This is a genomic window from Jeotgalibacillus marinus (genome assembly GCF_040801915.1).
Taxonomy (GTDB): Bacteria; Bacillota; Bacilli; order Bacillales; family Jeotgalibacillaceae; genus Jeotgalibacillus; species Jeotgalibacillus marinus.
The window spans coordinates 1-57,671 of the sequence record NZ_JBFMIA010000008.1 but is presented as its reverse complement, the minus strand read 5'-3'; the positions used below and the strand labels follow the sequence as shown (position 1 = coordinate 57,671).

Here is a 57,671-nt window from a genome sequence, read left to right as displayed (position 1 = left end):
TTCATAAATACCTAATCTGTCGTACGAGTGGCCCGTTTTTTTATCTTTCAAGGTGTAGGATCCATTATCATGAATCAGGACCTGAACATACTGATTTTCAAGGGTTCTCTCATTTGTTAACAACGAACCTCCTCTGTCAGTTTCTTGAGACTCTGTTAAAAAGTAAGTCTGATACCCTAGTTGCGGCAGTTGTTCAGCCGAGAAAATAACCTTTATCTTTCTTGCAAAATAAGGCTGACGGAAGTCCTGATCAGGGAGTTCATAGCCAAAATGGACGCCCATATCTTTCACTGTATGAGGAATAACGTCTTTCTTCGAATTAATAAGAGTAAAGTTCGGCACTTCTTTCGCCATCAAATGGTCACGGATTTCAGAAAAATGCATGTTGGAGAAATAAACTTTTTCGATTTCCACTACTTTTTCAATTACCATGTCACGTTTATTTCCAGAAGTATTAAACACAACGAGTGGAATGTCACCTTTCGTTAAACCAGCTTCTGATGTGTCAATTTCCGTGGCAATGTGTTCCGTTTTCTCAGAAACAATCATTTCTACTGTTTGCTGTACTTTCTTGAAACGTGTGACCATTTCTTCATGAACTTCATCGACAGAACAGCCACAGATGCTATCATGTGGGTGGTTTTCCATCATCAGCTTCCAAGAATAACGTAAATAATCACGAGGGTACTCGCCTCCCAAAAGATGAGCAAATACCGATAACGGTTCCGCTACTTTTTCTAATAATGTCTGGCAAACCTGATTCATTTGTTTTAAATAGATTCTTGCTGAAGCAGTATTAACAAGAGTAGACCAGCCATCTGTCCTTTGGTTTCGAAGTTCGCCTTTAATCGTTTGGAGCTTTTCTGGCAACGACATTTGTAGCTCTTGAACATACTCATCAAAATTAGAGTGGACAAATTCAACGTCAGGATAAAGCTCATTAGCCATTTGCAGTGCCTCAGGAATATCCACTTGAACAGGTTGATGGTCACATCCATTCATAAAAAGAAGATGGTTTGTAGAGGCATATTTCTCTGCATCTTTCAATTTTTGCTGCCAAAAGGCCTCTGCTTCACTAGGCTCCGTAGGAATCTCATTTCCATTTGAATACCAATTAGCAAACAAGATGCCTAATACAGATGAACCGTCAGGGGATTCCCATTTTAGCTCAGAAAAAGGCGATTCAAAGTTTACTGCATCACTAACTGTATTGTTAAAACCGGTCGGCTTTACACCTCGACCAAACGTTGCGGCGTTAATTCCTGCTTGCTTTAATAGTTGAGGAGCTTGACCGTAGATCCCAAATGTATCAGGAAAATAACCGATTTTAGAAACTTGTCCATACTCTTTCGCATCCTGTAATCCATAGAGAAGATTACGAATATTCGCTTCACTACTTGTTAAAAACGCATCTTGCAACACATACCATGGACCAATATGAATACGACTCTCCTTAATATATTTTTTCAACTCTTCTTTTCTATGCGGACGAATGGCGAGGTAATCCTCTAACAAGATCGTTTGTCCATCTAGATGAAAACTATTAAAACCTGTGTTTGAGGCAAACATATCTAGAACTTTATCCATTAATTTCACGAGATAAAAACGATGTTTCTCAAAAGGTAAATACCATTCTCGATCCCAGTGAGAGTGGGAAATAATATGGGCTTTTCGTTTTTCTGTCATGTTATACACCCTTTTCCAGCAATTTATTCCGCAAGAACAGCGGCTGCTGCTCCTTTAAATCCTGCGGTACGACCTTGTTCAGCTATAGCGAAAACAATATTTCGTTTGTGATGATCTAGTAAATAATTAGGAACAGCTTGGACAACTTGTTGATAAAAGGTCGGCTGTGCCAGTACGATGCCACCACCAAGGACAACAAGCTCTGGATTAAGAAGTTGAACCGCTTGGCTGATTCCCCTTGCCAGATAATCCGCTCCGCTCTTCACCACTTCTGCAGCTGTCGTTTCTCCGCTTGCACCTTGTTCAAATAGGTCTTTTCCCGTCCAATCAGGGTCAAAGGGTTGCTGTAAGCTCTCTAACTTCTTTTTCCAAGTATTCATCATACCGGTCCCAGAAGAAAAAGCCTCAAGGCAGCCGATTTTTCCACATCCACAAAGAGGACCATTAGACGCCATACTCATATGACCGATTTCCCCAGCACCTGATAGCACTCCTTCATACAGTTCGCCATTTAGGATTAATCCTCCGCCAATACCGGTGCTAACGGTGACATATATCATATGTGAATATACACTTCTATGAGAATAATAGTATTCTGCGAACGCCGCTGCATCTGCGTCATTTATTAGCTTCACCTTCGTTCGGAAAGCGCTATCAATTTTCTGTACTAAAGGATAGCCATGCCAGCTTTGAAGATTCGGAGGTTCAAGAACTATTCCTGCCTTTGTATCGAGAGGCCCAGGACTTCCTATACCAATCCCAATAATATTTGGTTCTACGGTATACAAGGACTTTATATATTGAATCATCTTTTCAAGGGCTTGATCTGGTCCTCCGTCAACGTTCGTTGGAAATTCTATTTCTTTTAGAACCTTTCCATCCTCTCTTACTAACCCAATGGCTATTTTAGTCCCACCAATATCAATTCCAACCGCTACCTTCATAGTCATCGTTCCTTTTCTAAGTTCTTTCTTTCTTACCATATGACCCTCTTATGTAAGTGTCAACGGAATGCCTTAATCTCGTTAACTTTTTACACTATATCTAAAATTAATACATGACTCTTGTATTAGTAGGTTCACATCCGAAAAAATCGATTAAAACACACACGAATCCCTGATTCTGTTTGAAAACCAATCAAAACGCCATCATCATTTTTTCGCACAGCTCCTATCTTCTCTTGGGTTGGGTTGTTGTTTTTTCATTTTCGACCATTGTGTACATTGGTTTGATTATGAATATTGGCATTTACATCAATCTATTTTCCTAGACATGAAAAAACCAGTACTTACACAAAAATTTGTGTAAGTACTGGTTTTTTAGTTATTCTAGTAAAAAGTTAACCCCTGCTAGATCCGTTTGACCTGCTTTTGTTGCGTACGCATAAATGTTGTAATAGCCTGCTTCTAGCTTCACACCGCCAACTTTACCATCCCAAGCAAATGTTTGAAAACCAGCTTCAACATCTTCTACGATTGCGATATCTCCTAAATAGGCAAGTGGTGCGCCATCTGCATTCGATGCGTAGATGAATAGATCAACTTGTTCAGCCCCACCTGGGAAGTATCCACTGATTGTGAACTCATCACTATTTTGTTCTACACCCATGCTTGAAACACGAGGATAGTCTGGTTCCTTAACAAACAGGATCGTCGGAACATCAATGACCTCATCGCCATTAGACACTTTGATTGACCCTTCATAATAACCAGGATCAAGTTTGCTTGCATCAACTTGAACATTCAGATTCACTTGTTTTGATTTCCCAGCATTCACTTTAAGGTTATTGCTGTTATTTACTTTAATTGCTTCGCTTTGTTTGCCAAAGTCCACATCAAATGAATACGTTTGTTTTGTTTCAGAAAGGTTTTTAATCGTAAAGTGATTCTTCTCAACTTGCTTTCCGTTATCTTTAGAAAATACACCAAATGAATGACTGGCATCCGTTACAAGTGTCGTCGTTTCCATTGCGTCTACTATTCTGATACTACCTGCACCTTGTGTATTGTGAGCGTAATCTTCACTTGTTTCTGGGTTTATTAAATTATCAGCTGTGTTCATTAGTGCTGCTTTTACGTCATCCACATTCCAATCTGGATGTGCTTGTAATAGGATAGCAGAAGCACCGGCTACGTGTGGTGATGCCATACTCGTACCTTGCAGAGCAGCATACCCATGTGGATTTGATGGGTCATGTGTTGGAATGGTACTCGTGATATTCACACCCGGTGCGGACACGTCTGGTTTAATCATCCATGTATCCACAACTGGACCACGAGATGAGAAGTCAGCCATTGTTTCATCAGCTTCATGTGAAAAATCAATGTTAAATGAAACGGTGTCGTTGCCAGCTTCAAGCTCAGCTAAAAGCTTTTGACCGTCTGCTAGTGTTGTTTTTATTGTTGGAACATCCATACCAGGAACATCCACATGTTCGCCATCGATATTGTTATAAATAATCGCTCCTATTGCCCCTGCGTTTTTGGCATTCGTTGCTTTATCAACAAATGCATATTCTCCACGACTAATGAGCGCAATTTTTCCCGTAAGATCTTTTCCTGCAAAGTCTTCCTCTGCTCCTAACCCTACGTCAACAAACTCATACTCACCTTCATTTAGAGCAAGTAATTCTTCGTCATTCGGAAAGCCCATTACTTTTGCAGATGGATAGCTTACTCCTTCAGAAGTAACTAGCTCAGAGCTGTAAACATTGTATGGAAGCTGTGTTGCACCAACGGAAATCGCTTCACGAGATGTTCCTGGTGAACCTACTGTCCAATTGGTTGGACCACTGTTACCGTTTGATGTAACGGCTACAATTCCTTCTGCCATTGCCCAATCTAGTGCAATGGATGTTGCCCAGTCAGGACTATTAAGTGTATTCCCTAATGAAAGGTTCATCACATCTGCACCATCGAGTACAGCTTTTTCAATCCCAGCGACTACATCTTCTGTTGAGCCAGTGCCACCAGGGCCAAGCACACGGTAAGCAAGAAGTGTTGCATCAGGTGCTACACCTTTGATCATACCATTTGCTGCAACTGTTCCCGCAACATGAGTTCCATGATACGTTGAATCTCCTCTAGGGTCATCTGCTGGTGTTTCTTGTGGATCATTGTTGTTATCAACCAAATCCCAGCCTTTATAATCGCCAAACGCATGCTCTAAATCAGGATGCGTATAGTCAACACCAGTATCAATGATAGCAACAGTCACACCCTCACCCGTAAAACCCGCATCCCAAGCTTCTTCTGATCCAATGTATGGTGCACTGTCAAACATCTCTGGGCTGAAGAACTCTTCAGAGATAACTTCTCCTTCGCCGACACTTGTTGTGGTATATGAAACGTTTGGATAAACAGCTTTTACTCCTTCTACAGACAATAAAGCCGGAATTTCACTTGCAGGAAGCTCAACTGAAAAACCTGAAAATACATAATCATATTCACGATTTACTTCCGCTTTTGATACCTTTTTATCTAAATCAACTTTGACTTTATTCCGTTCATTTTTAAGATTTTCTTCCGACTGACTCGTGCCTTGGTTCTTAGCTTCAATAATAGACGGTTCGTCGAGTTCAACGATTACCGATGTACTTTTGTTCGAATCAAAATTAAAATCTCCGAAAAGCTCAGCAAGCTGTGGTGCTTCTTTAAACGAATTAGTATTGGCCCCTGCTCCCATCCCGAATGAAGAGAATACGAGTAAAACAGAAAGTAAAACAAGGATTGATCTTAACCTACTTTTTATCATTTCTTATTCCAACCCCTTTTTATGATTTGTGCGCTTGAGGACCATCCACCTCCTATATATTAGCGCTTCTACTAAAATTTATAACATTACTAAATATTCTGTTATTCTTCTTTTCTTCCTTGAGTGAAATGTCTTATTTTTCAAAAGAGTATTTTTTAGGCATTTAAACATATAAAAATCTATTTATTATGTCTTTCAGTTCAATATAGTCACAAAAACTATTCTCCTAGTTACTAGTCTTAGAGAAATTTGACTCTTTAAACAACATTTGAAATCGAATCATTCAAATGAAAACAGGCACATCCAAGGAATTTGGACGTGCCTGCTTTCATTTGACTAATTTTAGTGTCTATCATGCTCGGCATTCAACGTATAAGAACACTTATTGCTGAGTGACATTACTTAGTTGGTAACTCCGCCCATGTACTTTCTAACCATTTATCAAAATCAGCGCCTTGTTCACCTTCATAGGTGTCATACACATCTAGTCGCATCTTTTTTAACTTCTCTTTGAACTCTTCATACGTATGATCTTGTGATAAACTCTTTTTTATTCTCAACAAGATTTTAGTTACGCCTTTAATCAATTCACCTTTTTTTCTTGGTGGTAGTTGAACATCTTCACCTAGTTCTTTTAGCTTACGAAAAGAAGCTTCTCTAATTTTATACACAGCATCAGTATTCATTCTATGCGTTAATATATCGATGATTTGCTTGTTTTTCCACTGACCAAGCTCGACAACAGCATCTAAACGTTCTCTCCAATTAGATGTACGATTTGCTGATTTTTTTAATTCCTCATAATTTGCAGGTAACTCACTTTTTTCATTATTATTGTTCAAACGATCCATTCTCCTTCTATTTCAAAATCCATTTGACGAAACAAAAAACTCATACCATTTACGACACCTTATCTGTGAAAAATTACTCGTTTTCTGTTTTGCCACTCTCAGTCTCTTCCTGATTAAACCATAATGGATCATTATTATCGACCTCGCCATTATAGTTGATTAGGACCTCTTCACCTGCTTTAATATCTTTGTAAGCATAAAAGTCAAACGTATGGTTATCAAAATTAATATCATAAGCTGCATTCGGCTCGTAGGAGTGGTTAAACAACATACCATACCCTAAAACAATTGCACTATGGTTAATTCCATACTCAAACGCATAATCAGCAAGCAACGTTTTCTCTATGAAAACATGTTCCTCATTAGGATATGGTAGTACCGGCGCTTCATGTAGAATCTCACCTTTTGATATATCACGTTTTGCGAATACCCCTCTATTGAGCTCCCCGTCACTGAGTGTGGAAGTCTTTATTTCAATCATGTTATACACCTGCTCTTCTTTTCTATGGAGTCCATCATCTATCTTCTTGCCTTAGGAAGAAAGCATTTGTTTCACTCCTTCAACCAATCCTAGCATAATTCTATTGGATCGGTATATAGCAAGGTCTCAACATGTGAAATATCATCCTCCCATCAAGTTCTTACCCAAGCCCCAAAAAAAGGTTCCCGCTTGAATTTTATGAATCGTATGACTGTATTCAAGTGTTTTCTCGAATTTTTTTGGTGGTTTCACCTGAGAAAAAAAATGAAATACTTCCTTCGTTTGATACCAATCTCCGTCGATAAATTTATGACTAACGTCTCCCCAAGTGCCTTCTAAAGGAGGGCTGAAAATGGCTGGTTGTGAACTTTCACTTTCACTCGTCAAAGAAATCTCTTTTAGTCGTGAACCATTAGTCTTTTCAGCAGAAAAGGTTTGAGGCCAATAATCAGAACGTGAACCAGTATGCGGTGTAACGTCTACAAATAACATGATATCTTCAAAAATGAATTGAATTTCAAACAACATGACATATAGACGTTTACCAAGCTCAATTCTTTTTTCAACAGGAGCAAAATGACTCACATTTAAACCGATAAGATTGGTCCTATTCTTGCGCAATTTATAAGGAAAAATCACGTTTGTAAAATGAAATAGTTCTTGCATTTCAAACAATGACGTTTCAAAAACATTTTCTTTATAATACTCGTTTGAGACAATACGTTGTTCTATATAATGCTGCTCGTTGATAATCAGCGCAATCGTTAGTAACTGTGAGTCTCGATCTCGTAAAAAAGAGTCCCAAACAGGTTTCATAAAAATAGACACACCAAATTCAGGTAACAAATGGAAGTGATTCCTTTGTTTTTCTTTACTTTGTTCATACAAAAGGAGTTGAGGATAAGCATCATGGAAAATAAACGCATTGGCACACTCTAAAAACATAAAAAAATCTTTTTTTGCTTTCGTCGTAAAAATATTCTCCAATAAGCTACCCTTCAAATCCGTCATATTCCACCCACCGTTCCGCGATACTAGATGAGCTAACAGCGCCCAATGAACTTCAGGATGATCTTGATAAAAAGCAAGATACGCTGCTGTTCTTGTAACATTATTTCGATTATGTTCATTCGTTTTCTGCTTGATCTTCCTGACAAGTTCATTTTCGGAAGAACAGGTAACGGATGATTTACTTTCATATAATTCCTGGACACTCTCTTTCCACTTTAATACAGTTTCTTGATTAAGTTCTTGCTGCTGCCACCGTGATCGTGCTTTTGATTCATATGAATGCTTAGCTATTTTATGGGAAGTTGAGGAAGCGATATGGACAGGTATCTGTAGTGCCTTTTGAAATGAATTGAAAATGTTCAACAAGATCGCGCCTCCCTCCTACACATGGTGAATTCCACCAACTAAGTAAACCGCACATGTCACACCTATAAGTGTAGCCAAATGAGCCTGATTCAATTAAGAATCAGGCTGTTTATTTATAGTTGTATAAATTTACCGCTAATGCAACCGGTTTAGTTTCTCCTTATTTTGATTCAACTGCTCCTGAAGTCTACTGATGGGTTCCAAGTTCCCTCGATTTTGAAGAGCATTTGTGACCGAACGATCTGCATGCTCAATCATTTTCTGTGCTTGTTGGATCAACTGCTCTGTAGGATGCGATTGAGCTTGACCTACAGCTGTCGTGGCATTATCCACAGAGTTATGCAATTGAGAAATAATATTATCTTCTTTCCAGCTCATTTGTGTGTGGTCTTCCATTGTTTATCACTCCCCTTGCTTTTTTTAAGCAAACAACTCGTTTTACTATGGCAAAATTGATTCGTTTTTATTCAATTACATCTCTTTGATGGATAAAATATACTTCATAAAATTTGAAGCCATCATCCATACTAAAAGCGAATACCGAATAAAAAGGAGGTTTTGTAATGGGTAGAGCAAACAAACATCGAGCAACTAGCAATAACAAAAACTCATTACCCCAAACACCAAAAGGATTAAAAATTGCTCCTGAAAACGTAAACGAAGAATTTTCACGTGAACTGGCTGCCCATGGTGACATCATTTCCAAACGAGAGATGAATAAACGACCAAAAAAATAATCGTTCGTCATTGTTACTATTCATTTAAAAACAGATCCCCGTTGATGATTAAACGGGGATGTCTGTGATTACTCTAATACATAAGATATACAAGTGTTGCAGAAAATAATTAAACCTCGAAAAAGATTTTATGATAAAAAGTCCTTTATACTCGATAAATCAGATAATGCACTGTCCAACTACGTATGACCAAGCGTTTGGAAATTTAATTATTACTGGCATACATTCGTATGCTTAACTGGATGTTATAATCGACAAAAAACACCCATTGAACTGTAATTAAACTACGATCAGATGACGCCGGTATGGTTCCGATGTCATCTTTTTTTAGCCACTTGACACCAATTCCCGTTAACATAATCATTCATCTATTAGTTTTCTTAATCTATGAAATAACAAAGAGTTATAAGTAAATATATAAAATTCAGAATTAAAAGTAAATTATTATGTTAAGATGTTTAAGAGTCAAAATTTTTCGAATAGGAGGATATATTAATGAAATTTAGCTATATTTCTCATCTATACTGTCCTAAGTGTTCTTCTACGTATGACGCCAACATAATCAATCAACTATGTGAATGTGGTTCACCATTGCTTGTCACATATGACCTACCTGCCTTAGCAAAAAATTGGAAGCGGTCAGATCTGATTGGAAGAAGAAATGACCTTTGGCGTTATCATGAGCTGTTACCTGTTCAAAAGGAAGAGAACGTGGTTTCCATGGGTGAAGGCATGACCCCTCTAGTAGCTATGAAAGCACTCGGCGAACATATGGGCATTAGTCAATTATATATGAAAGATGAAGGGATCATTCCCACAGGAACTTTTAAAGCCCGCGGTGCAGCAGTCGGAATTTCTAAAGCACAAGAGCTAGGTATTAAAGAACTGGCTATGCCCACGAATGGAAATGCTGGTGCAGCTTGGTCTCTTTACGCCTCCAGATCTGGCATTATGTCAACGATTGTAATGCCTGTTGACGCACCGAAGATTACTCGAAATGAGTGTGCTAGTTCTGGTGCAAATTTATATTTAGTAGACGGGGTAATTAGTGATGCCGGAAAAATTGTTGCACAAGCGGTTAAAGATTACAATCTATTTGATGTGTCTACTTTAAAAGAGCCATACCGCATCGAAGGAAAGAAAACGATGGGAATTGAAATCGTTGAGCAATTACAGTGGGAAGTTCCTGATGTTATTCTTTATCCTACTGGTGGAGGTGTAGGTTTGATTGGTATCTACAAGGCTCTGAAAGAACTCCAAGCATTAGGTTGGATTGAAGAAAAAATGCCAAGACTGGTTGCTGTCCAATCAGAGGGCTGTGCACCAATAGTAAAAGCATGGGAAGAGCAAAAAACAGAGTCTGAATTTTGGAATGATTCCGAAACCATTGCCTTTGGTATAAACGTTCCTAAAGCATTAGGTGACTTCTTAGTATTAAATGCAGTTTACGAAACGGGAGGATGTGCCGTGTCAGTAAACGACACAGCTGTTATAGAAGAACAAAAACAGATTTCACAAAAAGAAGGTGCTTTCATTTGTCCAGAAGGAGCAGCTGCATTCTTAGCTGCGCGTCAACTACGAAATGAAGGTTGGATAAAAGAGAATGAAACAGTTGTTGTCCTTAATACCGGTGCAGGCATTAAATACCCAGACACAGTTGATGTAAATGTTCCTATTCTTAATAAACATGAGACCATCACTGATAGAAGTAATGTGACTTCATTTTAACTCCACATCCGTGAGTTAACTAGTTTTATTAAATGAATAAAAAAGAGGCACCTATTCTAGTACGATGCTAAGCGAAAAAAACACATCCTGTACAAGAAAGGTGCCTTCTATTAAACAATAAGCTCCATTTCATCACCGAGAAATATGGTTTCATCCTCATCACGAAATCCGCCCATTTTTCAGGATTAATCACCTACGTTTTGATGAAACGGTTGATCATATGAAGAAAAAAGCAGATCGCTATTTGTCGTTCCAGTCTTTTTGTCGATGTTTCTTGCATCAAAAATACGTTCATTTTCTGGGAAATGAACGGTTTGCATGATCGATTGAAGGGAACGAGCCTCTTTTGGTATTCCTATAGTTGGTTAAATCAACAGAAGTGTTTTTATCTCCTAAAAATGAAAGCGTCTTCATTAGATCGTTATTAGATTACCAAACCAATACACATATCAAGTAGCATCTATACCTTGCATCAATTAATACCATTGGAGGAGGAGTTAAGGTGAAAGTGAAAATGAATTTCATGTTTCTAATTGTTGTTAGCTTCGTTATGGCTTTAGTTGTGGGAATTATCCTCGGAGAAAATGCAACATTTTTTCAACCACTGGGCGATTTATTTTTAAGATTAATTATGTTTATTGTTGTTCCATTAATTCTTTCAACCATCATTGTAGGGATCACTAGTGCAGGCAATATTAAAAAATTAAGTCGTTTAGGCGGAAAAACAATTTTGTATTACTTAGGTACCAGCTTTGTCGCCATTGTAATCGGCTTAGGCGCTGCCTTTATTTTTTCTCCTGGGACCGACACCGGCATTACTCTTGATACCGAAGAATTTACAGCTACAGAAACCACCAGCTTTGTTTCTACTTTACTAAACATTATTCCAACAAACCCCATTGAAGCTCTGAGTTCTGGTGCGATATTGCAAGTTATATTTCTTGCTATATTTATAGGAGTAGGGATCATAAGTGCAGGCGAAAAAGCATCAACTGTACAGAAATTCTTCGAAGGATTAGCAGAAGTTATGTATAAAATCACTGGGATCGTCATGAAATTAGTACCTATTGGTATTTTCGGCTTACTTGCGCCAATAGTTGGTACCTATGGAATGTCCGTTTTGTTACCACTATTAAAAGTTATATTAGCAATGGTTGTCGCATCAGCGTTTCATGTACTTATCATATATTCTATAGCAGTTAAGACACTTGGGAAGATGAGCCCTATTAAATTCCTAAAAGGGATTTACCCTGCCGGCATTGTAGCATTTACTACAGCTAGTAGTTCAGGCACCTTGCCTGTTACACTAAAAAATACCCAAGAAAACCTCGGTGTGTCAAAAGAGACGAGTAGTTTTGTTTTACCATTAGGGTCGACAATCAACATGGATGGAACCGCCATTTATCTAGGGATTACCGTCATGTTCATTGCTCAATACTTCGGAATTGATCTGACGTTTACTCAACTCCTGACCGTCGCGCTAGTTGCAACATTGTCCTCTATTGGAGCGGCAGGTGTTCCAGGTGCTGGACTTGTTATGTTAACGATGGTACTAGCTTCTGTCAATTTGCCATTAGAAGGTATTGCTCTTGTTGCAGGTGTTGATCGAATTCTAGATATGTTTAGAACCTCTGTTAACGTCGTTGGCGACGCATCAGCTTGTGTAGTTGTCGATCATTCTGAAAGGACTACCAATGTAGTGCTAGATAACAAACAATCGGTTTCTTAACTCTCGCCTTTCACTTAAGGGACACCTCATTCAAAGCGAGGTAGTCCCTTATTTTTTAATCTAAAGAATTATTTATATGTAGATTGTTGAATTTGGTAATATTGTTGAAAATTAGATAAAAACGATTCACTTGGCAACGTTAACGTTTCTTCATTATAAATAAATGAAAATTCCCTTTTCAGATGTATTCCTTGAATGGACATCTCCGAGAGTAAGCCTAATTGCAGTTCCTTTTTAATTGCTGCCTTTGAAATGATTGATATACCCATACCCGATTCAACTGCGGATTTAATGGATTCCGTATTTTCAAGTTCTAAGATGATATTTAGTTTTGCAGGATCGAGATGATGCTTTAGTAGGATTTCCTCAATGACCTGCCTTGTACCCGATCCCTGTTCTCTCATTATCATGGGTAAAGAAAAGAGCTCGTCGACTGTAATGACAGCACTCCCATTAGCCAGCAGATGATCCCGTTTATTAGGTGTAATAATAACGAGTTCATCCTCCATAAAAGGAATCTGCTGTACTGTCGGGTATTTCTTCAATGATTCTACAAAACCTAAGTGAATTTCCTTATTAGCCAGCTTTTCCATTACTTGATCAGAATTGTCTAATTTCAATATTATATTCACGTTCGGAAATTCTTTTTTATATTTTCCTAGTATGTAAGGCAGAATATATCCGCCTATCGTTAAACTTGCTCCGATGATTAGATCGCCATGAATCGACTCTGAAAGTAAAGCAATATCCTTTTTTGTTTCATGAATTAAGTTTAATATTTTGTCAGCATGCTTATAAAGCAACTTTCCAGATGGAGTTAAAGATATACGTTTCGTTGTTCGCTCAAATAGTTTTGTATTCAGTGAATTTTCAAGTTGTTGAATTTGTATACTGATACTTGGTTGTGAGAGATGTAATATCTTTGCTGTCTCAGAAAAGCTTTTTCCCTGCGCAACTACGTAAAATACGTTTAAATGTTCGAAGTTCATCTCATTCCCCCTGCTATTGATCCCCTGTACCTACATTATACTATAATGTATAGTTCAAAAAATCTCACAATACAGGAGGGACACTTCCCACCATGCTTTTACCCTTTTCAAAACGTATAAATCCTAGATAAATAATATTTTTTTAGTGACACACTGTCACACCAATAAAAGAAGTACAGGGCCGAGAGCTGCTAATAAAATGAATCCTACCACTCCAACTAAAACAGGTTTAAAACCAGTTTTCTTAAAGTCACTGAATTTAATACTTAATCCCAATCCAGCCATAGCCATCGATAATAGAAAAACGCTAACCAAAATAAGAGCATTCACAAGAGTTTCAGGCAAAGGGATATATGTGTTGATAAAACTCATACCAAGGAATCCTAAAATAAACCAAGGAACAGGAAGAGTTTTAAGAGAATATTTATCTTGTTTACCCTTTTTATCTTTTTTTGTATAAATGTAGCCGAGAATAATAGCTACAGGAATTAATAAGGCCACTCTCCCCAACTTGACTAAAATAGCTGTTTCACTACTAACGTCTCCACCTGGTACCGCTGCAGCAATAACATGGGCTAATTCATGTAATGTAGCACCAACAAGTACCCCATAACTATATGAATCAAGGTTAAGTAAAGGATAGGAAAAAATATAGGCTAAGGCTCCTATTGTTCCTAATATGGCAATACAGGCGACTGCTATAGCAGTATACTCCTTTTTACTTTTAATAACAGAAGCAACCGCTACGATTGCAGCCGCACCACAAACGGCCGTTCCAACAGCAATTAACGTATTAAGTTGACTATCTACATTCAATAGCTTTCCTAATCCAACCATCACCAACATCGTAAATACAATGACTATGCTATCAATTAATAAAACAGAGAGACCTGATTCAAAAATTTGACTAAGATTCAAACGTAAACCCATAAGAATAATTCCGGCTCTCAGGAGATATTTACTACTAAATGTAACACCAGGAACTATTTGGTCTTGTGTTCCCATGGACGTTCTCCAGAGCATTCCTAACATAATCGAAATAATCATAATCCCCATAATAGAGAAAAAAGGAAAACTGGCAACTTGATTAGCCACAACTGCCAACACTAGCGTTAATACTATCCCTCGCATATAACCTTTATATTTACCTAATCGAAACTGAAGTTTATTTTTTTTTCTTAGCACATCTTCATTCATTTTCTGCATGTCTTCTCAAATACCCCCTCTGACCTAATGCTTATAAATTCAGAATAACACAGAAAACGACGTCGGAATTATAGCACTTTCCTATAAGACTTATTAACTTATTTTATACCCCTTAGACAACTTAAATTGGATACTTTTAGTGTGTCAACTATACAATAAAAACTGAGGAGAAACGCCTTATTCCATATTCGTGAAATGTACTTGTGTTGATTCTTTAGTTATCTATAGCATACCTTTTGGCTATCTTCATAAAAAACAGCAGCACTCCTCATAGGGGGCGCTGCTGTTTTTAAAATGGATTAAGATCCCATCGCTATTTTTTTGTGATTAGTTTGAATGTTGTTTTTGTACAGGCGTTGTTTAATAAATGGCATGACATACCGATCTGCCCCCCAGTAGTAACTTGCTGAACCAACTAATAACAGAACCATTGCTACTGTAAATAAATTAGGATTGGTACTAACTGTTCCAGCTAACAAAAAGTTAAGATTCATAAATGCTCCTGCAACTAAAGCCGGAACCGTTAGACAACCTAGGATTAAACCAAGACCAACCAACAATTCCCCCCATGGAACTAACACATTAAATAACTCTATATTTGGTAAAGCGAAGTTTTGAAGAAATGATGCGTACCATCCTTGAACGGCAGGATGTTCTCCCCTCGCATTTGCGATCGCTCCATTAATCATGCCTGATGCATCAAAATCACCAGTCACTTTTCCAAATCCTGCTTGAAGCCATTGCACACCTAGCCAAATTCTCACTACCGCCCATACCATTGCCATTTTCGGACCTTTTAACCAACTCATACCGATCATCTCCTATGATTACTTTGTGAAATTATTCACAATTCGAATTAAAAAAAATGGTGTTGCAACTTTTTTTATTACTTGTCTTACATGAATAGTATAGCATAGATATTGTGAAAAACTTCACAATATGACGCTTGTTTTTTACGAATTTGTGACAACTAGCTATTTTGACGATCTTAGCTCAAACTGGGACAAGACAATTGTCATTAACAAGCAATCACATTTGTTTTATTTCCATGCTAACGAGCACATGAGTTTTGGCGTCTCAAACCAATCAACCCCTTGATCATATACTCCCCAAAAACAATAACTATTTAAAGTGTTCATTAATCCACCTAGAAATATTCCAATTCTCCCATAGTCATCATTCACTAATTTTACTAAAGGTGGATTTTTCAAAACCGGCCCTGTAACCAAAGGATCAGACTGTGAAAGCTTCCAAGTAGTTGAATCTGCGCTCCTGAAAATAACGGTGATAAAAAATCAATTATTTCAAGAATTTATGTTTGTGGAATTTACTCTACATAAAAAAAATTTATATGGTTATTTTAATACCGTAAGTACTTTTAGAGGAGGAATTTTAATGAAGTTAATCACATTGTTCACTACAGCTTGTGTGCTAAGTTTAACACTGGCGGCTTGTAATACCAATGGGGACAACAACGGGGACGATGCAATGAATGACAATGACACCCCTGATGTTGGTCAAGAAGATAACATGGACAACAACGGAAATGCCTCAAATTTAGATGTAGCAGACGATGCTGCAGATCTGATAACTGATCTAGATGAAATAAAAAGTGCGTCGGTTTTGGTGACGGATCGTAACGCCTATGTTGCCGTAGTTTTAAGTGATGAAGCAGAAGAAGAAGTATCAGAAGATATTAAAACGAAGGTTGAAGATCAAGTGAAGTCTACAGATTCGGATATTGAAAACGTGTATGTATCATCAAACCCTGATTTGACAGAAAGATTTACAGAATATGGAGAAAAATTTAGACAGGGTGAGCCTTTTGAAGGCTTCGCAGAGGAATTTAACGAAACAGTTGATAGAATATTTCCTAATGCCCGCTAATTAAGGTTGAGAAATATCAGTTCCTCGGCGTTAAAGTGCTGGGGAACTGATTTAAATTCCTGAGGATCTGACGAAGAACCAAATTCTCTACCAGTTGTTGTTTAGATCGCACAATTGAGAACTTCAATGACGACGGTATTCGTGTCAACTTTGGAAGAAGTTCTAGTTTTAGTTATACATGTGAAAAGACTATTGCTATTAGGCTAAACAGGCACGTCCAAGTTCCTTGGACGTGCCTGTTTTAATTGAAACGTATACGTTGCTTGGAACTTTAATTTTTTATAAAAGATAACAATTCTTCTGTTATTTTTTTGTCATCGAATTCGATGGTTCGATCGTTTAAAATTTGGTACGTTTCGTGTCCTTTTCCTGCAACGATAATTAAATCTTTTACTGTGGACAGTTCGATCGCTTTTGCTATGGCTTTTTTTCGATCATCGATTAATAAAAAAGAATTTTTCGGTTGTAACCCGAATGCAATTTCATTCAAGATTTTTTTTGGATCTTCTGATCGTGGATTATCAGATGTAACAATCGTTAAATCACTAATTCTACCTGAAACTTCACCCATTAAAGATCGTTTTGATTTATCTCGGTCCCCACCGCATCCGAACACGGTTAAAATTTTTCCTTCTTTTTTAAAATCATTCAATGCAGTTAAAACATTTTCTAACGAATCTGGAGTATGAGCATAATCGATAAAAACATTTCGTTTTTGCGAAGGAACTTTTTCTAGACGACCCGGAATACCTTCAAAAGAAGCAATTTTTTCTTTAATATGTTCATAACTTAAACCTTCCATAAAACCGATTAAAATACACGATAATAAATTATAAATGTTAAATTTACCTACTAATTTAGTTTGAAACGGCAAACGTTTATTTTTATAGAGAATATCAAAAGATGTACCTTTTTCAGAAAACATAATATTTACCGCTTTACAATCACTATCACGATCAATTGAATAGGTTATTACTCTACTTTTTGTTTCTTGGCACATTTTTAATGAATAAGGGTCATCAATATTGATGATAGAAAAAGATTGCTCGGTTGCGTTTTTAAACAATAATGCTTTTGAATTTGCATAGTTTTCCATCGTTTGGTGAAAATCTAAGTGATCTAACGTTAAATTTGAAAAAATATTATATTTATACTCAATTCCAGTCACTCTACCTTGTTGTAGGGCGTGGCTTGATACTTCCATAACATTCAAACCTACTTTTTTCTTTCTGCACATTAAAAGCATACGTTGCAAATCGATCGGAGGGGGAGTGGTCGGCGTCTTCCTATTCATAAAGATTTGTTCGCCTCCGATGAAAAAGCCTAGTGTGCCGATATACGAGGTTCGATGCAAATCAGTAAACAAATAATCGATGATTTGGCCGATGCTTGTTTTTCCGTTAGTCCCGGTTATCGCAACATTAATGAACGATTTTGATGGGGAATTTAAAAACGAGCTAGCAATTAGTCCGATTTTCCGAGAAACGTCGGGATCTACAATCATAGGGACAGTTGTATTCAATGGGACTTCTGAAATAAAAAAAGCTGCTTTCAATTCGACTTTTTTATAATAAAGATGAGGATCAAAACGTTGTCCTTTTGTAAAAATAAATAAATCATTTTTTTTGATACTATCAATATTTACACATATATCGTTAATCGGGATGTGCTCCCATTCTTTTTTTATCGGATAAAGCGTGCTTAAGAAATCAGCTAAAAACACATGGATCACCTCATAAAATTATTGATAGAACGCAGCAATCCCTTTTAAAAGAACCTGAAACTCTTGTTTTTCGTGGAACTTATTTGGAAATTACCTTTTGACAATCGTAGCGTCACATCTGAACAATTAACTATCCTGTTATTGAATGTAACGACGATGATACATTTATTCTCCTCATGAGCGAAATGCTGAAATAAGTTCAAAATTCCTTGAGATGTATCTTCATTAAGACGATTGCGCTTTTGTTTTTTTCTTTCCTTTCGTGATTTCCGTTACAGTAACAAATTTCGAAGCTCTTTCATGTAGTGATAGTTTGTATGATTGAAACACAATCATTCTAAACGTTGAGGCCAATGGTTTCGATACCTTGTCCATCAAAATGTATCATGCCATCCTTAGGAATGTCTAGGGCACCCGCTAGAGAGAGTAGGGTCGTTTCACCTGATAGTTTATAATAACGTTTAAAAAAATAACGCCCAATCGTTTGATATATAAGGTTGAGCGTTACCCAATTGGCCATCTTCGTTGTATTTCTTTTGTTAAGGTCAGTTGAGGTACCATCACCACAACCGACTAGAAATACGACTAGAAGGCACTTAATACGGTAAGTCTTCTTCAAAGTAATTTCTTCCTAAATATCTAATTGAAATACCAAAATCAGCAGTACTCCACGCAAGGAGCATTGCACAAGAACGCAGCAAGTCCTTACTATTACAAAGAACCTGAAACTCTTGTTTTTTTGTTGTAACTTATTTGAAAATTGCCTTTTGACAATCGTAGTATCACATCTGAACAATTAGCTATGCTGTTATCGTGTGTAACGACGATGATACATTTATTCTCTTCATGAGCGAGATGCTGAAATAGCTTCACAGTATCTCGAGCTGTATCTTCATCTAAATTTCCAGTCGGTTCGTCAGCTATGATCAGGTCTGTTTCACAACAAAGAGCTCGAGCAATCGCGATGCGTTGCTGTTGGCCTCCACTTAGCGTAAGGACCTTTTGTTTGGCTTTCTCCTCTGAAATGCCAACTTTTCTTAACATGTCTAAGGCGAATGCGCTTTTGTTTTTTTTCTTTACTTTCGTGATTTCCATCGCTGTCACAATATTTTGAAGCGCCGTCATGTAAGGTAATAGATTGTATGATTGAAACACAATGGATACATACTGATTTCTAAACTTCGAGTAGCCGATGGTTGCGATATCTTGTCCATCAAAATGGATCTTGCCTTCCTTAGGAATGTCTAGGGCACCTGCAAGAGAGAGTAAGGTCGTTTTACCTGAGCCAGAGGGACCAACGATGGTATAAAATTTGCCCTTTTCAAACTCAAGGTTCACTTTTGAGAAAATAGTTGACTCTTTACGATCGTTCGAATACCAATAGCTTACATCTTTAAATTGTAATAAACTCATCTACTTAACCTCCTATTCTTGTTTCGTGAGTATTGTTTTTGGTTGAAGTCTTAGCACAGAAAGAGATGGAATCAAGGTTGAGATTAGAGCAATTAGCATCCCAATGACAGCCAGCAGTCCGAAGTCTTGAGGAGTAATTTTGATTTCAAGTTCATCAATTGCTTCGACACCATCAACAGGCTGATTAGTACTACTACCAGGACGACCACCACTAAATCTCCCACCAAAGGATTCAGGTTGAGTTGTTAGCTCTTGTTCCTGTGTTAACTGCTGCTCTAGTAATTGGTCTCCTATCGCCCCAGCCACCATTTGCCCGCTTACAGAAGCAATGCCAAGTGCTAGTATGGCTACGATTAGAATTTCCGCAACAAATTGACCAATTAGCTTCCATTTTTGTTCACCAATTGCAAGTAAAACACCCATTTCGTATTTTCGTTCTCGGATTGCCATCATAACGATCAAACCTAGTATAATAGCGCCTGCAATGGCAACTAGATACACGACATTGTTAGAAAATGAGGCAACGTTCTCAATCGGCCCCATCATTTGCTGATAAGCCTGGTCATCTGCTGATAACAGGTATTCTCCATCAAAGTTTAGGGCGGAAATAGCTTTAGCTTCCTCTTTAAATTCATCTATTTTAGATGGATCTTGAATGTAGTAAATTGCGCTTTCAAGCATCGGTTCAGATGTTTCTTCACTAGAACTCAACTTAGAGGATGCTGTGTATGGAACATAAATTCTGTTATATGGATCTGCAGCTATATTTTGACCACCGAAACCTCCAGTATCTAATGTCTCCGTCGTTGAATAAATACCGATGATTTCAACTTCCAAACTGTTTTCTTCTACTGCACTTCCGAGAGTCAGTGTATCTCCGACTTCTAAATTATTTAATTCAGCAAGATTTTTCTCAATCATTGCTACGTTTTCGTCCAGGTCTTCTTCTGTAATATGTTCTCCATCTTCTAACACAGAGTCTCCACTCATAAATGAGGCAGATGAATCAGAATACAACACACCACGAAGACTCACATCACCTTGGACCATCCGATCATTTCCGGAAAATGGATTTCCATTTCCTTCTGTTTCTTCTGTGTCATCACCCGTTGAAATAGCTTCAAAATCATTAGCTAAAGCAACTTCACTTGTGAAAAAGTTGTAGCCCTTTAAATAGTCTAAAGATGCAATTTTTTCCGCCTCTGATAGAGGTACACCCGTCTCCATATCTTGAGGGCTACCTCCAGATTCTCTTATATTTTCCATCATCGCTTGGCGATCGATTTGAAGGGTGATATCTGCTCCTAGCGATTCTCTCGCTAATTCACTCGATTTTTCGGCTGCACTCTGAATCGCTAATCCAGATAATACAAGCACACAAATGACTGTGAAGATAAAAATTTGCAACAAACTTTTTCCTTTTCTTTCCTTTACACTTAATAAGGCACGTTTTATAAAATTCACTCGTTATCCTCCTATGATATGATTTGTTAATGATGTGTCTTCTTTATCCACGCACTTATCGTAGCAACTACATATGAACAAATTATGACCAAACTATTAATACCTTATGAATCTTAGAAAAATTGAAAATGGCTAGGGATTCGTTTTATTCTTTTGAGGAAAATGAACGTATAGAAAAAACCCTTGGACAGAGAATAGCTTCCTAAGGGTTTCGTCTTGGTCAAAGTAATCTACTGACGCCATCTATTAAGTGGTGGGTAGTTCACTTTTGATTTTCTCGTTATAATCTTTAAACGAAGCTAGCATTTGTTCTAGAATTTCTTTTATTGCTTCATTATCTTCAGCTTCAATTGCATCTTTTAACTGATTTTGTATAGCTTTCCTTTCTTCATTTTTTTCATTATGATTTTCACGTTCCTCTGCTCGCTTCTGTTCTCGTTCTTCTTTAGAAAGAGATGTATACTCGTCTTTTTTCCCTTCTCGATTAGCTTGTATTTGCTCCTTTACTTCTTTTCGTTCCTCTAGTGCTACTTCCCACTCCTCGGTAAGCTCTGGAGCAAACTCATTCACTGTCTCCATTAGCTTTTCACTGCGTTCTCCAGCTCTCTTCTTTTGACGCTTTTTACCTTTACCTTCTTTGAAATCTCCACCAAAGTCTTTTACATCTGTCTCTTTCAGTTCACCTTTTTCATCCCAGCTTTCATTTCCTGATTCTGCTGCACTAGCACTTGGAATAAGTGCAGGTGATAGCAATACTGCGATCGACAAAAAACTAACAAGTAAACGCTTTTCTTTTTTCATTTTTCCCACTCCTTCTATTTCTTTTCACGATTAATAAGGCACGTTTTATAAAATTCACTCCTTGTCCTCCCTATGGTATGATTTGTTAGATATGTGCCTTCAAATATCCACGTACTTATCGTAGCAACTACAAATGAACAAACTATGACCAAACTATTAATACATTATGAAATCGAAGTTATCTTTAAAAAAATATTGAAATAGCTAGTGGTTCGTTTTATTCTTTTTTGTACAAAGAGTAAAAAACTTGGAGGTAATGGAATGGAAATATTAGTGATTGAAGATAACCCGAGCGTGTCATCCATGCTTGAAATGTTTTTTACGAAGGAAGGTTACGATGGAGAATTTATTCAAGATGGAAAAGCAGGTTATGAGCGTTTCAGTCAAAAGAACTGGGACCTGTTAATTATCGATTGGATGCTACCTACAATGGATGGCGTTACTATTTGTAAAAAGATTAGGGAAGAAAGTTCGGTTCCGATTATTATGCTTACAGCCAAAGATACAGATTCGGATCAAGTACTCGGACTTGAAATGGGAGCAGACGATTATATAACGAAACCGTTTAGTCCAATAACTTTAATGGCCCGCATTAAAGCTATTATTCGAAGAACAAAGCACAATGAAAATCCCCCATCTATTTCTTCTATTGTAAAAAGTGAACGAATTCAACTATCAAACACGACTCGCGAAGTATGGCTAGATGAACAACCAATTACAAACTTGACACCAAAAGAGTTTGATTTACTCCTACATTTTGTTGAGCATCCTCGCCAGGTGTTTTCAAGAGAACAACTGCTGGATAAAGTATGGGGCTACACCTTTTATGGAGATGAACGGACCGTAGATGTTCATATCAAAAGACTCCGTAAAAAATTAGATACGAGGCCCTCTTTGTTTCACACCGTGTGGGGAGTTGGCTATAAATTTGATGAAACCGGTGGGGCATGATGAGGATTAAATACTTGTATCAATTACTTGCAAGTCACCTAGGAACCTTATTAATTGCCTTTTTAATTCTTGGTTTCTTATTTTCTCAATACGTGGAGTCGTTTATTTATAAAGGTAAAGTAGAGGAGATGACTACGTATGCAGAGGAGTTAATTGAAGGGATGGGTGAAGATATTGTACATGGCGATCGAATGCTTATCAACTATTATAAAAAGATCTTTACTTCACAAGATGTTCACTTTTTCATCTTCGATCAACAAACGGAGGTTACGTATCCCCGATTAAATAAAAAATCACATGCTTTATTAAGAGAGTCGGAATGGGAACAAATTAAACGCGGTGAGAGTGTAGTCATTAAACGCGGTCCGAGTGTAGTCGCTAATCAGGATCCAGAAGCGGAAGTATCTATTGTTGCTATACCCAAAATGAACGAAGAAGATGTTCTCGTAGGCGGCGTGTTACTTACTTGGCCCATAACAGGGACGGAAGAAATGATCACAGAAATTTTTCAATTCCTACTCTCAAGCGCTGGTATCGCGTTAGTCATTACGATTTTTTTAAGTGTTTTTCTCTCTAAAGTGCATGTTAATCGTATTCAGCGATTTCGTAACGCAACAACGCAAATATCATCGGGCAATTACGATGTTAAAGTGGACGATACAGGTAGGGATGAGTTTGGTGAACTGGCGGATGATTTTAATGAAATGGTCAAGCAGTTAAAATTATCGAATGACGAAATTGATCGACTTGAAAAACGGCGCCGTCAGTTTATTGCAGATGTTTCACACGAACTCCGTACCCCTCTGACAACGATAAAAGGGGTCGTGGAGGGACTAAATAATGAAATGATTGCTGAAGAGGAAAAAGAAAAAGGATTACTTCTCATTAGTAAGGAAACTAGAAGGCTAATTCGACTAGTAAATGAAAATTTGGACTATGAAAAAATCCGTTCCAATCAAGTATCTATACAAAAACAGTGGATTGACTTATACGAAATCTTTGAAGTGATCCAAGAACATCTAAGTATTCAAGCAGAAGAAAAAGGGAACAAAATCGTGTTGTATATGGAAGAAGAACTGATGGTTTTTGCTGACTATGATCGTCTTATGCAAATTTTAATTAATATTGTAAAAAACAGCATTCAGTTTACTGAAAATGGAAGCATCTCACTTAGAGGAAAAAAAGGCTATAAAGAAATCATTATTGAAGTAGAGGATACGGGAATAGGAGTGAAGAAAGAGGATATCGAATCCATATGGGAACGATTCTACAAGGCTGATCTATCCAGAACCAGCGATCTCTATGGTAAATTTGGCCTTGGTCTGTCTATTGTGAAGCAACTTGTACAATTGCATCAAGGAACGATTCACGTAAGCAGTAAAGAGAACCAAGGGACCATATTTGAAATTCATCTTCCGGATCAAGATAAAGGCAAATGGCAGTGAGTCTTCGGAATTCAATATGCTTCAACCTGAGCTATGTTTGACTTCTTACGTGGTGTCATTTTGTATTGATGAACGAGAAGAGCGGGCAATGATGCCCGCTCTTTATTATTAGGTTGACGGTATTCAGAGCGATTCTTCAGCTTTATAAATCACTTTTTTCTTCCCCATACAGGAGCATATTCTCTTTAAAACACTGTGATTTTGTTAATTAGTCGGATTGACATTGGTAGGTCAGAAGAGATTCTGATAGAATACGCTATAGACTAGGACATCAGACAAGTTGTAAGGTCCAGTCATTTTAAAAGAGGAGTGTTAGTCACTTGACTCAATCTAATCCGTTTCCATTTGCTACAGACAATAAGCGTTACCATACATGGAATTATCATTTACGAAATCATTTCGGTCATAAGGTTTTTAAAATCGCTTTAGACGGTGGGTTTGATTGCCCTAATCGTGATGGCACTGTGGCGCATGGAGGCTGTACGTTTTGCAGTGCAGCAGGATCTGGTGATTTTGCAGGTAACTCCGTTGATCCACTCGAAAAACAATTTCACGACATTAAAACTCGCATGCATCGCAAGTGGAAAGACGGAAAATACATGGCGTACTTTCAAGCCTTTACCAACACTCATGCACCCGTTGAGGTTTTGCGCGAAAAATACGAAACCGTACTAAAATTTGATGATGTGGTAGGGTTATCAATTGCCACTAGACCGGATTGCCTGCCTGATGATGTGGTAGATTATTTAGCTGAATTAAATGAACGTACCTATTTGTGGGTAGAGATGGGCTTGCAAACCGTCCATGAAGCGACAGGCACAATGATTAACCGTGCCCATAATTTTGAATGCTATAAAGAAGGTGTCAAAAAACTGCGTGATCGCGGCATTCGCGTCTGCTCTCATATCATCAATGGATTGCCACAAGAAGATACTGCCATGATGATGGAAACCGCAAAAGCCGTTGCAGATCTAGACGTTCAAGGCATTAAAATTCACTTGCTTCATCTACTAAAAGGGACGCCAATGGTAAAGCAATATGAAAAAGGGTTGCTCGAATTTTTATCACAAGATGATTATGTCAAGCTCGTATGTGATCAGCTTGAAATCCTTCCACCAGAAATGATTATCCACCGTATTACAGGAGACGGTCCTATTGATTTAATGGTTGGTCCTATGTGGAGTGTAAATAAATGGGAAGTTCTTATGGATATTGATCGCGAGCTTATGCGTAGAGGATCGTATCAAGGAAAATTTTACAATCGTAAAGAGGTGAACTCACAGCCATGAATCTAGACCGCATTTTGCCATATGCTCATTCATTGCTTCAGCGATCTGTTTCAACAGACGATATCGTGGTAGATGCCACTGTAGGAAATGGTCACGATACGTTGTTTTTATCTCGACTCGTTGGAGAACAAGGACGTGTGTATGGCTTTGATGTACAACAAAAAGCCATTGATAAAACCGCTACAAAACTTGAAGAACAAGACTTACAAAATCGCGTCATGCTGTTTCAGCAAGGTCATGAAACACTTGATCAAGCGATTCCCCCTGTTCACCATGGAGCCATTTCTGGTGCGGTGTTTAACCTTGGTTATTTACCTGGAAGTGATGAAACCATCGTGACTCGTCCACGCACAACGATTACAGCCGTTGAAAAATTGATCGACATGATGAAGCCTGGTGGACTAATCATTCTCGTCATCTATCATGGACATGCAGAAGGAGCTGTTGAACGCGATTACTTATTGCGTTTCGTTCAAACCATTGATCATCAAAAAGCGCACGTTTTACGTTATCAATTTATGAATCAGCAAACACCTGCACCATTTGTCATTGCGATTGAGAAGCGTAGGGAGAGAAACTAGTTCTGAACGTGGGACTAGTTTTTTTGTGAAAACACAAGACAGGATGTAGTTCTTTTGTCACGATCTGCGGATAAATGGAGGCCATGCTTCGATAAACAGATTGCAAACGCGGATAAACCATGATCAAACTTCGATATACAGACTTCAAACGCGGATAAACTATCTTCATCCATCGATACGACTTGCTTAACAACATTTACTTCAAAAAAACTGTCCACTACCCAACATAAGGTAGCGGACAGCCATCTTTACAGCATTCTCTCTGCAATTCGTTCAAACGACTTCATTTTTTGTTCAAAATCGTACGCAATTGTGGTCAACATGATTTCGTTTGTTTGGTATTCTTCCGCAATCCGGTGCAGTTCTCGTACAACATGATCGATATCACCAACAACCATTCGTTTACGGTTTTCAAGCACTCTCGCTCGTTCAAATGCACTATAAGGGTAGTTCATCGCTTTTTCTGGACTCGGTATTCCTTTTGATGGCATACCTTGTTCAAGCATGATCATGGATAAATCAAGGCTCGAAGCGATTCGTTCTGCATCTTCCATCGTTTCACCACAAATCGTAAAAACAGCTACATTACTTTGCGGTTGAGCATAGTGACGTGATGGCTTAAACTCTTCTAAATATTGGTTCATGTAGTATTTACCACCTTCACCATTAATAAAAAGTGCGAACGTATATGGTAGCCCTTTTTCCGCCGCAGTGAGCGCAGATGATGGACTTGATCCTAAAACCCACACATCAGGAGTCGTTTTGGTCACAGGTGTCGCTTTTAATCCGTGATAACGATGTTCTTCTGGAAGATCATCGTGCAAATAATGAAGCAAGTCATCGATTTGTTCTGGATAACGTTTGGTGCCCCGCTGTTTGCCGTCTGACAGTGCATGGGAAGCTCGAGGCATGCCACCAGGTGCTCGTCCGATTCCAACATCAATTCTACCAGGTGTTAAACATTCCAACACCTTAAAATTTTCAGCAACTTTATATGCACTATAGTGAGGCAGCATCACGCCGCCTGATCCTACGCGTATAGTATTCGTTTTCGAAGCAAGGTGGGCAACTAGAACTTCTGGCGATGAACCTGCAAGCGTTGGTGCATCATGGTGTTCAGACACCCAAAAACGGTGAAAGCCAAGCTCATCTGCACGCTTGGCAAGTTCAATCGTTTGCCGTAACCCTTCCTCAGCTGTGCTGCCTTCTACAATGGATGATTGATCTAGTATACTTAATGTTAACGCCATCTTGTTCACTCCTTTACTGCTCCTATTATTCTAAATTCCTCCTAAAAAGTCGAACAACTTGCCTGGTAACAGACCGATTGTTCGACTTACTTATGAATAAAATAGAATTATTTAACGTGCGTGAAATACCAAGGATACTTATCATTTTGACCAGCTGCGCAACATCCCAGATGGCATCCATTTCTGAACGTTTCGATATGCTCTTCCATTTAAATAGAAAAAGTAGCTCACGACACCGCTTGAACGGATAATTTTTCGTGCGAGATGGCGGACATTTTTTTGCTTGCTCACTTTTTCATCTGATAAATAGACACCTAGTAAACCGCGGTTGATCAGTTTATGAAATTTTTTATGTGGCAACTTATTGGTGTGACGATCCGCTTCTTTTACAAAGTGCTGCAAACGTTCAAATAGTAGCTCATGGTTTGGGTAGTAGAAGCAGAAATTCAAATCACCTTCTGCTAAATCTTCTTCTTGATCGATAAAATAATCGAGCAAAATGTGTAATCCTTGAATATAAGGGAAGTAGCCATTACGAATGGTTTCAGAAAAGGAAGGATCAAAGTCCTCTCTAAATGCATATGAGACGAGACAAAAAATTCCGAGTGTGGAACCCGTACACGCAGAAAACTCATACCATTCCATCTCTGGGAAACGGTCGTGATGATCCTCAAACCATGTTTGCAGTCGACGTTCACGATCATCCACGTGGACATGCTTGTGTATTTGCAGGTCGCAATAATAGCCACATAATTCGAGTAAATCTTTTTTAATCTCACTGTATGTATCCAACTGTTCAAGAACGGATTGACACATTAAAACCAATGAAGCCAAATAACCTCCGTCATCCCGCTCAACTCTGTTGCAATAATAGTCTCGAATGGGCGCTCCAACCGTTAGAGCGTCCTCCATCGATTCATGCAAACTTTTAAAATCTTCAGGATCAAGTGATGTGCTACGATCACAAAGGTTATCTAAATAATCACTGATCGTCTGGTACGCTACGATAAATTGGATTGCTTCCTTGTGCCCCTTCAAAGCAAGAAGAGCCATAATCGATCCACCCTCACAGTGGAACGTTTTATGCTCCAAACTCGCTAATGCTTGAGTCCGCAATTCTTCATTTGGAATGTCATTTGCGAGCTTTTTCCAATGAGCTAGTTGCTGATGAACAATTGGGAACACTTTTCGATACACTTGATTCATTAAAAAGAATGGTTCAGTCGGCACTACCATATTTTTCACCTCTTTTTAGACATCATACCCAATGTTTCTAAGTCGGTTACGTGTAAATGATTCGGTGTAAGCAAAAATTTCATCCCGCTCTGGTTCGTTAAAAAGTTCGTGATAGCATTGCGGCCATTCCTTGTAGTGCATTTCAAGTAAATCTAATTCCAGAAACCATTTTTTTGCGACCTGCGTTTCAGCTAAAAAGTCATTTCCACCTTGTATAAGAAGCAGTGGAATGTCAGGAAATTGTTTATTTAGGGCCATCTGTTTCATAGCCAATAGTATTTCTCTATACCAGCGAACAGATACTCTCGTGACATTAATAGAATCTTCACGATCAATCTCAATCACTTCTTCATTCCGTGTTGCTTTTTCAATGGGGAAACCAAAAGTAAAGCGATGTTCAGGTGTTACTTTATTCAAACTACTCGAGAGCAAGTGACTCACTTTTGATGGGGTATATTTTAACGCAAAAGTAGGAGAAGACAAAATAAGACCTGCGATCTCCAGTTTCATTTTTTGTAACATGCGAACCGCGATCAAGCCACCCATGCCATGCCCTAAAAGAAATACAGGCAAATCAAATTGATATGAGGCCTCGATCCACTTCTTCACTTCTTTAATATATTGGTCAAACGAGTCGATATGACCCCGTTCTACTCTTTTTGCCATACCTTGACCAGGGAGGTCACCCATAATGACATGGTAGCCTTTTGAACGCCACATTTCGATGAGCCATCCGTATCGTGCATGATGCTCTAATTCACCGTGAATCATAACGATCACACCGTGTGCAGCTTCATCTGTTTCCCATTTCCACATTGAGAGATTCCTCACTTTCCTACGTAGATCACCTTACTCTGCCTAAACGAGTCGAACCGTGGAACATCCGCATAAGCACGAGTTATGATAAACTATACTATATCATAATTCTATCAAAAATAAGGAGCAATAACATGATCCTATCCTATAAAAACTTCGATCCTAAAATTGATCAATCGACCTATATCGCAAGCAACGCAACAGTTACAGGAGATGTAACCATTGGCGCAGAATCTAGCGTTTGGTTCGGTACAACCATTCGTGGCGACGTATCACCAACGATTATTGGCAAAAAGGTGAACATTCAAGACCACTCCATCCTCCACCAAAGCCCAAACACACCGCTTATTTTAGAAGACGAAGTAACCATCGGCCATCAAGTGATTTTACATAGCTGCACGATCAAAAAAAAAGCGCTCATTGGCATGGGTTCGATCATTTTAGATGGAGCTGAAATTGGCGAAGGAGCATTTATCGGCGCTGGAAGCTTAGTTTCTCAAGGAAAAAAAATTCCGCCAAACTCATTAGCTTTTGGGCGCCCAGCTAAAGTCATACGCACGTTAACAGACGAAGATATTCAAGATATGGAACGGATAAGTCGTGAATATGCGGAAAAAGCCATCCTTTATAAAGAGGCTGAAAAAAATAATGGTTAAATGAAAAAAAAGTTTAAGGCTGTTGGAACAAAAAATGAATGACGTACTTGATCAGAGTGATATCATTTTAACTCAGCAACAAAAGAATCCATGGAGACACGAAAATAGACTCCTGCGGCTAATGAGAAAAGAAGGACGTTTTTTGGTCGAGGTTGTTTGGTGGAAAGTAGGAATAAGGTTGCTGGCGGTCTTTGCTGCTACTATTCCAGTTAATTTATGAAAGGTGTGGTGAGTTTGCATTCTAAAATTTTCCTTTTCATGAATACATTTTTAGCATTTACGTTTGTGAAGCATTTTGCTACTCTCGAATATAGCAATTTGAGTGGTCTAAGCGCTCTTGATAAGGTATTTACCATTACATCGCTGATATGGTTTGTAGCGTGTGTCTCTTTTTATATAGGAAAATTCAAGCGTAGGAAACTATCAACTTAATAAGCGATACACTTACTGGCTCATTTTATAGAAAAATTACTTCATGGAAGTCCAATAATACAATTAGCTACTTCTTTTTATAAGAAGTAGCTAATTGTATTTATAAAGAAACGTCTGTTGATTAACCAAATACAGAAATACCCAAAAAATGTAAAAATCCATTGAAAAAAGATTCAATGAAATGGGGGGATGAATTTCGATTGGCCTAAAAGGGTACTATTAAGGTCGAAAACAATTGCTGAAATCAAATATTATCTACATTTGGATCATTGATATAATGAGGATATATACTGTATAACGATATAAAACATTTAAAGTGAAGGGTGGAAACTCAGATGTATTTGACAATTAAAGAAACAGCCCAATACCTTACCTTGCCACAATCAATCATTATAAAATTAGTACACGAACAGCGTATTCGAGCAGTTCATGATGGAGAGCAGTTTTTAATCAATCGTGATCAATTCAATGATTATATTAAACAAGTAGAAAAGGCCAAAAAGTTGTTTGAAGAATGGAGAAATGAGCCTATCCCAGATAGTGTAGATGTAAAAGACGAAGATTAACTTACAATATCACTAGACTATAAAACTAAATATCGTCCACGAAACGACCCGTTTTATAGACTTTTTATTGCTCTAAAATAAAGTTTGATCAAAAGTATAATATCCAAAGGGGTAAAAATGGTACAACTATTCATAATAAAAACGGTACAACCGTCCCTACATAGGATAGCTGTACCGTTATCTATTAATTATGCCCTAAATTCTCTGGCCACCAATTATATAAGTTCTTATTAATTCTGCCATTCAATTCTTTTTGATCCTTCATTCCATTTTCCTAAAGTATATAAAAGTACATTATCATCAGGACTTTGACGTACATTAAGTATAAAATCATTTGGAACATAGGCGCTACCAAGTTGAACAACATCATTTTTAGTTCCGTTAAATTCTGTATATGTGTTTGTCGTCCATTCAATCTTGTCATCTACTACTTTACCTATTCTATTCCAGGTAGGATTGTTCCCACTAGCACCTTCAAACATTGTTAGAATATGACCATTATTAAGTTGAACAGCTACAGGATCATGACCATTATCAAATTTCACACTAGGACCCCATTCTTCAATGCCATCCTTAATCGGTATATTTGCTATTCTATACCAGAGACCGTTGTTTGCGTGGCTTTGATGCATTTCTAATACATGCGTTTTTACAATCCATGGTGATTCAAATTCGGGAGTTATTGCAGTTAGAGATGGGGTCCTTCCTGTATCGTATCTATTTCCTTGTTGAACCCATTTTATATCCCTAGTTTCAACACTGTCATAAAAAGCGACACCGTTGTATAGATTATTAAATAAGTTTTGATGAGAAACGACAAATTGCGCTCCGTAAAGAGCAGTAATGGTAGGATGATATGCATCAGTTGAATATACATTCCCTACACTATACCAATCAATTGAACCATTATCAGTATATCTTCCTAAATTATAATAAACATTTGAATCAAAAACACTTTCACCCTCATGTATTTCCATCACCTGATAACTCTGCCAAGTTGTTATACTTGCGTTCTTCCCAGTATCGTATTCTTCTGGATACGTCCAATACATCACCCCATCTTTTTCTTCACCAACTTGATAAGAAAGTTTACCTTGATAATCTTTAATTGCTACAACAAGGCCATTAACTAATACAGTTACCGCAGGATTATATCCTCTTGAATATATAGGGTCAGGATCAGTCTCAACTGTATTTAAGTACCTTAATTCCTCACGTATTTCACCATTCCACGCTGAAACGTTTTCAGATGAAAGAATGATAGTTAATAAGAACATTGTTGCAATAACTACTAGTACTTTTTTCATTTGTTAACCTCCTTTATTTTTATAGTACAAATTATATTATTATTTATTTTTAGAAAATTTTCAACAATACGAATAATTATTCTATAAAAGGTACACAAAACGACCATTTTATAAACTTTTAAACAGATCATGAAAACCTATTGAAAAAGCCACTCGTAAAAGTACATACACTTGTATAAAATTCAAAGTATATTAAAATCAAGCACAAAATGTTTGATAGACTTAGAGAACAAAAACGGCTAAAAACGGTTACGCTCGCGTTTCCACACAAGATCAATCATTGCAGTTACAAATTGATGCTTTAGAAAAAACATTCTACTGAGTCGCCCCTCAATAAGAGTATATAATAGTTAAAAAAGGGGCTGATCTCATGTATTTTCCTAGTAAGAAAGACTGGTGGTTAACCGTGCTCATTTGTTTTTTAATGGGAGGAACAATCTTACTATCTGTCATTGAGCCTAGTGTACCAGGCATCATTATTACAACGATTGTTTCGGCTTTTCTCGTATGGATATGGTTTACTACTGGTTACTTATTCACGAAGGATGAATTGGTTATACGATTTGGCCCATTCAGATCAAAAATTCCCTATGAAAAAATACAAAGTTATCGCGATACGAGGAGTGTTACGTCGGGCCCTGCTCTATCACTCGATCGTTTAGAAATTTTACATGATTCAGGAGTTATGGGGGTTTCCATCGTTTCACCAGTAAGAAAAGAAGAATTTAAATCCGAACTCGAACGTAGATGTCCTGCATTAAAAAACAAAACTTTAACCCAATAATTTCGTGTGTGGAGACAACGAGAATGACTTGATAAGTTTGTCAAACGTCAGCAATTTGGCTGCCTTTCTCTCAATTCGTTTTCGATAATGACATGTTGCTTTCTAATGAGAGACTTCACTTCTTGCCGTCCGATTTTCTTTAATACATGGTAACTAGCCCATGAAAGTGTCCAACCATGATCGTAGTTGATCGATCAATTATCAAACATCCTTGACCATTGAAAGCTTTGTACTGGAGAATTGGTGGTTCACAAATGACTTTTCTTTAAATAATACCTTTTATACGTTGCTTAATGGCTCTAATTTTATCTCTAAATCTGACATGTGAATCTTGATGATATTTCCATGCATTTTGATTCACATCATGTATTACTCGTTTACGTTCTTCACGAATAACTTCTAATAGATATTCATTCATTCTTTTCATCTCCTTTTAAATATTGCTTATTCCACTGCATCTGCATACAACGCGCAATGATCCTTTCAAAAAGAGATAACACAAGCTTTAGTGGGTGTATTTATTTCCCAAACCTCAATGTGACCTATAAAAGCCATCAATAGTATTTAGTGGTTTCCATTTCTCTTGTGTATCGGAAAACTGTTCTTTTTTATCTTCAGGAACATCACAAACAATTCATTTTATTCAAGAAAGGCAACTTTTGAAATAAGCATATTACTTATTTTTGAAAGAAAAAAACTCAGTGTACTTAAAGCTGGATTTCATTCTATATATTTATAATAGATTTTTACCAAAAGAATTGAATCCGCTAAATGAAGGAATGTATGTACGACTTTAGGTGGAGCTTAAGCGGTGAAGTTTGAGGATTGGTACAACGATGAACAAGATAGTGGAACACAGATCAATGCCATACATGTTGCTAGATCGATATCCTTAAAAATCGAAAAAAAGTTTATGAGAAAGCGAAACTAGGAGCATTCAGAACGTTGGTCACTTTCAATAAGAGACTGGAGTCCACATTGACCATGAAGCACATTTAAAATGATCGCTGTCTTGGTTAAAGGAGGCCTCCTTTAACCAAGACATTATTAAGGAAAATTTCGATTTAGGAGTTATTGTATTAAAGATTCCGCTGAGAAATAGCTTTTAAAATGGAAGGCTCTCGATTTGTGGTAATACTGTAATTCAGCGTATCGGTAGTATTCTGAGTGGTTATTTGCATATGCCATTTTTAAGCGTTCATAATGCATATCTAGTGCAGAGTGCATTAAGAAATTCTGCTGTGCAGACTGAATCGTATTTAATTGATCTGTAGGCATTTGTCTCCAATGTTTCATGGGTCGATTACCTCCTTAATTCATTTCATCATATGCAAATATCATTTTTTGGATAATAAAAAACTACCTGTTCGAACGCTTATAGTTCATCTGAAAAATACCAATCGCGACCTGTTCTAACAACTATTGAAATGGGCACTGAAAAAGGGGCATGATTTTTTTGAAATCACTCCCCTTTTTCAGTGCCCTGCGCTAGTATGAGGCCTATGGCTTCCTTTATTTTTTAGCCGCTGAAGCAAATTCCATTTCAATTTTCCCGTCTTTAAAAAGCAATATGGCACTAAATTTATTGCCTTTTTTGCTTTTAAATCCTTTAATGTTCAAGGTCTTCCCTTTTTCACACAATGCTTTAATTTGTGTTGGTGACAAACGCTTACTTAAAAACGTTTTCGGAAAGGTTTGCTTGCATCCTGATGCATATTCTGAACAACCGTAAAATTTCCCTCTGTCTCTTATAGAACCTGTTTTGCACGTTGGACATGCCGCAACAATTGCTACTGACGCACGATCAGCTGGTTCTGATTTTTCAAGTGGTGTGGCATTAATTTTATCAGGAGCTGTTGCTATTAAATGGTGAATAAATTTCTGGATATTTTGGACAAAAGCTCGTTGATTTCCTTCTTGTCGCCCGATTTTCTTTAAATACGCTTCCCATTTTGCTGTCATTTCAGGACTACTTAAAAGTGTCCCTTCAATCACATGACAAAGCGTGATTCCTTTTTGGGTTACGCTCACGATGTTTTTTGTAATCATTATATATTTTTGGTTTTTCAACGTTTCAATGATCGCAGCACGTGTTGCTTCTGTGCCAATTCCTTCGGTTTCCTTTAGAATCGCTTGTGCTTTTTCATCCTCAACCGTCTTACCCGCTGTTTTCATCATCGTAATTAAGTTACCTTCTGTATAAGACTTAGGTGGCTTTGTCACGCCTTCTTTCGGTAAAACGACTGATTCTACTTGTTGCCCTTTCGTCACTTGTGGCAACGTTGTTTCTTCTTTTTCTTTTGATACTTTTTCCGCACCAAAAAGTTCTTTCCACCCTTTTTTCACTTCCACTTTGCCACTTGTTTTAAAAATCAAGTCATGAACAGACACTTCAATTTTCGTTTCTTCATAGTGGTAGTCATCATGAAACATCGCTAGCACACTGCGCAAGATTTCCAGATAAACATTGCGTTCTTTCGGCTGAAGCGCTGATATTTGTTGGCTTGTTAGCACTTTTTTTGTAGGAATTAACGCATAATGCTCTTGCACTTTGCTATCTTGAACATATTTTGGACGAGGCCCTTGATAATGAGTGTCAAAGTTTACTCCTGCACTCGTCTTCATTTTATCTAGCTGCTTTTTCAAATAAGAAAACTCATTGTTTGTGATAAAGGTACAATCTGTCCTAGGATACGAAACGGTCTTTTTCTCATATAAATCTTGAACCGTTTTTAACACGACTGACGGACTGTATTTAAAGCGTCTATTCAAATTAGCTTGTAGAGAAGATAGACTATGTAAACTTGGAGCTTGTGTCTTTTTCTTCTTTTTTTCAGCTTTTATTATTTCGCTTCGTGTAGGCTCATTTAATGGAATGGAATGTTTCTCCATCATCTCAAGCGCTTCTTCATTTGTCTTAAATCGTTGATCGTTCTTCGCTTTAAAGTTTCCTTGTGGTGTTTGAACCGTTGCTATTAAATCAAAAAACGGCTCTGGCTTAAAGGTTTCAATTTCATGGTGTCGCTGCCAAATCATATACAAGGTCGGTGTTTGAACTCGTCCCACACTAAATGGTCCATCCACACCTTTTTGTTGAAGCAGTAATGTATAAAGCCTTGATAAATTCATTCCAACAAGCCAATCACTGATTTGACGTGTTTGTGCTTCTTTGTAAAGAGGAAGAAAGTCTTCGCCTTGTCTTAATGACCCAAACCCTTGACGAATCACATCTTTTTCTAGTGAATTGATCCAGAGTCGCAGCGTAGGTTTATGCGCCATGCCTGCTTGCGCAATAATCGACCGTGCAATGTTTTCACCTTCTCTTATAGCAAGTTAATAACTTGTGTAAAGTCAAGGGATTGCTATTTAATAGGCTTTACAACTATATCTATCTTATTTTGTTTTTACACACTATTGAGTTACAAATTTCTTATAATAACACGTTATTATCTTGCAGCTTTTATTTTAGGATAGTATATTCTTTGATCAGTAATCCATTTTTCGGGTAAATATTCGCTAATAATAGGTCCTTCTTCTTCAAGTCTATCAAAATGTAAAATTCCACAACTATCTTTGTCAAATTCCCATAAAGGCCTACTAGCTAAAATCAACTTATTCGCAAAGTTAATATCGCTGGTAGAAATAATAACTTGCTTTTCTTGTGCAATATCACAAATCAAAGATATTAAAGCATCGTCTCTTAAAGTATCTAGCATCTGAATTGGATCATCTAAAATAATAGTATCTAAGATTTCCTTGTTTTTATTCGCTATAGAATATTCATCAGCTACTTGTGATAAGAAAATGGATAAACCTAATAATGAAAGCTGTCCACCACTAAACGCAAACGTACTATTTGAATTGGTATTTTCGATATAGCTCTCCAAATCGTTTTTAAATTTATGTGGTATTGGTCGGAATATCAAGTTCGTTCTTTCTCTTAGGCCTGGTACAACTGCATCAGACATTATAGTTTTCCATGGAGATGTATCTGTAAGAATTTCAAATATAGTCGAAATTCTAGTAGCCATTTTACCAATTTCTTTATTAGTTTCTTTCCTTTGAATTTCTCTTTGACACTTTTTATTTTCAGTTAAAGTCTCGATTTCCCTTTTAACACTTGTGATTTTTTGACTTAAGTCATCTTTAATACCTAATAATTCAATACTTTCTTCAATAGAGCCTAAGAAAACTTCCAATTCCTTAAAACTCGTTAAAGCACTAAGTAATACGTCTTGCTGTTGGACGTAGTTATAATATAACTCATTCTTAATTTTTTTACTTTCAATCAAGAATTTATTTGATTCTAATTCTTGTTGTAATTGAGATTTAAAATTAACTTTTACTTCATTTGAAAAATTTATTACATTACTTTCGGTTAGCTTTTCTTTATATCCGTAATGTACTATCTCATTCAAAATGTCACTTTCCATTTTTTCTATTTGTTTTGTAAGATAATTACTTTCTTTAACCCTTGTGTCATACAATTCTTTTTCCGAGTTAATCAACTCAATTTGAGCATCATTTTTATCTTTTATTTTTTCATACTTTTTTTCCATATCACCGTACGCACTTTTTAATTCCACTTCAATTGATTCATTAAATCTCAGTAAATTTAAAAATAATTTTTCGCTTAAAACTTCAACTTCTTCTATTTTATAAAAATCCAGCATGGGCTTTAAAAAGTCTTTCAAACTTTCATTCTCTGCTTCTATACCTTTTACTGCATTTTCCGACTCTCTTAATTTTTTTTCTTTTTCTTCTCTTAATACTGTTAATTGTTTCATTTCTCTCATTTTGTTTTTAAGCGATGTGAATTTACTATTCAACTCAAATAACCTATGTATAGTTCTTCCTTTTTGCTTCTTTATAGATGCCATTAACTGCTGCTCTGATGGATGATCTACTCCACATAAAGGACAGTGTTCATTTGAAATATCCGTGGCAAGTACATCGAAAGATTCCTCTATTTTTTTTTGTTCTTCATAAATATTATTAAATCTGTCATCAAATCCAGCTAATTCACTTTCCAGTATATTACGAAGTTCTTTATTATTTTCATCGGAATTTTCATTTAACCACTTTTTAGTTTCATCTATTTTTATTTTGTGCCTTTTAATATTTTCATTGTTTTCAATAAATTCAGAGTAAGATTTTTCAATATCTCTTCTATGACCATTAAGTTTATTCAATTTTTCTTTAATTCCCTTACTCTTCTCTAGTATTTTATTCATTTCTGTTTTTTTAGTTTCTATTTCACGAAAAATTTCAGGATGATTTAGAATTTTTAATTCCAACTTTTCGATTGTTTTATTAATTTCTTCTTTATTATTTCTTTTTATATCGATCTTTCCAAAAAGAGTTGTTATGAATTTAATCTCTTCATCTATAATTTTTAGGTTGTTCTCTAATTGATCTACCTTTTTTTTCCTATCTTCTTCTTGTTGTGAAACTTGTTTTAATTCCCTCTCAAGTTCTTCAACTGATTTTATAAATTCATTCTCCTGTTTTTTATAACTCGTATTTATGTTATTTTCTTGTCTTTGACTTATAAGTCTATTTATTATTCCCCTTTTCTCAGTAACAGTATTGAGAACACCCTTTAGCCAACTCTTCCATTCTTCTACCTCTGACAAAACGGAAAAATTATTTTCAGGTTTTGAAGGTAGGGTTATGATAGGATTCAAAGTCTTCTCTAGCTCTATTATCTTTGTTCTAAAGTTTTCTAAAAGTCCGGTTTGATCTTTTTCACTTATTTCACTTTGCTTTTTCTCAAGTTTTATTAATTTGTCTCTATTAATTTTAAGTAGCTCATCCAATTCTTTCACTTTATTGTTTACCTCTGTTAAATCTAAAAGAGGTGCTAGATTTTCCAACCTGTCCCTGCCATTTGCTACAGCTAGCTCCTGTAATTTTGCTTGGGAAAGTGAGTGGGCCCACAATAAATCATCTCTTTGTCCAGAACTATCAAAAAACGAATCAATTAGTCCGCCAGGATCATAAATTTCAGTTTCATTTCTTGTTATTTTTTGTATTTCGCTACCCGGACTCGATACTTCTTTGAAATATCCGGTTATTTGAGTTTCTATATCTGGATTGATTAATGATCTAATGTGAGTATTCTTTGCCCTATTCCATTCTCCTTTATAGGATATGTACCTAGCTATATTATTGTTAAAAAGCCACCCCACCGCATCTTGTAGTGTAGTTTTCCCCCTACCATTTCTACCATATACAACAGTTAAATTTTCAAAAAAATTAATCGACTGCTTACGAGAATAAATTCGAAATCCTTTTATATCTAGTTTATTAATCCTGTATCTTTTCAATTTTCATCCTCCTCAAACAAATTAACTATTCCATTATCGTTCCTGGTTAATTTAATAGAGTACCAAGGGTTAAAACAGGTATTCACCACTTTTTCTACAATGTTGTTTATGCTCATTTCTTCTGATAAACCTACTAAAACTTTTCTAAAATAACGATTATCATCTCTCCAATTTTTAAGCCAAGTGTCAACTTCAGAGCTAATTTTTCCCTTTACTAGAACTATTGCAAGTTGAGAATAACTATACTCTGGACTAATAGAAGCAAGTGTTTGAGTAATTATTGGGGGATAATAATTACTTTCACTCATATCATCATAAGCTTCATTTTCAGAAGTTATAATACCAATAATGAATCCGTGTACTCCTATTTTTCCATAAAAAAACCAATCGATAGGGTGACCATACTCATAAGTATTTGTATCTGGTTTTATGTATTCTATTTCACTGGGCAATTTAGAATGATAATTTGAATCATTTGATACCAAGTTAAATTGTTTTTTTATACCTTTATATAATTCACTTGGAAAGTCTTCGTACTTATCCTCTTTAACCATTATGGTCGCCTCGCTCTCACAGGTGGTTTTGTGAAATTTTGATCGTTAAGAAATTCTTCTAACTCCTCAACCTTAACAACATCAATATACATATACTCATTTGGGAATCTTTCCTTTACCGCTTCGAAAATCGCTTTAATTAAATTATTTATAAATTGATCATATTTGACGTCAATAACTATAATATGACGATGAGTTGGCTGAATTATAACACCGTCAAAGGTTATAGCTATACCATTAGCTACTTTATCCTCAGGGACTGTTGGATCAAATTTGAAAATGTGAGCTGATATTGGATTTGCATCAAATTGTCTACCTGCAACTGTCAGGTTTGGTGCGTATTCATTTGAATTTTGAATTAATTCGATATTTTTAATATAAAGCTTATGTAACGCAAAGCCTAAATTAGAATCGTAAAATTTATAATTACCATCTAGCCCTGGGTATTTGTATATATGATTATTTTTATTAAGCACCTTTATTGATTCAAAGTTCGAATGTGCTGTTAAAAACTTTTCAATCCCTACATCATAAATACGCCTAGCTCTATAGATACTTTCCACGAAAGTTGGCTTTAAATCGTCTGACTTATATTTATCTAAAAGAGGTATTTTATCTTGATTTATACTACAGGACACACTTAGCCAACGTTCATAAAATTCCGCTTGGGCAAACCATAATAAGTCATCTAAACTGTTCTTTAACCAATATCCATTTTCATTATTAAATAATTTTTCAGTATCTTTATATACCCACTCTTTAGGTGAATCATATGGATTGATCCATGCCCATTCAAAGTTATCTTTCACTTTATTTTTTAGGGAAGTCATTAAATAAGTTAAAGGCGCTGCTAAACCAACAAAAACAACTTTATTAAAGTTTGGTCCATTTTTAATACAATTCAAAGATTTTTCGAGTAGTTTCTTTTCCCCTTCTAGATATTCCGGAAAGTCATTTGACAAAGGCCTAGTTAGTAAACTTTCTGACCAAACAGATCTTGTGTTAATGTTATTTTTTCCGTGAGCAGCTAAAATACGCCATTCCCTAAAAATATTCTCTTTATTTGACTTATCTAATAAGTCGGAAACATTTATTACTATGTCACTTTCCAAATCATCTGAAATAGATTCAGCTACTTCAAAATACGCATCTAAATTTAAAGAATATACTCTTACTCTTCCCTTCGATTCAATAACCTCGTTAATAAGTGATCGATGCTGAAAATTAGGTTGTCCAATAAACCGGTGCTGACCTCTATTTGTCGTTATACATTTAATAAAGTTATTATGTTGGTCCATTGAAAATTGCCTCTCACCATCTATCGTAGGATAACAAAAGTATTCATACAATTTCGCAATATCTCCAGATATAGATCCAGGGATAACCTCTCCTTGTGCTCTTAAATAATTCTCATACATATTACTAACATCCCATCCTGATGGGGCAACATTATATCCAGTCATCGATAATCCTGCACCAATAATAAATAAGATGTCTTCTTCTCCTTTTCTTGCATGATTCAACCATTTTGATAATAAAGAGCCACCAGCCTTTAAATCTAATTTTTGAACCTCATTTGTTAACATAATATCCCCCTCGCAAATTGTTAGAATCTATTAAAGCTCTCTGGATAAAGCTCTCCTAAACTAACCTCCAATTTGTCCTTGATCTTAATTAAATTCAGCACTGTAATATTTCTCTCCCCTCTCTCTATCGCGCCTATATACGTTCTATGCAATTCACATTCAAATGCTAGTTCCTCCTGGGACCACCCCTTTTTAACTCTGTAATGCCTAATATTATGCCCGATTGTCATTAAGATTTGTTTTTGCTTTTTATTAGTCTTCATACCATAATTCTGATAATATGATGACTATAAATCGACAGACTATAAGTAGCATCTACAGGAGGACTCATCATGGATAAAGAAGTGAAAAATCAGCTTGAAGAGGCTGAAATTCCAAATATATTAAAAGACTATTTCATAAGAAATTCTCATATCCATCTTTATCTTAATAAATTACTATTAAACGAAATAGAAGAAACTTACATAGAATACGATTCTCTTTATGAGTTTGATGATGCTGAATTTTGTTCGTATGTAATTACAGGTGTTAAGAAACAAGAGAAACATCAATATTTTTATCATTATTTAAAAAAGATTCTTGATAGCAATTTAAAACTTATTCCTAAATCCCGAATCTCTGATTACCAAAAGCTAACAAAGCTAGGGAAAAACATTTCAAAATTACAGGAAGATGAAATTTTAATCGCATTAAAGAATCTTTTAATTACTATGCAAGATTTAAAGGTATCTAAAGAACAAGAGAAGTTGCTCCACGCTTATAAATTGACAGGCGCATTACAAGTCCTCTTTACATTGTATCCAGACAATGTTCATAAGAAGGATTTCGAGCAAACTTTTCATAGTTTGGTAAATATTGATTTGTAAAGTTATCGACCTTGATTGTCATTGCTTTTGCAATATCATATGTAGTCTGTTTTTATCCAGAATTAATTCGTCTATTCTTTCTTTGTACTGCAAGATTTCTGCCTGAAGTATGCTGTTATCTAATAAGTGGTCAGTTATTTTATCATATTGTAATTTAAGTTCATGATATTGATCTTTTAACTTTTTAATCTTCAATTCATTGAAATGATCATCTTGTTTCTCAATTTTTGCTTCAACATACTTCAGCAGAATTTTATCGTTGTAAAGTGTTTTCCTGGAAATATTCAACTCGGGAGCATTGGATATTGAAACTTTTGTCATTTTTCTTTTTTTGATTCTCTCTATACTATCTGCATTTAACTTTTCAACGTTATAAGAAAATTCTTCGAAATTTATTAATCTTTGCAGTGTTTTTTCCGGAATTTCACTAGTTGATGGCAATTCATTCTGAACCAATATGTCATTTATTCTCTTAATGACTTTTTCCACGTTATCACCTCTGTTAGTATCTCTCTTCTGTTAATTACTATCTCTTTTAAATTAGAGTATTCTTCAATTATCACATTTTCACCTTTTATATCTACATCATTATTTAATGACTCCAACTGCCTTATTAATACATCATTTGTAAATTTATTCAATGCTTTTATTTCCCTATCAAGTTCAACAGAATACTCAGGTTGTTCTTCAGCAAGCCGCCTGTTATAATGCACTACCTCTAATTTTTGTTTAAATCTTTCGTACTCAAAATTAAGGAATTTATAAGAATCCAAGTTAATTTCCAAGTTATAGTTATCATCGAAGGTATGAAAATACTTCCTCCGTTCACACACACTATGAATTATACTTCTTAAACACATACCAAATTCATTTTCTATCCCTGAAGAGTTTGTTTTCTCCAGGATATTTAGGACCTCTTTTACATCCTTCTTGATATTTAAATTATTCTTTATCAAAAAATCGTTGATCTTTTCAATCTTTTTTACAGATGATTTTAGATCTAATTCATTTTTTATATATGCCTGGGAGACTTCATTTTTATCCGTAATTAGCAATCCTTGCTCATCAATTAATCCTTTAATATGTTCAATACTTTTCTCGAGCTTATTCTCTAATTGAAAGCTTTTATTATAATAGTTTGTCATATCATCAGAAATATGATTCATATGTTTTATTTTGAAATCGATATGAACTTTTTGCATAAATAACTTCGTGCATACTGTTGTTCTAAATCGATGAAAGTTAACGTATGGATACTTGATTTTCCTGGTTTCTTCAAAGGTATATGCATTTCTATACTCAACGTTATACATTTTTTCGTACTTAGCCTTACTTGTAATTTGCAGATAATTTAGACCTTTACTTTCATCGCTATTTAAATAAACACTACTCAACTGGGGGTAATTTCGGATTATGAATTTTTGGTAGTTTTCTGTTAGTGGTGCAGTACCCACCCTTCTTTTACCTGTCTTGCTATTTATAAAAAGATATTCCCTTAACTTATTCTTATAGACGTTGAACTGTTCATCCGTTAGTTGATTAATGATAGCCCTATGCGAAAAACCCATATGCCTTATCTTTGAATTTGGTTGATTAGTTATTAGTTCATAGATTCTTTTCATTAACACAAATTTACTCAAACCATTAATAGCTTGTTCAACAAGGATCTCTGCCAATTTATAGGACTTAGCTGCAATTGGTGTCATGTAACAACATGTTAACTCGGAACCATTCCCCCTTATAGTTTTAAAGGTTTTAAAATGCAAATAATATACTTGTTTCTCATTATTAATTTTATAAGTACTAAGTTGGTTTGTTTTTAATTGACTTATTTCCTCTGCTCGCATACCTGTTTCAGCCAATATGATAATTAAACATGCTACAATTCTTTCGTCTAGGTCTAAATCAGTGTTTTCAGAATCCTTTATTGCACAAGATACCAATTGATTACAAAACGCATCAGGAATGTAATCATTGACAGCAGTTTTACTTCCATGTTTGGAGTATTTTAATTGTCTTTTATTTAAAAAGTCAGCCATTTTATCAAAATCGATATCTTCAATTTCCCCAACGTGATGTATAAATAATTTCAGAGTATTGGTCAACCTTTCAAGATATAGAAATGAGCATTTCTTTTCCTTATCGTTGAGATATTTTTCGATTTTATATATAGAAACTTTAAATATACTATCAAGCCCTCGATTAATGAATTCCTTACTTATAGTTTTTAGTATATCAATATTTTTGTTAATAGTACTAAATGCTTTTCCGTCTATTTTGATTTGTTTTAATGCGTGCGTTTTAATATAAAAGATGAATTCCTTTGGAATTCCTTGAAATTTTATCAGACTATTTTTTGAGGCCCTTTCTTCATAGTCTAAATAACTAAAATCCCAAGTTTGATCCTTAAACATATTGAATTTTGAAACCTGCATTTCTTGAATTTCTTCGTTCAGAAAAAAATCAAAAAAGCCCTCATCTTCACTATAGCTATTATCAAATTTTACTTGCTCCATTTTTATTCTCCTCAAGGGCTATCATTTTCTTCAAGTATTGCGATAGCAGCTTTTTTTGGGAAACAGCTTCATCAATGATTAATGGATTAGAGGTACTTTTAATTGTATTATTCAGTTCCTTGATCTTGCTTTCAAATTTTGGTATCCGATTTGTAAATGTCACGAAATGCGGACATATCAAGCATTCCATTGCTTCGAATACACATGAACTTTCTTTGCATTGCCCCAGATTATTTTTCACATTATTTTTGGATTCGGTTTTGCTTTCATTCCTAATCTCACCATTTATATCAACGTTGGTAAGTGTCACACCCGATAAGGCTTCTACATACAACTCGATCTCGTTATATTTCCTATAATACATTTTTGCTGTTTTATATCCATTATTCGTTATTGCTGCTAGTTTTGGTAACGAATAATCTAGCTTCGTTCCTTGCTCATATACATTGTTAATGTAAGTATGCCTTAAATTGTTCGCAGTGTAACGTTTATTTTCTAGTTTATCCTCTATTTTTGCTAAAACATTTTTGAAAACATATGCAAAGTTTACAATTTTTAATTTGTGGTTTATTTTTCTCTGCGTTGGTTCTATAAATATATATTTTGATAGACTAGAATTACAGGTTGCAGTTAAATCTGTATGCCGGATTGCCTCCTCTAATAAGTAAGTGACTTTTTCAGATACTAATTGATTTATATATTCACGATTACTGGTTTTAGATAAATATCTGATATTAGCCTTACCCGCAGGATCTTTATATTCTATACAATTTCTTTCTAAATTAAGTATCTCACCGATCCTCAAATTAGTAAGAATAAATATTTCGAAAACTAATAGGCTAAGTTTGTTTTTGTCACTTCCCTTTTTAAATTCATTGTATATCACTTTTAAATCATTATCTGTAATTGGGGTTCCACCATTTATTTTCTCTAGTTTATTTAAGTTCAACACTTTTAGCATGCTGCTGGAAACACCATATTTGCCCCCATGATATTTCAGGATGCTTCTAATAGTTTTTAATGCGCCTTTCAAAGTCGCTGTATTGGTGTATTTGAACTCCAATTTTTGACGATATTTAAAAAGAGTCTTATGATTTATTCCGTTCTTTACTTCAAATCTCTGTCCAGCCTTACCATAATTTTTCTCTATATAGTTATAAAAATCTTTAATTATATAATTTTGCTTTTTCTTTTGATAAAACGTGCCTGCTCCATACCAAATAAATTCAAGAATATCATTTCTAATCTGCTCTGGAAAATTGCTTAGGTCTAAAAAAGTAAGATCGAAATTCCGTGAATTTGCGCCGTTTCTAGTGTACTCATTGGCTAAAAAGACAATTTTTTTAAACTTTGGTACTGATTCATATGGGTTAAAATAAATTGGCCTGTAATCTCCTTTGATGGCAGTGGTGGCTTCCTCATACTTTAACAAACTTATATATTCTCTTGATAAGCCAATTTCCTCTTGTTCAATATTTATAGTGTCCAATAACGACCTATACAAAATTACCAGTTGATTAAATAACGCATTTGGTTTATTTGGACTAATTCTTTGAATTATTTCTCCTGGTATTTTTTTGAAATACTCAATCTGATGAATTAAAAAGGCATTATCAACTGTTCGAGAACTATTTACCTGACATATGTATTTGTTCACGCTATCTGTAAAGAAATATCCTACTAACCTAAACAATACTGGATCGAGGTATTTTATCGCATAATTAAAAAGGTAATTTTCAACCCATGTTCTTATAAATGCAGAATTAGTGTTTAACCAATAATTTCTACTTCCCTTTTTAACAGTTATTGTAATTAACTTTGTATAATCACAATCCAACGGATAATTTATTAATGCCGAAAAGAGATCTTCATCTTTATAATCAATAAACCTTTCTTTAACTTGTTGATAATAATGGGACACTAGGTTCATTTCATAAAGTTCAATATTTTGTATATTCCTAGACTTATGCTTTAAATGCTTGTAAAGTTCTCGATAAAAATCGTTTAAAAACACTTGATATGAAAATAATCCATTTGACAACCCTTTTGCTTTGTAAACCTTGTGAAACTGTGTTATTACTCTTTTCAACGAACTTGGAAGTACGCTTTTGTTTTTTATTAATTCTTCATACATTACTAAATTATGTAATTTAACACAGGTTTCCCAATTAATTTCTTGAATGCTGACATTCTTTAAATTAATAGTTAAAAAGTAAAATGCTATATGACTTCCACCTATATCCCTAGAAAAACCATGTTTATGCTTTTGAAAAAATAAGGCAAGTTCTTCCCGAAGAATCTCACACTTTGTTTGTTTTATTAGAACTTGAATTTCATCAAAAAAAACATCAATTTTCCTCAATGTTCCCCGCCCCTTTTAAGGTTTGATTCATCTGTTTTTCCATCATAAGAGTGGCATCCATTATTTCTTCTTCAGTCGGGTTATAATAGACATAGGTTGAAGTAATTGACCTATGCCTCATATAGCGACATACCTCTTCCAGCGTTAAGTTTAATTCGTTTATAAGGTACATAGCGTAACCATGTCTAAATCTATGGCTAAGATTTGTTTTTTTAGATGTTTTATCTGTATATATCTTTAATTCATTAAAAAAGCCTCTTAACCAATAGTTCCATCCTGAGGATGTTAATGGTGACCCGTTTTTGCTTAAAAATAAATAATAATTCTTTTCCGCTGAATCGAGAGAATCTGCTTGCGACTTTTGCAACATATTGCTTAATACCCTATCAGACACAGAAAATAAATCTCGACTTTTTAAAATGTAATTATCAATTTTATTCTTTAGCCCTTCGGGTATTACAATCTGTTGTACCCCACGTTCCTTATAAATTGCAGTCTCGTAGTCATTTCTACTTTGTGGATGAATACAGTTTTTTGCATACTGATAGCTTTTATCGCTCAATCTGTTCCGAATGAAAATCACACCAGCGTTTTCATTATCAGCATGTTTCTTTATGTCTTCTAAAGTTAGACCAAGAACCTCACCTAAACGAAGTCCTTTTAGATACATAAGATCGATTATTACTTCATTCCTTAGGTTCAATAAAGTTGGATCAGACTCTAAATTCAGTTTTATTCCCTTATATTCTTCAAGTGTTATGAACTTTGGTACTTTCTTATTTTCAATTTTGGAAATGCTGGAGTTATACTTAACTTCTTTTCTTTTTTTGGTGTGACCTAGAAGACCAATAGTACTCTTACCAATACCCACTACTGTAGAATCAAATATACTCTTGTCTGTGAGATCTAAATGTCTGTAATATTTTCTTATTGTAGCCATATAAACATTATGTGTATTAATTGACCTACTTATTTCCAATTTCCATGTCTCCTGCGAACCATTAACGCTTTGTCCTAAAATGAATCTGGAAAGATCAGCAAAATCCTTATGAGTAAATTGTGATATATTCTTAACTACTATTTCTGAAAATGAATACAATAATTTCAGTGCTTGAATCGATTGTAATCTAGAATTAAATGTATCATATTGGCAAATGTAATTTATAAAATAAAATACGTCTTGGTTAGTTTCTCCGTTAGTATTTATTAACAGCAAATACTTATTTGAATTACGGATTTTTGTTATTATTTGCAGGCTAACTAACCTACTATTTTCACTATTTAAGGTCACTAAATAAGTCGTTAATGAAGGGTTTTTAGATTCTACAATTTTTTTCATTAATGCACCCACTCTCCATTCACATAAACAGTAGCAATGTCATCCATAATATATTTTTTTCATAGCAAGACGCTTATAGTTAACACAGATTACTTCTTATTACTATTAGCAAATTCAAAGGTGATTTTTTTATCTTCCAATTTCAGAAAAGCATTAAATCGTTTTCCTGATTTAGATTTCATTCCTTTAATCATACTAGTCTTCCCTTTAGTACATAAATCTTTAATATTTTTTTCTGTTAGATTCTTGCCCAATAATTGTCCTGGAAATGTTTGCTTACAGCCGTTTCCATGTTCTGAACAACGATAATACGTCTTTCTTTGAATAATTTTTCCTTTATTACAAGTAGGACAAGCTGCGATTGTATTATTCTTTTGTGTTATTGCTATACTTTGCTCTAATTCTTTAAATTTCAATTGTTGTGGAGCATCTTGGATTATTTTTTCTATGAATCTTGCAATGCTAGAAATAAAGTGATTAGATGTTCCTTCTCCATTTCCTATTTTTTTTAAGTATGCTTCCCATTTTGCAGTCATCGAGGGACTGGAAAGAAGATTGCCTTGTATGGATTGACAGAGGATTTCGCCTTTTTTCGTTACACTAACAATATTTTTATTAATATTGATATAGCCATGCCTTTTTATTGTTTCAATAATACCACTTCGGGTTGCTTCAGTACCTAAACCTTCAACTTCTTTTAAGATTTCCATTTCTTCTTCATCCTCTATATCTTTACCACATGTTTTCATCATGTTAATTAATTGACCCTCAGTGTAAGGCTTAGGAGGTTTTGTCATACCTTTAGTCATTTGTATAGATCCTGATACTTTTTCATTCTCATCAACAATAGGTATAACTTGAATATCTTCCTTTTTTCTCTTAACTGTCTCCTTCTGTGCGTATGAAAATAGTTCTTTCCATCCTTTGCTAATTTCTGTTTTTCCAGTAGATTCAAAATCAAGTTTATTTACATCAGTAATGACCTTTGTTTCCTCGTAAATATAATTCGCATGAAACATAGCTAGAGTTGTTTTTAAAATTTCAAAATATAAATTTCGTTCTTGGTTAGACAAACCTTGTATCTTTTTAACAGTCGGAATCGTCTTTGTTGGTATAATTGCATAGTGCTCCTGAACCTTAGAGTTATCTACATATCGCTTATTAGCTCTTTTTGAATTTATTGGGAATGAAACACCTGCAATATCTTGATAACGTTCCACATTTTCGCTAAGATAGGCAAATTCATTAGTCGTAATAACTTGCGTATCGGTTCGTGGATAAGTAACCAACTTCTTTTCATATAGGCCTTGTACAGTCTTTAGTACATTAGCAGGGCTATATTTCCATTTTTTATTTGCAACACCCTGTAGGGTAGAAAGTGCATACAATTTGGGCGGTTTAACATGCTTTTCTCTTTTCCTAATTGATTTTATGAAGCCTTCATTTTGCTCTAATATATTATGCTGATTCATTAGGGATTGAACTTCTTCTATTTTTTCACTCTTAATTTTTGCCTTTCCTTTATACGTGCCATTCTTAGCAGTAAAGCTTCCTTCAATTTCATAGAAAGGTTTAGTAACAAATCGTTCTATTTCTTTTTGATGTTGGTAAATAAGATACACCGTGGGAGATTGTACTCGTCCAATCGAAAGACTTTCATTAAACCCCTTTTGTTGTAAGAGAAGAGTAAATAATCGGCTTCCGTTCATCCCAACAAGCCAGTCACTTATTTGTCGTGTTTTTGCTTCGTAATAAAGCAATAAGTCCTTTTTGTTATCTTGAAGGTTATTAAATCCTTTTCTTATTTCATCAACCTCTAATGAATTGATCCATAATCGTTTTATTTCCTTATTCTTTGTTCCAGACATGTAGTAAATTGAGTAAAAAATATTGGATCCTTCGCGGTCCGAATCACATCCGTTCACTATGGTTCTAATGGTAGAATCATTGAAAAGTTGTTTAATAAAGTTGAACTGCTCTCTCTTGCCGTAAGACACTTTATACTCATAGCTTTTTGGCAAAATCGGTAAAGACGACAAATTCCAGGATGACCATTCTTTCCGGTATTCCTTTGGCTCTTTCAACTCTACTAAATGTCCAATTCCCCACGTAATGATTGCACCAGTAGGAAACGTCTTGCATCGATTCAGTTCAATGTGTGTTTTGTGATGTTTTTTGACAGAAAAAGCATCTGCATAAGCCTTGGCCTGTGAAGGTTTTTCTGCTAAAATTACTACGTTTCCCATGTTTAATTAACCTCCTCTGTCCTCTATATTATATGGTATAAAGGTGAATCCTGTTAATAATCCCACTGTTAGTTTCACTAATCTATAAAGATATAAAAAGAAAGAATGAACAATTCTAGCTCATTCTTTCTTTGATTAAATACTTCAGATGAATTTAGCCAGTCATCCGAAGTTTTAAGGAATATTAATTTCAAAATTAATTTATCTCAACTCGTCATCCAAAAGTATAATGACTTCATCTAATGTCTTTCTCCACTGACGCTTCATCTCCGGTCCATATTTCAACGGTTTTGCTTCCGAATGTACGGCTTTATACTTATCAAATTGCTTGCTGTCGATAATTCTCCTGATATTCGGAATAGGCTCTTTGAATAGCAGATGAATGCAGCCCCCCTTCATCCACAAACCAAGTATTCTCAAATTCTTCAATCGCTTTATTATAGGATTCCGTGAAGAAGCGTCGTTTCACTACAAGAATATCTTCCACTGAATCTATTTCTTTGGTATCAAAAGCGTTTAAAATCGCACGGTATACGTCTGGTATACGTCTTTAACAATTTCGGATTTTTTCAGCTTTTGAAGTGCTGTTTCGATCTCGTCACGGATATTCTGATTATTGGCTGAGTACGTTTCTAATAATCGGTCAATATAGGTTGAGTCAATATCATAGATCATAATCGCATTTTCTCCATAGAATTCAATGTCAAAAGGCTTTGCCTGATTCAAAGAAATGGAAAAAGGTGAAAGCGAGCGAAGGGTTACGCTTCTGTAATCAACTCTATTCCATTGAGAGGAAGCTCAAACATGTCAGCCCGACCGAACGATATGAAGAACGATATGAAGAACGACTGGAAAAAAGCAGGCCCATTCTGGACCTTTTTTCAGCATGGCTTTATGAACAGAAAGATCGCGTTCTACCCAAAAGCGCGCTAGGAAAAGCCATCACGTATTGTTTGAATCAATGGAATCATCTTGAAGCGTTCTTATTAGACGGTCATTTAGAAATCGATAACAACCAAAGTGAACGTTCCATTAAACCGTTTGTAATTGGGAGAAAAAATTGGATGTTCTCAAATACACCGCGAGGTGCTCAGGGGAGTGCCATCATGTATAGTGTGGTTGAAACCGCAAAAGAGAACGGTTTGAGTCCTATCACTATCTTCGCTATTTGTTTGAAATGCTACCCAATGTGGATACAACGAATAAAGAGGAGATCGATAAAGTCTTACCTTGGTCAACAGATTTACCGTCAATATGCAGCGTACCAAAAAAAGTGAAGCAAACAAAAAGTAACCTCGAAATAAACAACTTTTGTTGTCTATTTTGGGGTTGCTTGACGTTTACTCTACAGCAACGTTTTCTTCAAAATTCCCCTTCTAAAACGGTTAAACTTTTTTTAAAACACATCGCAACTTTTTTATAACGGTGCGACTTTATTTCAAATCCATAGTAGTTTCGTTCCAAACCTGATAAGAATTCAAATTGGCGAGGAATTTTAATGCCCTTCAAACGTGTAACACGACCTAATGAAGGTACATGTTGAATCTCACAGCTTATAATCCCCCCTAAACCTTGTCCACGACCGTCTTTGAGCTTTTACCGGTAGATAGTGAACGTTTGCGTTTGGACATCTATTCTCCCCTTTAAATAGTAAGTATCATTTCGCCATTTAAATATACCTTTATATCCCCATCTTCAGAAACTTTGATTGCTAAACTACCATTTTCGGATGCAATTTTGCATGCATTTGTTCCTGTACCGAATACTTCTGAAGGATTAGAAGGTGTGTCAATTATCTCTCCATAACTTAAAATATTGAGCATATCATCTAAAACGAGTGCACCATCTATTGAGCATAGATTACTTAAAAATGATGCTCCTACATCTGTTACGCTAAGATGCACTCCATTTCCTTGTACTATTTTTAAATATAAATATTCAGTATTACGTTTTTTCAAAGGTGCCTTTGATAAACTTTCCATCGCCTCTTCTATAGTTATTGCAGTGCTATATGCAATTTCCTCTGGTTTAATAGGTAAAATCATTAAAATGGAACTTGTATTTGTTGATGATAATTTTTTCAAGGTATTTATTAATATATTGGTCCCGCTAACAATATTATGAAGTAATTTACTTTTATCCAATGACTCCTCTACCAATAAATACAATTTTGATCCATGTAACATATAACGCATCAATACAAACTGTAAAATGTGATAATTTTTAAGTTTCCACTCTCCTTTGCTAAAAGAAACAATAAAATCTTCAGCATTGTATACATTTAATTCTGCTTTACTTAATTTAAAATAAACAATATTCGGCGATGTTCCTTCAAATTCAGTAGAAGCACCTTCAACAGTTTCTTTCATCAAAGCCAGCATGTATTTTAAGCCTACTTGTAACTCTTCGTCTACTTCTTTATAGACCTCGTTCTCAATTAAATAATCATAGGTACTAGCCATATCCTCCTTAGTAGCTTGAATACTTCTAAGTAGTCTTGCATTTTCAAAATCTTGTATTATAGTCTCAGATAAGCTTGAGTTATCTTTAGTGGTTATTGCAAAACCATAAACTTTAAAACTACTATTTACTATTAAATTCAAAACATTACCTTCAACTAGTCGTAATAGTGGTTTTTCCCCTTCAAATAGCTCTAGAATAGGCATTTCATTATCAAATTCTATAACTTTAAAATCATATTTATCCGCTATATCATTAATATTTTGTACTGGTGCATAAATTACTCCAATACGAGTATTAAATCCCTCATATGTTCTATGACCTATATTAACCATATCTTTTAAAAATTGAATTCTTTTATACTCTTTCTCACCATCTTCTGTTTGTCCAAAAATGAATGATGAGGTTAACTTACTTTTTACTTTTTCAAATAGCTCCCAATCTAGTTCTCCATTTAAACTAATACTTTTGTCAAGAAAAGTTACTGTCTGCTCAAGTACATTAAGTATAAACTTCTCCATGTAAGGATATTTAATTGGTGAGTAAACATCAACATCCACATCAACAGTTCCGTCTTTTTCATTTACTTGGTTCTCTAATTTAATTTGATATCCTGTGTACTCAGTCAAATATCTTTCTAGTATTTCTGTATACCTTTTTACTTCTGAGGAAAACTTACTTTTTGTAACTTTCATTATTATCAATCCTTTTTTCTGAAGAATAAAAAAACCTCTTACAGTCCTAATCCAATTGATATGTGAATGAAAGCAAAAAAAACAAGACTCATTCACACCTCACCTCTCACATAAATTGTACCATTTCACATAATGAAAAATAATCTATTTTTCCACTAATCTGCAGCGTTAGTTTCATTTTGCTTACTCCAGAACCCGGTTCGATTGCTGAACAAGAAAAAATCCTGCATTTCAACACAGGGTTTTTGATCGAACTTTATTATAAATGATCAGACTTTTTTATAAATTATCAAACTTTGTTTTAAAACCACAACAAACCACCTATTTGCAAATTCTTCAATCACTTTATTGTGTGCTTCCGTAAAGAATCCTCGTTTTACGATAAAAATATCTGCATCTACTTCTTCAGCATAAAAACTCTATATTAAATACAAATATATAACCACTTTTTACACATATTCACAACTGTCGATAACTTCGCGATCACTATCTGTTGCAACAACGATTTGACTAGCACTTTGAAGCAACCGTTTAACGATCCCAAATTGCTTGCGTTTATCATATGGAACGGTAAATCGAAAAGAATCAGGAATCATAGGAAGCGAGGCTAGTTTCCACTTTTTCCATTCAGGTTTGTACGCAGCCGGCTCTTCTAAACTCACTAAATGACCAAAGCCCCATGTAACAACGGCTTTACCATTAAACAATGAGTCTTCTATTTCAAAATAGCCATCTCGTTTTTTTGCTTTCGAAAACGCCTCCGCATAGCTTTTCGCTTGGGAAGGTTTTTCAGCTAGAATTAATATAAGTCCCAAATAAAGGTCACTCTCCTTCAACCCTTAATTTAATTGATATAATTAACCTTCGACTTCTTTTAAAGTCAAGCAAATAATATCTTGTCTTCATTCGTAAGTTTAAAATAATCAGCAAAGATCGTTGATCTTCCGAAGCATATTATCTTTTGGCACAACGACATCATAAATCGATGAATAAGGATTCAAGTTTAAAAATTGTTGGTTTGGCACCATCACAAATCACCCACTTCAAATTGATATCCTTATTATACAATGAATAAAGGGATCCTCCGCTCGAAAATTCGAGCGAGTGATCCCTTTTAACGTTGCAAGGACTTTTTCAATGACCTCCATAATGGTGGTATGAGCAATCGATAAATCTCGTTCCTCCATTATTTCTACCAGGTCACGAAAACTTAAGTTGTACAGTAGGTACCATCTTATTCAGAACCGTTTTAAATCAAACTTTATTCCAACTAAAACAACTTACGATACGAATAAGAAATATAAAATTATTTTTGGGTGTTAATTGGTGATATATCTAAAGTTATTAAAGATTTTGGAAATATGACTGCTCATGCAGACCAAGTGAATGTGCAAAGTAACAAAAATTAATGGGGAGGTCTTACACAATCTAACATACGGTCTCCAAAATGTGGTTCAAACGTTGCTTCTAATTGATAAACGCCTGCGACAAAGGGGGGCCCATTACCATCAAAGCTATAACTTTCTACTTTCGCTATACGTATCAGTAATTGTTAGTGATCTATTAAAAGATTGACTTAATGACTCAGATAATCTGTCGCTTATATTCAAGCAACCTCCACTAAGCCCTACTGATTGTTCCATACCCAATGAGCTGATCAATGTACTTCCTACTGTATGCTCATGCCATAACGTGCATTTTTAACTCCGAATCCCCTTCAAACCCAGTGATAGATAAGCGTCTTGTGGAAGCTTTTCTCTTTATAACTGTATTGAACTTCAAGTTAGGATGATCTTCATAGATTGCTTCTTCCATTATTTCAATTTCTTTCGCTCTTGAATCAATTAGAGAGAACAAGATTCCAGCTATATTTAATGTAGGGTTATATCGATCTCTTGTTTCTTCAATAATCTCTAAAAACTTTGATATTGCATAATAGGAAAATATCGCACCATCAAATATGATCACTACCTAACTCCCTGCTGCTGAATATGTACTAAGAAGCATGATCGTTTGTTCTGAAAGTGATGATGGTGTATCAATGATGATCCAATCATAATCGTCCATCACTGGCTATAATGATTTCTGTAATGCGTCCAGCTTTAGTCCCTTTTCATACATATGTCTTGGCAAAGTAGCAAGAAAGTCGTTTGATGGAATTAAGTCTAAGTTGTCTTTGATTTTGATGATATATGATCTTGCATATTTTTCTATAATGGCTTCTAGAATGGTTCTTTGCTCAAACGCATTGCATAGGTCATATTCACCTGTTAACAAACTTATTAAGTTTCCCTGTCCATCCATATCGATGGCTAAGACTTTTTCTTCTTTACTTAAAAAAGGAAGTAATACCACTGCTAGTCGATTTAGAACAAACACCCTTACTGATTTCAACATTAGCTCTATTAAGTCTGATGCCTACACACACCACACACTATTGCAAAAGACAAATATTCGGAGGGGACGCCAAAGCCTTAGGAGGCATTGGTATTGACCTTCCAAAATTAGAAGAAACTTTGCCGAAAAATGCTTATGCTAATGACTCTCTCAGATAACGCCTAGTGAAACAGTAAAGGGGAGAATATATTGATTATATTGAGGGTTCTCTAACAAACCCAAGGTATTCATGGCATATAGGAACCATACCTATTTTTCAGTTTAGTGAGCTAGTTCCTGATTGGGCTCAGGATAGTGTCAAAGCTGCAGTATGGAGTGGTCAAGTAACGCAAATGGTTTGGAATTGGAAATTAGTGAATGGCTTTGCAAGAAGTTCATCAGATGGTTCACCAATGGATTATAATTATACCGAAAGCTGGTTGCAGCGAGCTTTACCTACCTTTTCCTGAAATAATACACTCACTTCAAATGAGTGCATGGAGTATACCATAGCATTGGACAGAGAATTGTGTTAATAATAAAATATGTGGTAAATAAGTAACCTAAATATAATGACAGTACTTATAGCCTTTCTATAGACTGACCTCTCTATGAGGGGGTGGCTCGATTCACATAGGATAGACTCACCGACTCACGCTAGTTCTCAAGGGTGGTCTATTTTTTGTGCGACAAGAAGTCGCTTGGAAATAGTTGTAGCTTTAAAATAAAGTTCGTGTTGGTTTGGAATAAAGTTTGATATAAAACGTTCTAAAAACCCTTATTTTACGAATGAAAAGCATCCATTTTGAAAAAAAATTGATCAAAATGGATGCTTTCCTTGTGAATTACTATAAAATTTTTATAAAAATGTTTGATCAAAAGTTTTCATAAACCTTTCTACAGCAAACGGTTTCTTAAAATTCCCCTTCTAAAACGGTTACCCTTTTTCCAACTGTGGGATTAAAACAAAGTTTAATTGCTTAGAAGAAAGTCGTACCGTTTATAAAAAAGTTGTGATGTTTTGATAATTTTAACCACGCTTTTTCAACCCAACCTTTAAATGAGCCTTTCGTTCATTGACCTCTGCCTGCAAGTCTCGTCTCTTGTCTCTATCAACTAAACTACGAATATCCTTTTGCATATTGTCATTAACAAAGCATGTAGTCTGTGCACCGCAATGTTCGCATGTGAAGTACGTCTCTTT

At 35.6% G+C, this 57,671-nt stretch carries 49 protein-coding genes and 3 pseudogenes (1 of these 52 running past the window's edge); 13 read left to right on the top strand and 39 right to left on the bottom strand.

Going from position 1 to position 57,671, the window contains the following annotated elements; all coding sequences use genetic code 11:
- From AB1471_RS10355 to AB1471_RS10325, 7 genes are all read right to left on the bottom strand, one after another.
- Window positions 1–1,686, bottom strand: partial view of an alpha-mannosidase gene (locus AB1471_RS10355; RefSeq protein ID WP_367779687.1) — the 5' portion only. The gene continues 1,035 nt to the left of window position 1, outside the view; the window shows 1,686 of its 2,721 coding nt (coding positions 1–1,686); its start codon is at window positions 1,684–1,686; its stop codon lies off the left edge, out of view.
- Between the two features lie 23 nt (window positions 1,687–1,709).
- A complete protein-coding gene (locus tag AB1471_RS10350; protein WP_367779686.1) occupies window positions 1,710–2,669 on the bottom strand; it encodes an ROK family protein in 960 nt (319 codons plus the stop codon).
- Window positions 2,670–3,009: 340 nt separating this feature from the next.
- Entirely contained in the window at window positions 3,010–5,439 is a 2,430-nt protein-coding gene (locus AB1471_RS10345) for a S8 family serine peptidase (RefSeq protein ID WP_367779685.1), read from the bottom strand.
- A 398-nt stretch (window positions 5,440–5,837) separates the two neighbouring features.
- Window positions 5,838–6,290 (bottom strand): HEAT repeat domain-containing protein, encoded by a 453-nt coding sequence (locus AB1471_RS10340; protein WP_437342357.1) that lies wholly within the window; start codon window positions 6,288–6,290, stop codon window positions 5,838–5,840.
- Between the two features lie 73 nt (window positions 6,291–6,363).
- On the bottom strand, window positions 6,364–6,771 hold the full coding sequence (locus AB1471_RS10335; RefSeq protein ID WP_367779683.1) for an SET domain-containing protein: 408 nt from the start codon (window positions 6,769–6,771) through the stop codon (window positions 6,364–6,366).
- A 141-nt stretch (window positions 6,772–6,912) separates the two neighbouring features.
- Window positions 6,913–8,148: a DUF2515 family protein gene (locus tag AB1471_RS10330; protein WP_367779682.1), complete on the bottom strand. Its 1,236-nt coding sequence runs from the start codon at window positions 8,146–8,148 to the stop codon at window positions 6,913–6,915.
- 135 nt (window positions 8,149–8,283) lie between these two features.
- The gene (locus AB1471_RS10325) at window positions 8,284–8,544 is read right to left on the bottom strand and encodes a hypothetical protein (protein ID WP_367779681.1); all 261 of its coding nucleotides are present in this window, start codon (window positions 8,542–8,544) and stop codon (window positions 8,284–8,286) included.
- Between the two features lie 167 nt (window positions 8,545–8,711).
- Between AB1471_RS10325 and AB1471_RS10320 the strand changes: the two genes are divergently transcribed.
- Complete coding sequence (locus tag AB1471_RS10320) at window positions 8,712–8,885, top strand: YfhD family protein (RefSeq protein WP_367779680.1); 174 nt, start codon at window positions 8,712–8,714, stop codon at window positions 8,883–8,885.
- Window positions 8,886–9,090: 205 nt separating this feature from the next.
- Here the strand turns inward: AB1471_RS10320 and AB1471_RS10315 are convergent, their stop codons facing one another.
- Window positions 9,091–9,243, bottom strand: coding sequence for a hypothetical protein (locus AB1471_RS10315; protein WP_367779679.1), 153 nt, complete (start codon window positions 9,241–9,243; stop codon window positions 9,091–9,093).
- A 137-nt stretch (window positions 9,244–9,380) separates the two neighbouring features.
- On the opposite strand from AB1471_RS10315, the gene AB1471_RS10310 reads away from it, so the two are divergent.
- Window positions 9,381–10,613 carry a threonine synthase gene (locus AB1471_RS10310; RefSeq protein WP_367779678.1) on the top strand — a complete coding sequence of 411 codons (1,233 nt, stop codon included), beginning with the start codon at window positions 9,381–9,383 and terminating at the stop codon, window positions 10,611–10,613.
- Window positions 10,614–11,121: 508 nt separating this feature from the next.
- Window positions 11,122–12,342: a dicarboxylate/amino acid:cation symporter gene (locus AB1471_RS10305; protein ID WP_367779740.1), complete on the top strand. Its 1,221-nt coding sequence runs from the start codon at window positions 11,122–11,124 to the stop codon at window positions 12,340–12,342.
- A gap of 68 nt (window positions 12,343–12,410) precedes the next feature.
- Here the strand turns inward: AB1471_RS10305 and AB1471_RS10300 are convergent, their stop codons facing one another.
- From AB1471_RS10300 to AB1471_RS10290, 3 genes are all read right to left on the bottom strand, one after another.
- The gene (locus AB1471_RS10300; RefSeq protein ID WP_367779677.1) at window positions 12,411–13,331 is read right to left on the bottom strand and encodes a selenium metabolism-associated LysR family transcriptional regulator; all 921 of its coding nucleotides are present in this window, start codon (window positions 13,329–13,331) and stop codon (window positions 12,411–12,413) included.
- Window positions 13,332–13,487: 156 nt separating this feature from the next.
- On the bottom strand, window positions 13,488–14,537 hold the full coding sequence (locus tag AB1471_RS10295) for a YeiH family protein (RefSeq protein WP_367779676.1): 1,050 nt from the start codon (window positions 14,535–14,537) through the stop codon (window positions 13,488–13,490).
- 299 nt (window positions 14,538–14,836) lie between these two features.
- Window positions 14,837–15,346: a DoxX family membrane protein gene (locus AB1471_RS10290; RefSeq protein WP_367779675.1), complete on the bottom strand. Its 510-nt coding sequence runs from the start codon at window positions 15,344–15,346 to the stop codon at window positions 14,837–14,839.
- 586 nt (window positions 15,347–15,932) lie between these two features.
- Between AB1471_RS10290 and AB1471_RS10285 the strand changes: the two genes are divergently transcribed.
- Window positions 15,933–16,424, top strand: a complete 492-nt coding sequence (locus tag AB1471_RS10285) for a YhcN/YlaJ family sporulation lipoprotein (protein ID WP_367779674.1) — start codon at window positions 15,933–15,935, stop codon at window positions 16,422–16,424.
- A 271-nt stretch (window positions 16,425–16,695) separates the two neighbouring features.
- On the opposite strand, the gene AB1471_RS10280 is transcribed toward AB1471_RS10285, so the two are convergent.
- The 5 genes from AB1471_RS10280 to AB1471_RS10260 all read right to left on the bottom strand — a co-directional run bounded on the left by AB1471_RS10280 (window position 16,696) and on the right by AB1471_RS10260 (window position 21,825).
- The gene (locus tag AB1471_RS10280; protein ID WP_367779673.1) at window positions 16,696–18,147 is read right to left on the bottom strand and encodes a UDP-N-acetylmuramoyl-L-alanyl-D-glutamate--2,6-diaminopimelate ligase; all 1,452 of its coding nucleotides are present in this window, start codon (window positions 18,145–18,147) and stop codon (window positions 16,696–16,698) included.
- 337 nt (window positions 18,148–18,484) lie between these two features.
- Window positions 18,485–18,766: a hypothetical protein gene (locus AB1471_RS10275; RefSeq protein ID WP_367779672.1), complete on the bottom strand. Its 282-nt coding sequence runs from the start codon at window positions 18,764–18,766 to the stop codon at window positions 18,485–18,487.
- Window positions 18,767–18,858: 92 nt separating this feature from the next.
- On the bottom strand, window positions 18,859–19,560 hold the full coding sequence (locus AB1471_RS10270; RefSeq protein ID WP_367779671.1) for an ABC transporter ATP-binding protein: 702 nt from the start codon (window positions 19,558–19,560) through the stop codon (window positions 18,859–18,861).
- Between the two features lie 12 nt (window positions 19,561–19,572).
- Entirely contained in the window at window positions 19,573–21,024 is a 1,452-nt protein-coding gene (locus AB1471_RS10265; RefSeq protein ID WP_367779670.1) for an ABC transporter permease, read from the bottom strand.
- A gap of 246 nt (window positions 21,025–21,270) precedes the next feature.
- Window positions 21,271–21,825, bottom strand: a complete 555-nt coding sequence (locus AB1471_RS10260; RefSeq protein WP_367779669.1) for a hypothetical protein — start codon at window positions 21,823–21,825, stop codon at window positions 21,271–21,273.
- A gap of 261 nt (window positions 21,826–22,086) precedes the next feature.
- Between AB1471_RS10260 and AB1471_RS10255 the strand changes: the two genes are divergently transcribed.
- The 4 genes from AB1471_RS10255 (at window position 22,087) to mnmM (ending at window position 26,091) form a co-directional block, all read left to right on the top strand.
- A complete protein-coding gene (locus tag AB1471_RS10255; protein WP_367779668.1) occupies window positions 22,087–22,776 on the top strand; it encodes a winged helix-turn-helix domain-containing protein in 690 nt (229 codons plus the stop codon).
- Window positions 22,776–24,221, top strand: coding sequence for an ATP-binding protein (locus tag AB1471_RS10250; RefSeq protein WP_367779667.1), 1,446 nt, complete (start codon window positions 22,776–22,778; stop codon window positions 24,219–24,221). The genes AB1471_RS10255 and AB1471_RS10250 overlap by 1 nt, the downstream gene beginning before the upstream one ends.
- A 320-nt stretch (window positions 24,222–24,541) precedes the next feature.
- Window positions 24,542–25,510, top strand: a complete 969-nt coding sequence (gene mnmL, locus AB1471_RS10245) for a tRNA modification radical SAM protein MnmL/YtqA (RefSeq protein WP_367779666.1) — start codon at window positions 24,542–24,544, stop codon at window positions 25,508–25,510.
- On the top strand, window positions 25,507–26,091 hold the full coding sequence (mnmM, locus tag AB1471_RS10240; RefSeq protein WP_367779665.1) for a tRNA 5-(aminomethyl)-2-thiouridylate-methyltransferase MnmM: 585 nt from the start codon (window positions 25,507–25,509) through the stop codon (window positions 26,089–26,091). The genes mnmL and mnmM overlap by 4 nt, the downstream gene beginning before the upstream one ends.
- Before the next feature lie 248 nt (window positions 26,092–26,339).
- Here the strand turns inward: mnmM and AB1471_RS10235 are convergent, their stop codons facing one another.
- From AB1471_RS10235 to AB1471_RS10225, 3 genes are all read right to left on the bottom strand, one after another.
- Window positions 26,340–27,341 (bottom strand): LLM class flavin-dependent oxidoreductase, encoded by a 1,002-nt coding sequence (locus AB1471_RS10235; protein WP_367779664.1) that lies wholly within the window; start codon window positions 27,339–27,341, stop codon window positions 26,340–26,342.
- 141 nt (window positions 27,342–27,482) lie between these two features.
- On the bottom strand, window positions 27,483–28,577 hold the full coding sequence (gene tbcS / locus AB1471_RS10230; RefSeq protein WP_367779663.1) for a tetraprenyl-beta-curcumene synthase: 1,095 nt from the start codon (window positions 28,575–28,577) through the stop codon (window positions 27,483–27,485).
- A 15-nt stretch (window positions 28,578–28,592) separates the two neighbouring features.
- Window positions 28,593–29,393 (bottom strand): alpha/beta fold hydrolase, encoded by an 801-nt coding sequence (locus AB1471_RS10225; protein WP_367779662.1) that lies wholly within the window; start codon window positions 29,391–29,393, stop codon window positions 28,593–28,595.
- 134 nt (window positions 29,394–29,527) lie between these two features.
- Here AB1471_RS10225 and AB1471_RS10220 point away from each other — a divergent pair, with 134 nt between their 5' ends.
- Together AB1471_RS10220 and AB1471_RS10215 are read left to right on the top strand one after the other, a co-directional pair.
- Window positions 29,528–30,049 (top strand): gamma carbonic anhydrase, encoded by a 522-nt coding sequence (locus tag AB1471_RS10220; protein ID WP_367779661.1) that lies wholly within the window; start codon window positions 29,528–29,530, stop codon window positions 30,047–30,049.
- Window positions 30,050–30,816: 767 nt separating this feature from the next.
- A complete protein-coding gene (locus tag AB1471_RS10215; RefSeq protein ID WP_367779660.1) occupies window positions 30,817–31,047 on the top strand; it encodes an excisionase family DNA-binding protein in 231 nt (76 codons plus the stop codon).
- 230 nt (window positions 31,048–31,277) lie between these two features.
- Here the strand turns inward: AB1471_RS10215 and AB1471_RS10210 are convergent, their stop codons facing one another.
- Window positions 31,278–32,354 carry a hypothetical protein gene (locus tag AB1471_RS10210; RefSeq protein ID WP_367779659.1) on the bottom strand — a complete coding sequence of 359 codons (1,077 nt, stop codon included), beginning with the start codon at window positions 32,352–32,354 and terminating at the stop codon, window positions 31,278–31,280.
- 370 nt (window positions 32,355–32,724) lie between these two features.
- On the opposite strand from AB1471_RS10210, the gene AB1471_RS10205 reads away from it, so the two are divergent.
- Window positions 32,725–33,138 (top strand): PH domain-containing protein, encoded by a 414-nt coding sequence (locus AB1471_RS10205; RefSeq protein WP_367779658.1) that lies wholly within the window; start codon window positions 32,725–32,727, stop codon window positions 33,136–33,138.
- A 265-nt stretch (window positions 33,139–33,403) separates the two neighbouring features.
- On the opposite strand, the gene AB1471_RS10200 is transcribed toward AB1471_RS10205, so the two are convergent.
- The 8 genes from AB1471_RS10200 to AB1471_RS10165 all read right to left on the bottom strand — a co-directional run bounded on the left by AB1471_RS10200 (window position 33,404) and on the right by AB1471_RS10165 (window position 41,837).
- Window positions 33,404–33,556, bottom strand: coding sequence for a hypothetical protein (locus tag AB1471_RS10200; protein WP_367779657.1), 153 nt, complete (start codon window positions 33,554–33,556; stop codon window positions 33,404–33,406).
- 114 nt (window positions 33,557–33,670) lie between these two features.
- The gene (locus AB1471_RS10195) at window positions 33,671–33,772 is read right to left on the bottom strand and encodes a DUF4937 domain-containing protein (RefSeq protein ID WP_367779739.1); all 102 of its coding nucleotides are present in this window, start codon (window positions 33,770–33,772) and stop codon (window positions 33,671–33,673) included.
- A gap of 437 nt (window positions 33,773–34,209) precedes the next feature.
- Window positions 34,210–34,434, bottom strand: a complete 225-nt coding sequence (locus AB1471_RS10190) for a hypothetical protein (protein WP_367779656.1) — start codon at window positions 34,432–34,434, stop codon at window positions 34,210–34,212.
- Window positions 34,435–34,650: 216 nt separating this feature from the next.
- The gene (locus tag AB1471_RS10185) at window positions 34,651–36,465 is read right to left on the bottom strand and encodes a type IA DNA topoisomerase (protein ID WP_367779738.1); all 1,815 of its coding nucleotides are present in this window, start codon (window positions 36,463–36,465) and stop codon (window positions 34,651–34,653) included.
- A gap of 119 nt (window positions 36,466–36,584) precedes the next feature.
- A complete protein-coding gene (locus AB1471_RS10180) occupies window positions 36,585–39,467 on the bottom strand; it encodes an AAA family ATPase (protein ID WP_367779655.1) in 2,883 nt (960 codons plus the stop codon).
- Entirely contained in the window at window positions 39,464–40,021 is a 558-nt protein-coding gene (locus tag AB1471_RS10175) for a hypothetical protein (RefSeq protein WP_367779654.1), read from the bottom strand. Before AB1471_RS10175 ends, AB1471_RS10180 begins: the two co-directional genes overlap by 4 nt.
- A complete protein-coding gene (locus AB1471_RS10170; RefSeq protein WP_367779653.1) occupies window positions 40,021–41,607 on the bottom strand; it encodes a hypothetical protein in 1,587 nt (528 codons plus the stop codon). The genes AB1471_RS10175 and AB1471_RS10170 overlap by 1 nt, the downstream gene beginning before the upstream one ends.
- A 20-nt stretch (window positions 41,608–41,627) precedes the next feature.
- A complete protein-coding gene (locus AB1471_RS10165; RefSeq protein ID WP_367779737.1) occupies window positions 41,628–41,837 on the bottom strand; it encodes a helix-turn-helix domain-containing protein in 210 nt (69 codons plus the stop codon).
- A 102-nt stretch (window positions 41,838–41,939) separates the two neighbouring features.
- On the opposite strand from AB1471_RS10165, the gene AB1471_RS10160 reads away from it, so the two are divergent.
- Window positions 41,940–42,473, top strand: coding sequence for a hypothetical protein (locus AB1471_RS10160; RefSeq protein WP_367779652.1), 534 nt, complete (start codon window positions 41,940–41,942; stop codon window positions 42,471–42,473).
- Between the two features lie 18 nt (window positions 42,474–42,491).
- On the opposite strand, the gene AB1471_RS10155 is transcribed toward AB1471_RS10160, so the two are convergent.
- From AB1471_RS10155 to AB1471_RS10130, 6 genes and pseudogenes are all read right to left on the bottom strand, one after another.
- Window positions 42,492–42,962, bottom strand: coding sequence for a hypothetical protein (locus tag AB1471_RS10155; protein ID WP_367779651.1), 471 nt, complete (start codon window positions 42,960–42,962; stop codon window positions 42,492–42,494).
- Window positions 42,938–44,989, bottom strand: a complete 2,052-nt coding sequence (locus tag AB1471_RS10150; protein WP_367779650.1) for a hypothetical protein — start codon at window positions 44,987–44,989, stop codon at window positions 42,938–42,940. Before AB1471_RS10150 ends, AB1471_RS10155 begins: the two co-directional genes overlap by 25 nt.
- Window positions 44,970–47,351: a tyrosine-type recombinase/integrase gene (locus tag AB1471_RS10145; RefSeq protein WP_367779649.1), complete on the bottom strand. Its 2,382-nt coding sequence runs from the start codon at window positions 47,349–47,351 to the stop codon at window positions 44,970–44,972. The genes AB1471_RS10150 and AB1471_RS10145 overlap by 20 nt, the downstream gene beginning before the upstream one ends.
- Window positions 47,338–48,690 carry a tyrosine-type recombinase/integrase gene (locus tag AB1471_RS10140; RefSeq protein ID WP_367779648.1) on the bottom strand — a complete coding sequence of 451 codons (1,353 nt, stop codon included), beginning with the start codon at window positions 48,688–48,690 and terminating at the stop codon, window positions 47,338–47,340. Before AB1471_RS10140 ends, AB1471_RS10145 begins: the two co-directional genes overlap by 14 nt.
- Before the next feature lie 89 nt (window positions 48,691–48,779).
- Window positions 48,780–50,936, bottom strand: coding sequence for a type IA DNA topoisomerase (locus AB1471_RS10135; protein WP_367779647.1), 2,157 nt, complete (start codon window positions 50,934–50,936; stop codon window positions 48,780–48,782).
- 201 nt (window positions 50,937–51,137) lie between these two features.
- Window positions 51,138–51,641: pseudogene (locus tag AB1471_RS10130) on the bottom strand (type I restriction endonuclease subunit R, EcoR124 family); the annotation flags it as partial.
- A gap of 2 nt (window positions 51,642–51,643) precedes the next feature.
- On the opposite strand from AB1471_RS10130, the pseudogene AB1471_RS10125 reads away from it, so the two are divergent.
- A pseudogene (locus AB1471_RS10125) lies at window positions 51,644–52,209 on the top strand (IS66 family transposase); the annotation flags it as partial.
- 370 nt (window positions 52,210–52,579) lie between these two features.
- Here AB1471_RS10125 and AB1471_RS10120 read toward each other — a convergent pair.
- The 5 genes and pseudogenes from AB1471_RS10120 to AB1471_RS10100 form a co-directional block, all read right to left on the bottom strand.
- Window positions 52,580–54,091 (bottom strand): hypothetical protein, encoded by a 1,512-nt coding sequence (locus tag AB1471_RS10120; RefSeq protein ID WP_367779646.1) that lies wholly within the window; start codon window positions 54,089–54,091, stop codon window positions 52,580–52,582.
- Between the two features lie 449 nt (window positions 54,092–54,540).
- Entirely contained in the window at window positions 54,541–54,906 is a 366-nt protein-coding gene (locus AB1471_RS10115) for a toprim domain-containing protein (protein WP_367779645.1), read from the bottom strand.
- 330 nt (window positions 54,907–55,236) lie between these two features.
- A pseudogene (locus AB1471_RS10110) lies at window positions 55,237–55,329 on the bottom strand (IS6 family transposase); the annotation flags it as partial.
- 442 nt (window positions 55,330–55,771) lie between these two features.
- Complete coding sequence (locus AB1471_RS10105; RefSeq protein ID WP_367779644.1) at window positions 55,772–56,059, bottom strand: ParA family protein; 288 nt, start codon at window positions 56,057–56,059, stop codon at window positions 55,772–55,774.
- Window positions 56,060–56,164: 105 nt separating this feature from the next.
- Window positions 56,165–56,485: a ParA family protein gene (locus AB1471_RS10100; RefSeq protein ID WP_367779643.1), complete on the bottom strand. Its 321-nt coding sequence runs from the start codon at window positions 56,483–56,485 to the stop codon at window positions 56,165–56,167.
- Window positions 56,486–57,671: the final 1,186 nt, after the last annotated feature.

What these genes read in the sequence shown, in the direction of transcription:
- tbcS (WP_367779663.1), bottom strand. Translation starts at nt 28,577, where the DNA reads ATGGTAGTGCCGACTGAACCATTCTTTTTAATGAATCAAGTGTATCGA.
- AB1471_RS10175 (WP_367779654.1), bottom strand. Translation starts at nt 40,021, where the DNA reads ATGGTTAAAGAGGATAAGTACGAAGACTTTCCAAGTGAATTATATAAA.
- AB1471_RS10150 (WP_367779650.1), bottom strand. Translation starts at nt 44,989, where the DNA reads ATGGAGCAAGTAAAATTTGATAATAGCTATAGTGAAGATGAGGGCTTT.
- AB1471_RS10170 (WP_367779653.1), bottom strand. Translation starts at nt 41,607, where the DNA reads ATGTTAACAAATGAGGTTCAAAAATTAGATTTAAAGGCTGGTGGCTCT.
- AB1471_RS10350 (WP_367779686.1), bottom strand. Translation starts at nt 2,669, where the DNA reads ATGGTAAGAAAGAAAGAACTTAGAAAAGGAACGATGACTATGAAGGTA.
- AB1471_RS10300 (WP_367779677.1), bottom strand. Translation starts at nt 13,331, where the DNA reads ATGAACTTCGAACATTTAAACGTATTTTACGTAGTTGCGCAGGGAAAA.
- AB1471_RS10315 (WP_367779679.1), bottom strand. Translation starts at nt 9,243, where the DNA reads ATGTTAACGGGAATTGGTGTCAAGTGGCTAAAAAAAGATGACATCGGA.
- AB1471_RS10320 (WP_367779680.1), top strand. Translation starts at nt 8,712, where the DNA reads ATGGGTAGAGCAAACAAACATCGAGCAACTAGCAATAACAAAAACTCA.
- AB1471_RS10290 (WP_367779675.1), bottom strand. Translation starts at nt 15,346, where the DNA reads ATGAGTTGGTTAAAAGGTCCGAAAATGGCAATGGTATGGGCGGTAGTG.
- AB1471_RS10255 (WP_367779668.1), top strand. Translation starts at nt 22,087, where the DNA reads ATGGAAATATTAGTGATTGAAGATAACCCGAGCGTGTCATCCATGCTT.
- AB1471_RS10345 (WP_367779685.1), bottom strand. Translation starts at nt 5,439, where the DNA reads ATGATAAAAAGTAGGTTAAGATCAATCCTTGTTTTACTTTCTGTTTTA.
- AB1471_RS10270 (WP_367779671.1), bottom strand. Translation starts at nt 19,560, where the DNA reads ATGAGTTTATTACAATTTAAAGATGTAAGCTATTGGTATTCGAACGAT.
- AB1471_RS10200 (WP_367779657.1), bottom strand. Translation starts at nt 33,556, where the DNA reads ATGAATGAATATCTATTAGAAGTTATTCGTGAAGAACGTAAACGAGTA.
- AB1471_RS10335 (WP_367779683.1), bottom strand. Translation starts at nt 6,771, where the DNA reads ATGATTGAAATAAAGACTTCCACACTCAGTGACGGGGAGCTCAATAGA.
- AB1471_RS10205 (WP_367779658.1), top strand. Translation starts at nt 32,725, where the DNA reads ATGTATTTTCCTAGTAAGAAAGACTGGTGGTTAACCGTGCTCATTTGT.
- AB1471_RS10340 (WP_437342357.1), bottom strand. Translation starts at nt 6,290, where the DNA reads ATGGATCGTTTGAACAATAATAATGAAAAAAGTGAGTTACCTGCAAAT.
- AB1471_RS10285 (WP_367779674.1), top strand. Translation starts at nt 15,933, where the DNA reads ATGAAGTTAATCACATTGTTCACTACAGCTTGTGTGCTAAGTTTAACA.
- AB1471_RS10190 (WP_367779656.1), bottom strand. Translation starts at nt 34,434, where the DNA reads ATGAAACATTGGAGACAAATGCCTACAGATCAATTAAATACGATTCAG.
- AB1471_RS10165 (WP_367779737.1), bottom strand. Translation starts at nt 41,837, where the DNA reads ATGACAATCGGGCATAATATTAGGCATTACAGAGTTAAAAAGGGGTGG.
- AB1471_RS10210 (WP_367779659.1), bottom strand. Translation starts at nt 32,354, where the DNA reads ATGAAAAAAGTACTAGTAGTTATTGCAACAATGTTCTTATTAACTATC.
- AB1471_RS10260 (WP_367779669.1), bottom strand. Translation starts at nt 21,825, where the DNA reads ATGAAAAAAGAAAAGCGTTTACTTGTTAGTTTTTTGTCGATCGCAGTA.
- AB1471_RS10160 (WP_367779652.1), top strand. Translation starts at nt 41,940, where the DNA reads ATGGATAAAGAAGTGAAAAATCAGCTTGAAGAGGCTGAAATTCCAAAT.
- AB1471_RS10250 (WP_367779667.1), top strand. Translation starts at nt 22,776, where the DNA reads ATGAGGATTAAATACTTGTATCAATTACTTGCAAGTCACCTAGGAACC.
- AB1471_RS10220 (WP_367779661.1), top strand. Translation starts at nt 29,528, where the DNA reads ATGATCCTATCCTATAAAAACTTCGATCCTAAAATTGATCAATCGACC.
- AB1471_RS10295 (WP_367779676.1), bottom strand. Translation starts at nt 14,537, where the DNA reads ATGCAGAAAATGAATGAAGATGTGCTAAGAAAAAAAAATAAACTTCAG.
- AB1471_RS10325 (WP_367779681.1), bottom strand. Translation starts at nt 8,544, where the DNA reads ATGGAAGACCACACACAAATGAGCTGGAAAGAAGATAATATTATTTCT.
- AB1471_RS10235 (WP_367779664.1), bottom strand. Translation starts at nt 27,341, where the DNA reads ATGGCGTTAACATTAAGTATACTAGATCAATCATCCATTGTAGAAGGC.
- AB1471_RS10225 (WP_367779662.1), bottom strand. Translation starts at nt 29,393, where the DNA reads ATGTGGAAATGGGAAACAGATGAAGCTGCACACGGTGTGATCGTTATG.
- AB1471_RS10310 (WP_367779678.1), top strand. Translation starts at nt 9,381, where the DNA reads ATGAAATTTAGCTATATTTCTCATCTATACTGTCCTAAGTGTTCTTCT.
- AB1471_RS10120 (WP_367779646.1), bottom strand. Translation starts at nt 54,091, where the DNA reads ATGAAAGTTACAAAAAGTAAGTTTTCCTCAGAAGTAAAAAGGTATACA.
- AB1471_RS10215 (WP_367779660.1), top strand. Translation starts at nt 30,817, where the DNA reads ATGTATTTGACAATTAAAGAAACAGCCCAATACCTTACCTTGCCACAA.
- AB1471_RS10135 (WP_367779647.1), bottom strand. Translation starts at nt 50,936, where the DNA reads ATGGGAAACGTAGTAATTTTAGCAGAAAAACCTTCACAGGCCAAGGCT.
- mnmM (WP_367779665.1), top strand. Translation starts at nt 25,507, where the DNA reads ATGAATCTAGACCGCATTTTGCCATATGCTCATTCATTGCTTCAGCGA.
- AB1471_RS10140 (WP_367779648.1), bottom strand. Translation starts at nt 48,690, where the DNA reads ATGAAAAAAATTGTAGAATCTAAAAACCCTTCATTAACGACTTATTTA.